The organism is Streptomyces sp. NPDC038280 (genome assembly GCF_055600045.1).
Genome location: NZ_JBVJYZ010000012.1, coordinates 167,778 through 215,011, shown reverse-complemented (window position 1 = coordinate 215,011; position 47,234 = coordinate 167,778). Strand labels below are relative to the sequence as shown.

General features: G+C 68.1%; 42 protein-coding genes and 5 pseudogenes (1 of these 47 only partly in view). 16 read left to right on the top strand and 31 right to left on the bottom strand.

The window, feature by feature from the left end:
• The coding region (locus tag ACZ7J0_RS23845) for a sigma-70 family RNA polymerase sigma factor (RefSeq protein WP_470890450.1) at window positions 1-752 on the bottom strand (752 nt) is incomplete at its 3' end.
• Window positions 753-923: 171 nt separating this feature from the next.
• Here ACZ7J0_RS23845 and ACZ7J0_RS23840 point away from each other — a divergent pair.
• The gene (locus ACZ7J0_RS23840; RefSeq protein WP_470890449.1) at window positions 924-1,328 is read left to right on the top strand and encodes a hypothetical protein; all 405 of its coding nucleotides are present in this window, start codon (window positions 924-926) and stop codon (window positions 1,326-1,328) included.
• A 476-nt stretch (window positions 1,329-1,804) separates the two neighbouring features.
• Here ACZ7J0_RS23840 and ACZ7J0_RS23835 read toward each other — a convergent pair whose 3' ends face one another.
• Complete coding sequence (locus ACZ7J0_RS23835; protein WP_470890448.1) at window positions 1,805-2,299, bottom strand: TetR-like C-terminal domain-containing protein; 495 nt, start codon at window positions 2,297-2,299, stop codon at window positions 1,805-1,807.
• A gap of 467 nt (window positions 2,300-2,766) precedes the next feature.
• On the opposite strand from ACZ7J0_RS23835, the gene ACZ7J0_RS23830 reads away from it, so the two are divergent.
• On the top strand, window positions 2,767-4,611 hold the full coding sequence (locus ACZ7J0_RS23830) for a serine/threonine protein kinase (RefSeq protein WP_470890472.1): 1,845 nt from the start codon (window positions 2,767-2,769) through the stop codon (window positions 4,609-4,611).
• Window positions 4,612-5,377: 766 nt separating this feature from the next.
• Here ACZ7J0_RS23830 and ACZ7J0_RS23825 read toward each other — a convergent pair.
• The gene (locus ACZ7J0_RS23825; protein WP_470890446.1) at window positions 5,378-5,950 is read right to left on the bottom strand and encodes a TetR/AcrR family transcriptional regulator; all 573 of its coding nucleotides are present in this window, start codon (window positions 5,948-5,950) and stop codon (window positions 5,378-5,380) included.
• A gap of 121 nt (window positions 5,951-6,071) precedes the next feature.
• Here ACZ7J0_RS23825 and ACZ7J0_RS23820 point away from each other — a divergent pair, with 121 nt between their 5' ends.
• On the top strand, window positions 6,072-6,512 hold the full coding sequence (locus ACZ7J0_RS23820) for a nuclear transport factor 2 family protein (RefSeq protein WP_470890444.1): 441 nt from the start codon (window positions 6,072-6,074) through the stop codon (window positions 6,510-6,512).
• A 245-nt stretch (window positions 6,513-6,757) separates the two neighbouring features.
• Here the strand turns inward: ACZ7J0_RS23820 and ACZ7J0_RS23815 are convergent, their stop codons facing one another.
• The 5 genes and pseudogenes from ACZ7J0_RS23815 to ACZ7J0_RS23795 all read right to left on the bottom strand — a co-directional run bounded on the left by ACZ7J0_RS23815 (window position 6,758) and on the right by ACZ7J0_RS23795 (window position 8,520).
• The gene (locus ACZ7J0_RS23815) at window positions 6,758-7,186 is read right to left on the bottom strand and encodes a DUF4240 domain-containing protein (protein ID WP_470890443.1); all 429 of its coding nucleotides are present in this window, start codon (window positions 7,184-7,186) and stop codon (window positions 6,758-6,760) included.
• Window positions 7,187-7,230: 44 nt separating this feature from the next.
• Window positions 7,231-7,422: a hypothetical protein gene (locus ACZ7J0_RS23810; protein WP_470890470.1), complete on the bottom strand. Its 192-nt coding sequence runs from the start codon at window positions 7,420-7,422 to the stop codon at window positions 7,231-7,233.
• Window positions 7,365-7,997: a hypothetical protein gene (locus tag ACZ7J0_RS23805; protein ID WP_470890441.1), complete on the bottom strand. Its 633-nt coding sequence runs from the start codon at window positions 7,995-7,997 to the stop codon at window positions 7,365-7,367. The genes ACZ7J0_RS23810 and ACZ7J0_RS23805 overlap by 58 nt, the downstream gene beginning before the upstream one ends.
• A 155-nt stretch (window positions 7,998-8,152) precedes the next feature.
• Window positions 8,153-8,383: pseudogene (locus tag ACZ7J0_RS23800) on the bottom strand (DUF899 domain-containing protein); the annotation flags it as partial.
• Complete coding sequence (locus ACZ7J0_RS23795) at window positions 8,377-8,520, bottom strand: hypothetical protein (protein ID WP_470890439.1); 144 nt, start codon at window positions 8,518-8,520, stop codon at window positions 8,377-8,379. The pseudogene ACZ7J0_RS23800 and the gene ACZ7J0_RS23795, both read right to left, overlap by 7 nt.
• 29 nt (window positions 8,521-8,549) lie before the next feature.
• On the opposite strand from ACZ7J0_RS23795, the gene ACZ7J0_RS23790 reads away from it, so the two are divergent.
• The 4 genes from ACZ7J0_RS23790 to ACZ7J0_RS23775 all read left to right on the top strand — a co-directional run bounded on the left by ACZ7J0_RS23790 (window position 8,550) and on the right by ACZ7J0_RS23775 (window position 11,518).
• Window positions 8,550-9,254, top strand: coding sequence for a VanZ family protein (locus ACZ7J0_RS23790; RefSeq protein ID WP_470890437.1), 705 nt, complete (start codon window positions 8,550-8,552; stop codon window positions 9,252-9,254).
• A 67-nt stretch (window positions 9,255-9,321) separates the two neighbouring features.
• Entirely contained in the window at window positions 9,322-10,017 is a 696-nt protein-coding gene (locus ACZ7J0_RS23785; protein WP_470890435.1) for a response regulator transcription factor, read from the top strand.
• Window positions 10,010-11,116, top strand: a complete 1,107-nt coding sequence (locus tag ACZ7J0_RS23780) for a sensor histidine kinase (RefSeq protein WP_470890433.1) — start codon at window positions 10,010-10,012, stop codon at window positions 11,114-11,116. The genes ACZ7J0_RS23785 and ACZ7J0_RS23780 overlap by 8 nt, the downstream gene beginning before the upstream one ends.
• 156 nt (window positions 11,117-11,272) lie before the next feature.
• Window positions 11,273-11,518 (top strand): hypothetical protein, encoded by a 246-nt coding sequence (locus tag ACZ7J0_RS23775; RefSeq protein ID WP_470890431.1) that lies wholly within the window; start codon window positions 11,273-11,275, stop codon window positions 11,516-11,518.
• A 180-nt stretch (window positions 11,519-11,698) separates the two neighbouring features.
• Here ACZ7J0_RS23775 and ACZ7J0_RS23770 read toward each other — a convergent pair whose 3' ends face one another.
• The 5 genes and pseudogenes from ACZ7J0_RS23770 to ACZ7J0_RS23750 all read right to left on the bottom strand — a co-directional run bounded on the left by ACZ7J0_RS23770 (window position 11,699) and on the right by ACZ7J0_RS23750 (window position 15,195).
• Window positions 11,699-12,310: a hypothetical protein gene (locus tag ACZ7J0_RS23770; RefSeq protein ID WP_470890429.1), complete on the bottom strand. Its 612-nt coding sequence runs from the start codon at window positions 12,308-12,310 to the stop codon at window positions 11,699-11,701.
• 30 nt (window positions 12,311-12,340) lie between these two features.
• The gene (locus tag ACZ7J0_RS23765; RefSeq protein WP_470890428.1) at window positions 12,341-12,634 is read right to left on the bottom strand and encodes a hypothetical protein; all 294 of its coding nucleotides are present in this window, start codon (window positions 12,632-12,634) and stop codon (window positions 12,341-12,343) included.
• Between the two features lie 73 nt (window positions 12,635-12,707).
• A pseudogene (locus ACZ7J0_RS23760) lies at window positions 12,708-13,577 on the bottom strand (IS5 family transposase).
• 40 nt (window positions 13,578-13,617) lie between these two features.
• Window positions 13,618-14,400 carry a DUF899 family protein gene (locus tag ACZ7J0_RS23755; protein ID WP_470890426.1) on the bottom strand — a complete coding sequence of 261 codons (783 nt, stop codon included), beginning with the start codon at window positions 14,398-14,400 and terminating at the stop codon, window positions 13,618-13,620.
• A gap of 273 nt (window positions 14,401-14,673) precedes the next feature.
• Window positions 14,674-15,195: an AAA family ATPase gene (locus ACZ7J0_RS23750; protein WP_470890424.1), complete on the bottom strand. Its 522-nt coding sequence runs from the start codon at window positions 15,193-15,195 to the stop codon at window positions 14,674-14,676.
• A 909-nt stretch (window positions 15,196-16,104) separates the two neighbouring features.
• Here ACZ7J0_RS23750 and ACZ7J0_RS23745 point away from each other — a divergent pair.
• The gene (locus ACZ7J0_RS23745; protein ID WP_470890423.1) at window positions 16,105-17,709 is read left to right on the top strand and encodes an MFS transporter; all 1,605 of its coding nucleotides are present in this window, start codon (window positions 16,105-16,107) and stop codon (window positions 17,707-17,709) included.
• Window positions 17,710-18,073: 364 nt separating this feature from the next.
• Here the strand turns inward: ACZ7J0_RS23745 and ACZ7J0_RS23740 are convergent.
• The 3 genes and pseudogenes from ACZ7J0_RS23740 to ACZ7J0_RS23730 form a co-directional block, all read right to left on the bottom strand.
• Window positions 18,074-18,842, bottom strand: a pseudogene (locus tag ACZ7J0_RS23740) (transposase).
• 29 nt (window positions 18,843-18,871) lie between these two features.
• Entirely contained in the window at window positions 18,872-19,201 is a 330-nt protein-coding gene (locus ACZ7J0_RS23735) for a hypothetical protein (protein WP_470890421.1), read from the bottom strand.
• Window positions 19,202-19,592: 391 nt separating this feature from the next.
• Window positions 19,593-20,630 (bottom strand): M4 family metallopeptidase, encoded by a 1,038-nt coding sequence (locus ACZ7J0_RS23730; RefSeq protein ID WP_470890420.1) that lies wholly within the window; start codon window positions 20,628-20,630, stop codon window positions 19,593-19,595.
• Window positions 20,631-21,757: 1,127 nt separating this feature from the next.
• Between ACZ7J0_RS23730 and ACZ7J0_RS23725 the strand changes: the two genes are divergently transcribed.
• Window positions 21,758-23,386 (top strand): S1 RNA-binding domain-containing protein, encoded by a 1,629-nt coding sequence (locus tag ACZ7J0_RS23725; RefSeq protein ID WP_470890418.1) that lies wholly within the window; start codon window positions 21,758-21,760, stop codon window positions 23,384-23,386.
• Between the two features lie 480 nt (window positions 23,387-23,866).
• Here the strand turns inward: ACZ7J0_RS23725 and ACZ7J0_RS23720 are convergent, their stop codons facing one another.
• From ACZ7J0_RS23720 to ACZ7J0_RS23690, 7 genes and pseudogenes are all read right to left on the bottom strand, one after another.
• Window positions 23,867-25,483, bottom strand: coding sequence for an MFS transporter (locus ACZ7J0_RS23720; RefSeq protein ID WP_470890416.1), 1,617 nt, complete (start codon window positions 25,481-25,483; stop codon window positions 23,867-23,869).
• A gap of 396 nt (window positions 25,484-25,879) precedes the next feature.
• The gene (locus ACZ7J0_RS23715; RefSeq protein ID WP_470890414.1) at window positions 25,880-27,595 is read right to left on the bottom strand and encodes an ABC transporter ATP-binding protein; all 1,716 of its coding nucleotides are present in this window, start codon (window positions 27,593-27,595) and stop codon (window positions 25,880-25,882) included.
• The gene (locus ACZ7J0_RS23710) at window positions 27,592-28,260 is read right to left on the bottom strand and encodes a metal-dependent transcriptional regulator (protein WP_470890468.1); all 669 of its coding nucleotides are present in this window, start codon (window positions 28,258-28,260) and stop codon (window positions 27,592-27,594) included. Before ACZ7J0_RS23710 ends, ACZ7J0_RS23715 begins: the two co-directional genes overlap by 4 nt.
• Before the next feature lie 29 nt (window positions 28,261-28,289).
• The gene (locus ACZ7J0_RS23705; RefSeq protein WP_470890412.1) at window positions 28,290-30,113 is read right to left on the bottom strand and encodes an ABC transporter ATP-binding protein; all 1,824 of its coding nucleotides are present in this window, start codon (window positions 30,111-30,113) and stop codon (window positions 28,290-28,292) included.
• A gap of 133 nt (window positions 30,114-30,246) precedes the next feature.
• Entirely contained in the window at window positions 30,247-30,459 is a 213-nt protein-coding gene (locus tag ACZ7J0_RS23700; protein WP_470890466.1) for an alpha/beta hydrolase, read from the bottom strand.
• Window positions 30,460-30,562: 103 nt separating this feature from the next.
• Window positions 30,563-30,891, bottom strand: a pseudogene (locus ACZ7J0_RS23695) (alpha/beta hydrolase fold domain-containing protein); the annotation flags it as partial.
• 442 nt (window positions 30,892-31,333) lie between these two features.
• Window positions 31,334-31,672, bottom strand: coding sequence for a MerR family transcriptional regulator (locus ACZ7J0_RS23690; RefSeq protein WP_470890410.1), 339 nt, complete (start codon window positions 31,670-31,672; stop codon window positions 31,334-31,336).
• A 702-nt stretch (window positions 31,673-32,374) separates the two neighbouring features.
• On the opposite strand from ACZ7J0_RS23690, the pseudogene ACZ7J0_RS23685 reads away from it, so the two are divergent.
• Window positions 32,375-32,788: pseudogene (locus tag ACZ7J0_RS23685) on the top strand (ATP-binding protein).
• A gap of 364 nt (window positions 32,789-33,152) precedes the next feature.
• Here ACZ7J0_RS23685 and ACZ7J0_RS23680 read toward each other — a convergent pair.
• Complete coding sequence (locus ACZ7J0_RS23680) at window positions 33,153-34,691, bottom strand: carboxylesterase/lipase family protein (RefSeq protein WP_470890408.1); 1,539 nt, start codon at window positions 34,689-34,691, stop codon at window positions 33,153-33,155.
• A gap of 398 nt (window positions 34,692-35,089) precedes the next feature.
• Between ACZ7J0_RS23680 and ACZ7J0_RS23675 the strand changes: the two genes are divergently transcribed.
• Both ACZ7J0_RS23675 and ACZ7J0_RS23670 read left to right on the top strand, forming a co-directional pair.
• Window positions 35,090-36,115 (top strand): MDR family NADP-dependent oxidoreductase, encoded by a 1,026-nt coding sequence (locus tag ACZ7J0_RS23675; RefSeq protein WP_470890406.1) that lies wholly within the window; start codon window positions 35,090-35,092, stop codon window positions 36,113-36,115.
• A 58-nt stretch (window positions 36,116-36,173) separates the two neighbouring features.
• Entirely contained in the window at window positions 36,174-36,542 is a 369-nt protein-coding gene (locus tag ACZ7J0_RS23670; protein WP_470890404.1) for a MerR family transcriptional regulator, read from the top strand.
• A 755-nt stretch (window positions 36,543-37,297) separates the two neighbouring features.
• On the opposite strand, the gene ACZ7J0_RS23665 is transcribed toward ACZ7J0_RS23670, so the two are convergent.
• Window positions 37,298-38,149, bottom strand: coding sequence for an MBL fold metallo-hydrolase (locus ACZ7J0_RS23665; RefSeq protein WP_470890402.1), 852 nt, complete (start codon window positions 38,147-38,149; stop codon window positions 37,298-37,300).
• Between the two features lie 315 nt (window positions 38,150-38,464).
• On the bottom strand, window positions 38,465-39,088 hold the full coding sequence (locus ACZ7J0_RS23660; protein WP_470890401.1) for a DJ-1/PfpI family protein: 624 nt from the start codon (window positions 39,086-39,088) through the stop codon (window positions 38,465-38,467).
• A gap of 88 nt (window positions 39,089-39,176) precedes the next feature.
• Between ACZ7J0_RS23660 and ACZ7J0_RS23655 the strand changes: the two genes are divergently transcribed.
• Both ACZ7J0_RS23655 and ACZ7J0_RS23650 read left to right on the top strand, forming a co-directional pair.
• On the top strand, window positions 39,177-40,514 hold the full coding sequence (locus ACZ7J0_RS23655) for an aminotransferase-like domain-containing protein (RefSeq protein ID WP_470890399.1): 1,338 nt from the start codon (window positions 39,177-39,179) through the stop codon (window positions 40,512-40,514).
• Window positions 40,515-40,938: 424 nt separating this feature from the next.
• Window positions 40,939-41,769, top strand: coding sequence for a DUF4253 domain-containing protein (locus ACZ7J0_RS23650; protein WP_470890397.1), 831 nt, complete (start codon window positions 40,939-40,941; stop codon window positions 41,767-41,769).
• A 54-nt stretch (window positions 41,770-41,823) separates the two neighbouring features.
• Here the strand turns inward: ACZ7J0_RS23650 and ACZ7J0_RS23645 are convergent, their stop codons facing one another.
• A complete protein-coding gene (locus ACZ7J0_RS23645) occupies window positions 41,824-42,450 on the bottom strand; it encodes a hypothetical protein (protein ID WP_470890395.1) in 627 nt (208 codons plus the stop codon).
• 64 nt (window positions 42,451-42,514) lie between these two features.
• Between ACZ7J0_RS23645 and ACZ7J0_RS23640 the strand changes: the two genes are divergently transcribed.
• The gene (locus tag ACZ7J0_RS23640) at window positions 42,515-42,763 is read left to right on the top strand and encodes an ATP-binding protein (RefSeq protein ID WP_470890464.1); all 249 of its coding nucleotides are present in this window, start codon (window positions 42,515-42,517) and stop codon (window positions 42,761-42,763) included.
• A gap of 1 nt (window position 42,764) precedes the next feature.
• On the opposite strand, the gene ACZ7J0_RS23635 is transcribed toward ACZ7J0_RS23640, so the two are convergent.
• Window positions 42,765-43,232, bottom strand: coding sequence for a hypothetical protein (locus ACZ7J0_RS23635; protein WP_470890393.1), 468 nt, complete (start codon window positions 43,230-43,232; stop codon window positions 42,765-42,767).
• A gap of 269 nt (window positions 43,233-43,501) precedes the next feature.
• On the bottom strand, window positions 43,502-43,834 hold the full coding sequence (locus ACZ7J0_RS23630; RefSeq protein ID WP_470890462.1) for an ArsR/SmtB family transcription factor: 333 nt from the start codon (window positions 43,832-43,834) through the stop codon (window positions 43,502-43,504).
• A gap of 123 nt (window positions 43,835-43,957) precedes the next feature.
• Between ACZ7J0_RS23630 and ACZ7J0_RS23625 the strand changes: the two genes are divergently transcribed.
• The gene (locus ACZ7J0_RS23625; protein ID WP_470890392.1) at window positions 43,958-45,154 is read left to right on the top strand and encodes an MFS transporter; all 1,197 of its coding nucleotides are present in this window, start codon (window positions 43,958-43,960) and stop codon (window positions 45,152-45,154) included.
• Between the two features lie 758 nt (window positions 45,155-45,912).
• Here ACZ7J0_RS23625 and ACZ7J0_RS23620 read toward each other — a convergent pair.
• Both ACZ7J0_RS23620 and ACZ7J0_RS23615 read right to left on the bottom strand, forming a co-directional pair.
• On the bottom strand, window positions 45,913-46,428 hold the full coding sequence (locus ACZ7J0_RS23620) for a putative immunity protein (RefSeq protein WP_470890391.1): 516 nt from the start codon (window positions 46,426-46,428) through the stop codon (window positions 45,913-45,915).
• A 423-nt stretch (window positions 46,429-46,851) separates the two neighbouring features.
• Window positions 46,852-47,234, bottom strand: the 3' portion of a protein-coding gene (locus ACZ7J0_RS23615) for a dienelactone hydrolase family protein (protein ID WP_470890389.1). Its footprint extends 337 nt past the window's final position; the window shows 383 of its 720 coding nt (coding positions 338-720); its start codon lies off the right edge, out of view; the stop codon is at window positions 46,852-46,854.

Here is a 47,234-nt window from a genome sequence, read left to right as displayed (position 1 = left end):
TACTCGGCGACCCGCCCACTACCCACGACCGGACGCAGCACAGCACCGACCAAACCACCACCATCAGCAACCATCGCGGCCTCGGGATCGAGGAGGTCGACCAGGGCCCGGATGTCTCTGGCCTCCCATGCCTCCTTGAAATGCCGCACCACACCGGCCTGCCCGGCCGTCGGAACCACCGGAACCCGCGCGGCGCGAATACGCCGACGGGCCGAGGACGCCAGCTGCCGGCAAGCCGCCGGCGTCCGGCCGACGATCTCAGCGATCTCGGCGAAGGGGTACCGGAAGACGTCATGCAGGATGAACGCCACGCGTTCGGCCGGCGTCATCGACTCCAGCACCACCAGGAACGCCATGTTCACCGACTCGTCCAGGGTGACCCGGTCGGCGGGGTCGACCGGCCCTGCCCAGCCGACGCCCGCCGGCCCGCTGATCCACTGCGTACGGTCGGGCAGCGGCTCGGGTATCCAAGCGCCGACGTAACGCTCGCGCCGCAACCGCGCCGAACCGAGCAGGTCCAGGCAGATACGGCCGGCCACCGTCGTCAGCCAAGCGCCGGGAGCCTCGATGGCCTCCCGCTGTTGCCGCGACATCGCGTACCAGCGGGCATAGGTCTCCTGCACGGCGTCCTCGGCCTCGGCCAGCGAACCGAGCAGCCGGTAGGCGAGATTGACCAGCCGGCGCCGCTCGCCGACGATCACGCTCAGGCCCGGCTCGGACCGGTCATGCCCCGGCTCGGATGACGTGCTCACGGTGGCGACCGCTCCCTGCTTCTTCTCGTTCGCTTCCGCTCCCGCCATCACGGCGAAAACCTCACAAAAATTTTTAGGCCGACGCCTCGCCTCACATTTCGCGGGCCCATGTCGTCGAACTGTCGAGACACTACCGATCCACCGCCGCAAGGCAGAAGAGGGGACCGCACCATGGCCGCCCAGACGATGACAGAACACCGCAGCCGCACGTTCCTGCAGATCGCGACGGCACTGCAGACCTTGGCCATCTTCTTCCAGGCGGCCACCGCCGGGCTGCTGCTGTCCTCGGCCCACGGCGAGGCACTGCACAGCGCCGGAGCGCGCGCGATGTACGCCGCGTCAATGCTGTACGTCCTCGCCGCCATCCTGGCCTGGCGGCCGGGCGGCCAAACGCCCCGCCCCATCCTGCACGCCTCCGGCTTCCTCGCACTCGCCTCGGTACAGGTGGTGCTAGGCATCGCACACATACCGTCGCTCCACGTCCCCCTCGGCGTCCTCATGTTCGGCCTCAGCATGCTGACACTGGGCCACATGCGGCCCACCCAACTGTCGCAGCGCTCAACCACCCAGTCATAACCACGGGCACGAACCACCGCCCTCCCCTTTCCTGACGACGTGTCCGCCACGCGCCGCCCAAGGAAGCCAGCCGACGGGGCATGAGGCATCAGCGTCGAACAGACCCCCCGACCCCGTTGCCCCGGTCTGTCATCGACCGTCTCGCCCACCCCCGACGCTCGGCCGCCCATATCCGCCCGCAGCCCTGCGGGAAGGTGCCAGCACCTGGCACCTTCCCGCACAAGCGAGACACGGACGCCCGGGGCGCCGTAGGTGTGACGCGTCACCGTACGGCAGCTCATCCATCGAAAACCCGGAACACGACCCGCCCCCGAAGGCAGAACGTTCGAGGACCAGCGGCGCGACCCACGCTCCTTACGCCGTGGCGTCGGCGTTCGCGTCCAGGTGCCCAGCGGGGTACACGCGAACGTAACCAGGTCGCCGCGCCCTGCACGGCCCGCGGCACCTGGCTTTCGGCACTGCGGGTCGGGAGTCGATCAGCCCTGGTGTGGGATGCCCAGGGACCGTACGAGCTGGGCCAGTTCCTCGTGGAAGAGCTTCTCCGGGCTGACGGTCTGGTTGCGCATGTGGCCGTAGACCTCCAGCGACACCAGGCCGTGCAGGTGACCCCACATACGCAACGCGAGGGCGACGGCTGCCGGCGGCAGTTCCGGGAACACCGGACGCACCTTGTCGAGAAGCCCGGCGTCGAAATCGGCCCACTCGAACTCGCTGCCTTCATAAAACCGTTCGGCGTACGGCCAGGCGACTGCCGCGAGTGCGGTGAGCCCCGTGCAGACCCGGCGGGCGGCATCCGGGGCGGCGCCCGGCTCAGGTGCGCGATAGCCAGGGACGGGGTCACCGTAGATAAGCCGGAAACCCTGAGGATTGACCAGGGCCCAGTCCCGGAAGGCACCGGCCCATACCTGGATCCTGGTGGCAGGATCCGCAGTGGCGGCAGCACCCCAAGCCGTGTCCACAGCATCGGCCAAGGCGGTATACACGTCCTCGAGTGGCGGACGCCGTGCGGCGTTCAATCGCCGATCCCACGGTCTACGCCACCGCGGCACGCGCCCTGCTGAAGGCGCTGGAGAGCCACCCCAGGCCCGTACCGCCTCCGGCACACAATCGCGAAGCCTTGCTATGTCGGTCCAGGATGAGGTCGAGCCTGGAGGCGCGCGTTTCACGCCAGGGCGTCGGTCCCCTCGCGTACAGACTCTTGGTTACGCGGGCGCAGGGTCCACCGCTGCCTCACGCCCAGCCGCTCCCACAGGGGTAGGCAGTACTCCCCGCTCGCGCTGCCCGAGGCGATCCGGTTGAGGTGCCCTGATGGGTCACGGCGCCCTTCCGTCCAGTCCCCCCGCGCGCCCAGGCCGCCGCGTCTCCCCCGGTACCCCTACCTCTACTCTTGTCCCCGCCAGGTCGTGATTTGACGAACAGTTATGGAACGGGGCATCCGGTGACGGCGGGGGACGAGAACGGTCGTGAGCTGGTCGGCAAGGTACTCGGAGGGCGTTACCGGGTGACCGCGGTGGTCGGGCGCGGCGGCATGGGAGTGGTCGCCCGGGCGGTGGACGAACTGCTCAACCGGGAGGTCGCCGTGAAGATCATGCGGGCCTACACCGACGCCTCCGCGACCGAACTGGCCGATCTGCGGACCCGGATGCAGCGCGAGGCGCAGGCCGCCGCTCGTATCCGACACAGCGGCGTGGTCACCGTGCACGATGTGACGCAGGAGCAGGGCCTGCCGGTCATCGTCATGGAACTCGTCGACGGGCCGTCGCTCGACGATGTGCTGACGGAGCGCGGCACCTTGGAGCCGGGCGAGGCCGCGGCGATCGGCGCCAAGCTGATGGACGCGCTCGACGCCGCGCACCGGGCCGGCGTACTGCACCGGGACGTCAAGCCGGGCAACGTCCTGCTGGAACGTGGTGGCCGGGTCGTGCTCACCGATTTCGGCATCGCCAGCATGGACGCCTCCGGCGACGACGCCATGGCCAAGCTGACCCGCAGCGGTGAACTCGTCGGCTCCCTCGACTATCTGCCCCCGGAGCGCGCTCAGGGCCGGGAACCCGGGCCCGCGTCGGACATCTGGTCTCTCGGCATGACGCTGTACGCGGCCGTCGAGGGCACGTCGCCCTTCCGCCGCATGTCCGCCTGGTCCACCCTGGCGGCGATCGTCAGCGAGCCACTGCCGGAGCCGATGCGAGCGGGACCGCTCGCGCCGGTGCTGCGGGCGCTGATGGCGAAGGAGCCGGAGAGCCGGCCCACCGCCGACAAGGCCCGCGAGATGCTGGAATGGGTGGCTTCGGGCGGAACGGCGACCCTCGCGCCGCCTGCCGTCATACCTACGGTGACGGAGGCCGCCATTCCGACGCCGCCGCCCGGGTTCGGTCCCGCGCCGTTCCACCAGGTTCCCCCACAGCCACCGCACACCGGTTACCCGCCGGCCGGCCTACCGCCCACGCTCCCGCAGTCCAGCGCACCGGCCGCAGGCCGCGCTCCCGGCGCCGGCCACTCCGCGGCCGGCCGTGCGCGGCGTCGCAGCAGTACCGTCGTCGCAGCGTCAGCCGCCGCTGTCGTGCTCGCCGCAGGCGGCGTTACCTACGCCCTGATGGGCCCGCGCGGCGGTACGAGCAGTGACGAGGGGCAGGCGACGCCGCCCGCGGTCAGCTCCCCGGGGGGCAGCGGTCGCCCGAGCGGGGGCAACGCGATCACCGGTATGAACTCCCCGAGCGCATCGTCGTCCGCGAGCTCCCACGGGAAGCCGGCCGGCAGGCACCCTCAGCGGCCGAACGACGACGGCAACAGTGAGGCGGGCCCCACGACGACGCCGAGCAGCGATGGTGCCGGTGCGCCCCCTTCGCCGGCCTCTCCGGCGACCAATCGCAGCGGCGTCTACCTCAGCAACGACTACAGCGCCCTCTGCGCCGGTGCTGGCAACAAAGCCACCAACGGTTCAAAGGTCATCCAGTGGGGATGTACCAACGCCCAGGACGAACGGTGGGTGTTCGAGGCCACCACCGACTCCAACGGCAAACGCGCCTACTCCCTGCGGAACGCGTACTCGGGCAAGTGCATGGGCCCCGCGTCGAGCCTCGCCAAGGGTGCGGGCATGGTTCAGTACACGTGCAACGGCGCGGTCGACCAGAAGTGGTGGTACGACCCGGGCACGCACGAACTGCGCAACGTCTACTCCGGCAAGTGCCTCGGCATCGGATCCAACGCGACCAAGGGATCCCAGCTGATCCAGTGGACCTGCAACGGCGCAAGGGACGAGAAGTGGTCCAAGACGGCGCGCTGAGCCAGGCGGCCGACCGGCTTCACAGCACCGGTGAGGCCGGCCTTGTGTCTCCACGGGCTGGTTGAAGTGCTCACGAGCGTTGTTCCCGTCGACGCACCGGCAGGCTCCCTCCACGGCCTCTACTGGCCTCGCGGTGCACGATCCCACTCAACCGCCCGTGACGGGTGCCTTCGCTCTCCACGATCCCGCATTCCACGTTGCTCATCACGAGGCGCAGACCTATGGCGTCGTGCCGCCCGCGCGAGGGCCAGATGCGCATCTGAGGGATCGGCGGGTACCGGCGGCCGCCCAGGCGGGGTCCGCGTCGTGACCGCCGCCCGGCGAAGGCGCGGTCCCGGCTCGGGGGCCGGCAGTCCCAGGCGCGGGCAGGGGAACCAGCAGGGAGTCGTACAGCGGCCCGTTGCGTGGTGACGGGGACCTGGAAGCTGCCGTAACGCTGCATCCGCTGCCGGCGCGGGCGGGAGCAGGCAACGGCGGTGAAGGGGCACTGGTCACGACCCGGGGCCTGAGTTGGCGGTAGACGAACTGCTGGAGAGGCAGGATCCCCAGCGTCCCCATGGGGGTAAGCAGGTGGTGCCACCACCAGCGGGAGGCCATGTCGAACCGGGCCGTCTCGGTGAACTCGCGGAGCCGCACGGCGGTGCGCCAGAGTCCTCGGGGACCGCCCTAGACGTTGTTGCTGGGGGTCAGTCGGGTGTCGCCCCGCTCGCGGTGACAGTCGGGAGCCCGTTCGGCAACTTCCGTGGGAGGTTCACACGCCTTCGATTCAGCGTGGCCGCAGCCCGTCGAAGACGACCTCGAAGATCCGCTCCCGTGCCGCCGGATCCGCTCCGAGCTGTTCCATCGCCCTGCCGACCCCGGTCAGGAGGGCGATGAACTCCAACAGGCCCAGCTCCGGGCGGACCTCACCCGCCTGTTGTGCCTTCGCCAGTAGATCGGCCAGCCGAGCCTGGATCTCCATGGTCGGCTCCTGCAGGGACACGTGTACGTTCACCCCGGCCGCAGCCAGAGCCTGGGCGAACTCGTTCTTGCCCGCGGACTGATCCACCACCAGGCGGAAGCAGGCGAAGAAGGCTTCGGCAGGTTCGGCCTCGGCAGCCAGCTGCGCGGTCTGGGCTGCCAGCTCCTCGAGTCTGCGCACCATCACCGCCTCCAGCAGTGCCTCCTTGGTCGGGAAGTGTCTGAAGAGCGTCCCGACGCCGACCCCGGCCATGCGGGCGATCTCTTCGGTCGGCACGCTGACGCCGCGGGCGGTGAATACCTCCGTGGCGACTTCCAGCAGCCTGGCCCGGTTACGGATCGCGTCCGCCCGCAGCGGGCGCTCCTGAGCCCCACCCATCTCTCTCCCATCCTTCGTCGTCGAGGGCAGAACCACCCTGGACAACCGGAGTCTCCAGTCCGTATCGTGAAAACGGAGTCGCTGGTCCGATTCTAGCCGTGGATCCCATCGGAGGTTGGTCATGACTGAAACGCTGTCACCGCGCGAGGTCTTCCAGAAGTTGATCGAGGGCATCAGCCTGGGGCGGTTCACGGAGCTGGCCGAGCTCTATGCCGAGGACGCCGTAGTGGAGACCGTATTCGAGCCGGTCGGTCCGCGCCGGGTCGAGGGGCGGGCCGCACTCAAGGAGCGGTTCGCTCAAGTCTCCGCGAGTTCGCCAGTGGATCTGACCCCGGCGAACGTGGTCGTCCGGGAAACCGACGACGCGGAGGTGGTCATCGCCGAGTTCGACTACCACGTGCACCACCGGTTGACTGGACGGACCTTCGAGGCCTCCAACATCCAGGTGCTGCGGGTCCGCGACGGCCTGATCGTCAGCAGCCGGGACTACCACGACCACCTTGCCCTCATCGTGGCCGGCGGCAACCTGTCTCAGCTGGTGGCGGCGCTGGAAGGCAAGTAGCACGAGTGCGGCCCTCGGGGCCGGGGCCCTATGGTCCCGGCCCGTACCCTGCCTGCGCGATGGGCGAAAACAGCGTCGTCTCTCGCGGAACCGAATCGAAGTTCCTCATGGAGACGACCGTGAAATCGTACGCACAGGTGTCGACGTGTGGCTTTGTTGATGAGTTACGGGATCTGGCACACATTCCGTGAGGACGATCAACGGCGACAGCGCTGGAGTTCGTCACCATCCGCAGGCCATGCTGTTCAATCAGCCCAGCCCTCGGTATTCGAGCACGACTCGTAGGAGTAACGCGTGTCGCGGTCCCACTTCTCCCCTGTGATGCGTCTGTATGCCCGGTCCGGTGTGTAGAGCAGGCTCTCGGCCCAGATGAGGTCCATGGCGTAAGGAGTGAAGGCCGCAGGGACTTCGAGGACGCTGTCGAATTCGGTGCGGCCGGCGGCGACGACCGCGGCACGGGTGTAGAGAAAGGCGTCTCCGCCCAGGTCGTGTCCGTACTCCTTGCGGTCCAGCCGGTAGAGCGCCCACGACAATTGTTCGGCAAAGCCGATGACCAGCGACAACGGAGACTGGGCAAGCCGCTCGGAGAGGGTGTCTGCAAGGAGGTCGGCGTCCGGGTCAGGTTCCCTGGGCCTGCAGTCCTCGATGAGCTGCCAGAAGGTGTCTTCGTTCATGCCGGCGAGCATGCCGCAGGGATCTGACAGGCTCGGCTCCCGGGTCACCTGTTCGCTGCTGCTGTGAGAAGGACCCGCTTGCGGAGCAGGGGGAGCTTGGCCCGTCCGAACATCTGGCGTTTGATCATCTTGATGTGATTGACGCGGCCTTCGACAGGGCCTGAGTTCCAGCGTGTACTCAGGCCCTGGAGCACGGCATCCCAGTCTTTCTCCAGACCAGTGGCGAAAGCATGCAGGTGGGGCAGGTCCGCGGTGCGGGCGGCGTTGATCCAGTCTTTGAGGTGCTGTCCGGAACGGGTCTGAAGGACCCGCGGACGTGCTCGTGGAGGGCCTTCAGTTCAGGGCAGTCGGCAAGGGCGGTGGCGAATTGCTGGCGTTTCCCCGTCGGCCAGGTTCTCGGGGTGTGCCGCATCATCCAGCCGGTGACCCGGCGGATTCCTGGTGGTGCGGGTGGGACAACGCGGAAACGTCGGCGGCGCCTCGGTCGCAGATAGTCGCTGATGATCTGGTAGCTCTCGCGGTAGCCGAGGTTCTGGAGCTCAGCAAGCAGCTGGATGGCGTTGGTGTGTCCTTCGGCCCAGAGTTTGTCCAGGTGGGGCTTGTAGGGGTCGAGGTGGCTGGCCCGGGGCTGGCGCCTGCCGGTCAGGAGCTGTTCGGGGACTGCCGCGCGGGCGTTGCGGCGGACGGTGTTACCGCCCATATGCAGTTCCCTGGCGATCTCCCGGATCCTGTGTTCCTGGGCCAGCAGGGCATGGATGGTCGCGTGCCGCTCTCGGATGCGAGCTTCGATCGGCGACATCGCCTTCGTCACAACCGCGCTGTCGCCATCGCTCGTAGGCTCGTCGGAGCTGGCCCAAGCCGTCTTGAGGTGCGCCTTGACCCCACCGGCCTGGCAGCCCTCGCCCGCTCGTCCGGAGGTTCCGCCCGCACCTGACCCCTTTCGCCGACGCCCTCGACGAAGGCGCGTCAGGGGTGGTGGCCGTGCCCGCCGAGGGTCTCCGCGGGGTCGCGCCGGGGCGGGTCCACTGCGGCACGGGCCGGCTGGTCGGCCCCAGGTGGCGACGCCGTCGGCGTCCGAGCGCCAGTACCAGCAGGCCTGGCGACCCTCGGACGGTACCCCTCGCGGACATCGCCGATCACGGGCCAGCCCTCCGGGTCGTCCTCCCACGCCTCGCCGCGGCCGTAGGGCGTCATGTCGGCAGCCGCCTCCGGGCCGCGGCGATCGCGTCGCCTTCGATCGCCGGCGGCGGGACCATCTCACTGCCGGCTTGCGCCAGTTCCTCGACGCCGGGGATTCCGTGTATCGCGCGCGTATCGAAAATCGCATACGCCACCGCAACGGCCCTCCGTCTCCAATGGGTGCATGAACCACAGCGCCTCCCTGTCAGCACCGCCCCGCCGCACCCGCAGGATGGTGCTCCTCAGCCTGGCGATCCTGGGCATGGTGAGCGCCGTATTCGTCGTGAGGGGACCGCTCATGATGGCCGCTCCGATGTGCATGGCCGGGCGGTGGCAACGCTGCTTCGGTACGTTCAACGGTGTGGTGCTCATGACGTTGGTCGCGCTGCCGTTGGCCGCGTTGGTGGTGTGGGCTCTGGCGCGCCGTCGGCGCGCCGCCGGCGTCACATCGGCGTGGCGGATGTCGATGGCCGAGGTGGGCGTGGTCCACGGGACGGTGCCGTTCCTATGGATGACCATGATGCCGGGCGCCGGGGCCGGCATCGTCCCCGGCCGGGTGAGCCTGGTCCCGCTGCGGGACCTGCTTACGATGGGGCCGCTCGGGATCGTCGGCAACCTACTGGTCTTCGCGGCGCTGGGGTTCTTCGCCCCGATGCGGTTCGCGGCGCTGGCCTCCGTGCCGCGGATCCTGGCGCTCGGGGCGGGATGCTCGGTCCTGGTCGAAACAGCACAGTACGTCCTGCGCCTTGACCGGGTGTCCTCCGTGGACGACGTACTGGTCAACGCCGCCGGCGCCGTGCTGGCCGCGTTGGCGTCGCGTCGCTGGTGGCGCACTACGGCGCAAGCGCCGTCGGACCAGCCTCGCCCCGCGCCGGCACCGGCAGGCTGAGGCGCGGGCCGGTGTGCACACGCCTTTGCATATGTCGGCGATACGTTGTGTTGCTTAGGCTTCGGACATGCGCGTACTGATCGTGGAGGACGAGCCCTACCTTGCCGAAGCCGTCCGTGACGGTCTGCGGCTGGAGGCGATCGCCGCCGACATAGCCGGCGACGGCGACTCCGCCCTGGAACTGCTGAGCGTCAACTCCTACGATCTCGCGGTCCTCGACCGCGACATCCCCGGCCCCTCCGGCGACGAGGTCGCCCGGCGCATCGTCGCCTCCGGCAGCGGCGTCCCGATCCTCATGCTCACCGCCGCCGACCGGATCGACGACAAGGCGTCGGGGTTCGGACTCGGTGCCGACGACTACCTCACCAAGCCGTTCGAGCTGCGGGAGCTCGTCCTGCGGCTACGGGCGCTCGACCGCAGGCGCGCGTACGCCCGGCCCCCGGTCCGCGAGATCGCGGGCCTGCGCCTCGACCCCTTCCGCCGGGAGGTCTTCCGCGAAGGACGCTACGTCGCACTCACCCGCAAACAGTTCGCCGTGCTCGAAGTCCTCGTCGCCGCCGAAGGCGGGGTTGTCAGCGCCGAAGAGCTGCTGGGGCGGGCCTGGGACGAGAACGCCGACCCCTTCACCAACGCCGTCCGCATCACTGTCTCCGCATTGCGCAAACGGCTCGGCGAACCATGGATCATCGCCACGGTGCCGGGTGTCGGCTACCGCATCGGCACCATCCCCGAGACCACCCGCCCCGGCAGTACGCATGCATAGACGTTCCGGGCTCAGCGTTCGACTGAGACTCACCCTCAGCTACGCCGGGTTCCTCGCCGTCGCCGGGGCTCTCCTGCTGGCCGTGGTGTGGGTGTTCCTGCTGCGCTACGTACCCGACACCTCCAAGGGCCTTCTCGGGATCGCGCCCAACCGCTACCTCCTTGTGCGCACTTTCGCCCCGGCCGCGGCCGTGGCGATGGTCTTCCTGCTCGCGTTCGGGCTCGTCGGAGGATGGATCCTCGCCGGCCGGATGCTCGCACCGCTCACACAGATCACGGCCGCGGCACGGATGGCCGGGAACGGATCGCTGTCCCACCGGATCCACATGGAAGGCCGCCAGGACGAATTCCGACAACTCGCCGACGCGTTCGACACCATGCTCGAACAACTCGAGTCGCACGTCGCCGAGCAGCAGAGGTTCGCCGCGAACGCCTCCCACGAACTGCGCACCCCGCTGGCCATCTCGCAGACGCTGCTCGACGTCGCCCGCAGGGACCCCACGCGGGACCAAAGCGAACTCTTCGAACGCCTGCAGGCTGTCAATACGCGCGCGATCGGGCTCACCGAGGCCCTCCTGCTGCTCAGCCGCAGCGACCGCGGGACCTTCACCCGCGAGAGCGTCGACCTCTCCCTCGTCGCCGAAGAGGCCGCCGAAACCCTGCTCCCCCTCGCCGAACGCCGCGGGATCACGCTCGACGTCACCGGCGGAGCGACACAGACCAGCGGCTCCGCGGAGCTCCTGCTGAGGATGGTGACGAACCTCGTTCAGAACGCCATCGTCCACAACCTCCCTGCCGGCGGCACCGTGACGGTCCACACCGAAGCGCGGGGCGGCGTGAGCGTGGTGCGGGTCGGGAACACAGGTCATCCGCTCCCACCGGAGCTGGTGCCGACCCTCACCGAACCCTTCCAGCGGGGAACGGAACGCGCACGCACCGACGAGCACGCCGGCGTCGGCCTCGGCCTTGCCATTGTCCACAGCATCGTCCGCGCCCACGACGGGACCCTCGACCTCGTCCCTCGCCCCGCCGGCGGTCTCCTCGTCACGGTGAGGCTTCCCGGCACGCCGTGGGCGTCGTCCTCGAGCGGAGCCCACTAAGGCCAGTTGCGAAAGTGGATCTTTCGTTGCGATGATCAGGGTTTGGCGCGAGGGGATGACGGGCCGGTAATGGAGCAAGAGCCGAAGGCGTGGTACAGCGCCAGAACCTTCTATAGATGGCTGAACTGGGAAAACCGGCCATACGAGGAGCGTGTCGTGCTGTTCCGGGCACGGTCCCTCAACGAGGCCGTCGAACTGGCCGAGCGGGAGTCGGCCATGTATGCCGCGGAGAGCGACTTCGAAGTCCTCGACATGGTGCAGGCATACCGGATCTCCGACGGCGACGAGGAGGTAGGCGCGGGTACGGAGGTGTTCTCCAAACTGCATGCGCTCGACCTCCCGGCGAACGAGTTTCTCGACCGCTACGACTCGGGACCGGCGCACACTCAGATCAGTGAGTGACGTCGTTCACGGCGCTCGGCCCGGCAGCAGGACATGGTCGCCGCCGCTCGACCACCCTTACCTTCGGCTACTACGCCTGTTGCAAGCTCGCCGTCCGCTACGAAGCGAGAGCGTTGGTCGGGAAGTTCGGTGTAGGCCACACGACGGGGTCACCAGCACAACGAGTCCCCCCAGGTCGCCCTAGTCTGCAAGCAGCAGCGCCAATGCGGCGGCAAAGCGGTGGTACTCGGCAGCTGCCGGTCCCACGGTGCCGTCGGGGTAGTGGCCCAGCCCGATGGCCGACTCGCGAGCAGCCTCCTGCCGGCCCTGAAGAAGGTGCAGGGCCGGCAGGAGCAGTCTTGCCCGTTCGGGATTCGGTACGTTGCCGCCGGCCTTGAGTGCCGCGATCAGTGCCTCTGGATTTGCATGGCTCCGCGCGAACGGCAACCCGTACTCGTTCACCAACCCCAGAAGTTCATCCGAGGCCGGTTCTACAGCCTGCCCGGAATTCACCTGGAGCTGCAGGAATGTGTTGCCCGGCGCCAGATATCCAACAGGCTGGGCGATCGTTGCCGATGGTCCCGGGCGCTGGCCCAGCATCTCTGCGAGGAGACGCTCGACGGGGTCGTAACGGAGCCCGACGACCGGGTTGATCTTCAAGGGATGATGTCTTGACGCGCGGTTGAGGCCGAGCCAGGCATGGAAGCTCTCACCGAGGTCAAACGTGTAGATATCGCCCGACCGCTTTCGCCATCCTGCTGCTGACAGTCGTCCGCGAGCCGCGGTGCTGAAAGCGGCGATCAAGTCGCGCATCACGCCCCCAGCCTAGGCTTGTCCGGCGGATCATGCTTCGGGGGCGAGGGTCTGGAGGTCGTAGAGGTATGAGCGGTCGTTCTTGAAGCTGCGCCAGACGGTGGCAGGGGGTTCGGGTTCGTCAGCGTGGCTGTTGAGGGGATGGGCGGTGACGAGGCCGTCAGCGATCTCGCAGTGCCAGCCGTCGGTCGGCGACCAGACACACCACACGTTCCCGTCCGTTCGGCGGTAGGCGGGGCGGCCGTTGTGCTCGCCGTCGCGTTCGAAGTGGTAGCGGAGCCCGTCGATGTGGCGCACGAAGGTGAAGGATGCAAGTGCCGTCATGCCTTCGGCACTGTATGAGACGACGCTGCTGGTGGCTATGGAGTTCTGGGCGCAGCCACGTGCAGGGCGCATCTCACGGGCGGAGCCAGAGCCGGATCGCTGCAGTGGTGACGGTGCCGTGGTAGACGTAGGCCCTCTTGTGGTAGCGGGTGGCGACGGCCCCGGAGTTCTTGAGCCGGTTGATCGTGCGCTCGACCTCGTTGCGGCGTTTGTAGATCTCGCTGTCGAAGCCGGTGGGTCGGCCGCCCTTGCTGCCGCGCCGTTTGCGGTTGGCCCGCTGGCCCTTCGGCTCCGGAATGGTGTGCTTGATCTGGCGTCTTCACAGGTAACGGCGGTTTCGGCGTGAGCTGTATGCCTTGTCGCAGCCGAGGTGGTCCGGCCGGGTGCGGGGGTGACCGCCCTGCGGACAGGGAACGCTTACGCGTTCGAGGACCGCGATCATCTGCGGTGCTTCGCCCCACTGGCCGGGCGTGACCAGGAAGGCCATCGGTCGGCATCCGCCTTCTCCCGCGAGGTGGATCTTGCAGGCCAGGCCGCCCGGGACACCGTCCGAGTCCTTCGTCGGGGCGGTGGTGCCGGGGCGTTGTCCATTTTTTGGGACGCGTGGCTTCTTCTTCCGGGCGCCGGCAGCGTGCTGGTGGGCACGGCAGGACGTTGAGTCGACGCTGACCATGCTCCAGTCGATCCGGCCGGCGAGGTCGGCGTCGCCCTGGACGGCACGCAGGATCCCGTCCCACGTGCCGTCCGCCGACCAGCGTCGGTGCCGTTCGTACATGGTCTTCCAGCTACCGAAACGCTCGGGAAGGTCCCGCCACGGTATGCCGGTTCGCACCCGGAACAAGATCCCATTGATCACCTTGCGGTGATGGTTCCACCGTCCGCCACGCTGTCCCGATGCCGGCAAGTGCGGCTCCAGACGCCCCCCACTCGGTGCAGGCCCCAACCAAGAGCTGACGTCCCCCTGCCCCGAGGAACTCGGGAATTCAGTGGTGGTGGCCGTGCCGGCCGAGGGTCTCCTCGGGGGTCGCGCCGGGGCGGGTCCACTGCGGCACCGGGCGGCTGGTCGGGCCCCAGGTGGCGTTCCCGTCCGCGTCCGAGCGCCAGAACCAGCACGGGCCGTGCCCCGCGGGCCAGCCCTCGGGTTTGTCCTCCCACGCCTCGTCGCGCCCGTAGGGCGTCATGTCGAGCAGCCCCAGGGACGCGTTGACCCGCTCGTTTCCACGGCCCGTCGTGGAGTAGGTAAGGAACACGCGGTCGCCGTCGCGCAGGAAACAGGTGAGGTACCCCATGCTGTCGCCGACCGGCGCGTCCACGTCGCGCACCGAGTACCACGGCTGGGTGTAGCCCATGAACTCGACGAAGGAGGCCACCTCGTCCCAACGGCCCGTGGTCAGGATGGCGAACGAGACGCCACGCGCGTTGAGGTAGACAGCGTCCTTCAGGTGCCAGGCCGTGGTGGTGCAGCCCTCGCACTGACCCTGGTGCGGCGCGCCGTCGTACCACATGTGCTTGTAGACCACGAGCTCGCTCCGACCCTGGAACAGGTCCAGGAACGGCACCGGGCCGTCGGGTCCGACGACCTCGACCGTCCCGTCGAACTCCACCATCGGCAGCCGGCGGCGGGCCGCGGCGATCGCGTCACCCTCGTGGGTGTGGGCCTTCTCGCGGACCAGCAGCTCGGCACGAGCGGTCTGCCAGGTGGCCAGGTCGACCACGCGCGGGCGGCCGGGCAGCGCGGTGTTCGGGTCGTCCGGCGTGGTCGTCATGGTGTCCTCCGTCATCTCGTGCCGGGCAGCGTCGCACGACGTTGCACGACGATCATCAGAACAGACTCGCGACCCGGCCGGAACTCATCGCCGCGGCGCGCCCTCGGCCGAACCTGCCCGGGCTACGTCGGGGTGAGACAGGCCGCCGTCGCCCGACCCGGGCGACGGCGGCACGCGGGAGGGCCCCGAGCCGGTGAGCCGCAGCACGCTGGTTGTCACATGGACAGGCTTGTTGTCACCTGCAGGGCTTCGGGTTCTGCATGGCGGTGGGCCTCAGCTCTTGAGTGCCTCTGCGATCCGCAGGGCGGTTTGGGCGGGCGTGAGGTGCGTGGTGTCGATGACCTCGGCTTCGGTGTGCAGCCACGTGCGGGCCGCCTCGGCGTAGGGCTCAAGGTGTGCGAGACGGAATGGGGAGGGACCGAGAAGTGCGTCGCCCTCAATGCGCTCGCGGAGGGTGTCCTGGTCGGCGTGGAGGACGAAGTGCCTCACCGGAATGGCATGTTCGGCCAGGCCCGTGCTGATCTCCCGCCAGTACTGCTCGACCAGGACAGTCATGGGCATCACCAGAGTGCCACCGGCGTAGTCGAGTACGCGGCGGGCGGTCTCGACCACGAGCGGCCGCCACGGCGGCCAGTGCTGGAAGTTGCCCGTCCAGGGCAGCCCCGGCTTGATGTCCATGAGTGTCTCGCCGACCTTCTCGGCGTCGAACACCCGTGAATCCGGGATCAGCTGCTGCACGAGCGTACTGGTCGTCGTCTTGCCCGCGCCGTGGGTCCCGTTGAGCCATATGATCATGAAACCCGACGCTACTGTACGGGCCGCGGGCACAGGCACAGCAGAAATCCGTGTCTCAGGATGGTGTCTGCAGCAGAGCTGGTACGACCGCCACCTCGGACCTCTTCGGCCCGGTTCGCACGCCGAGTCACTGCGTCGTCTCGGCTCGGTCTTCCTTGCCCAATGGGCGATGGGCGGCTCCGCGGGCGGCGCCGCCAACTTCCTCGGGATCAACCCGAAGGGAGGCCAGTATGCGTCCACCGGCGGGGTCTACCGCTGGTTCGAAGAGCGAGGCACCGCCCAATTCGCCACCGTGTTGCAGGATGTGGCCCAGGCACTGGATGTCGCCCCCGCTCCGATCCACTACCAGCAGCGCCGCCTCGCTCCCCGAGACTGGTCCGTGCCCCTGGACCTCTGGCAGGAGATCGTCGAGACCTCCCTCCCGTTCCCGGACCCTTCCAGCCGATCATGGACGACCGGAAACGGCAGGAGGCATCCGCCTTCGTCTGGGCCAAGGTCACCCAGGGCGACCCCTACTTCAGCACGCCGAGCATCTCAGCTGAAGGCCATGGTGAGTGACGCAGAAATGATGCTGGTCAAGCGTCAGGTAACTGCCAGTGTTCCGGCGGTCTTGGGCGGGCGGGAGCTGCGGTTTGGCATGGGCGCCGAGCTGGGGTCGCAGAACCTGTGCGACAGCTCGCTGGAGGGCATGAAATCCGCTCAGTCGCAACCTCCCCGGAAGTCATGAAATCCTTCAACTCGCAAATCCGCCAGAGGGCACAAAATTGTTCAGTCCGCAAATTTGGCAGAGGGCATATATTCCGGTCGGCCGCAACAATCTTGACAGGAAAAATTAAGCTTGACGGCGTCGTGGAGTTTGCTTATGGTCCAGTCGTTCAGGTTCCCGCCGATCGATATCCGAGGGTGTTCATGACCGCGCCTCCAACGTTGCCGAAGTCCAGGCAGCAGTTGATTCTTTCCGTTCTTATGTTGTGTTCGCTGCTGATTTGGCTGGACAATACCGTCCTGAGTACTGCGCTGGAGACCCTTGCAGACCCGGTCCGTGGACTGGGGGCGAATCCCGGTCAGCTGCAATGGGCGACCGGTTCGTACACTCTGGCCTTCGCCACATTGATGTTCACCGCAGGCGCATTGGGTGATCGGTACGGTCACCGGACTGTGTTTTCCAGTGGGTTGGCGATCTTCGCCGGGTCCTCGCTGTGGGCGGCGTGCGCAGGCGACGCGGGCCAGCTGATCGCAGCTCGAGCTGCGATGGGGGTAGGCAGCGCGCTGATCACGCCCGCCATGATGGCCATCCTTATGTGGACCTTCACTGGCCCCGCTCGGGCTGCCGCGATCGGCGTTTTCTCGACGTCGGCCGGTATCGGAATGGCTGCCGGACCGGTGTTGGCGGGGTTCTTGCTCGAACATTTCTGGTGGGGCTCGGTCTTTCTCATCAATGTCCCGGTCGCGGCATTGGCGTTGGTCGGGATCGCCGTGCTAATTCCAAATTTCCGCAGCCCCACTCTGCGGCCACTGGACCCCGCTGGAATGCTGCTGTCGATCAGTGGGCTCGTGGCGTTGGCCTACGGGCTGATCCGGGCGGGGCAGGTGGCTGTGTGGAGTCGTACCGACGTCTGGGCGCCGATCGTTGTCGGTCTGGTTCTGCTGGCCGTTTTCGTACTCGTCGAACTGCGCGTCAAGGTACCCAGCTTTGATCCGCGACTGCTCGCGCAACGCACATTCGGTGGCGGCAATGTGGCGCTCGGATTGCTGCTCTTTGCTGTGGCCGCCATCACCTTCTATAACGCGTTCTACCTGCAAGGCGCGCTCGGATTTTCGCCGATGAAGGCGGGTTTGGCCAATATCCCGACCGCATTCGGCGCGCTCGCGGGGGCGCCCCTTGCCTCGCGCCTGGTTCGCCGCCTGCCGCTACGCCTTGTCACTGTGCCGGCGCTAACCGTGGCCGCACTGACCATGGGCGGGTATCGGTTCCTCGGGCTCGAAACTCCACTCGTCTGGATCGAGATCCTGTTGTTGATACAGGGTCTCTCGATCGGCATGGTGATCGGCCCCGTTACCGCCGCATTGATCAGTGACCTGCCGTTGGAACAGGCCGGTGCAGGATCGGCCGTCACCAACACCGTGCGACAAACCGGCAGTGTGATCGGAATCGCAGTAGGCGGCACGATCATGTCGATCATGTACCGACGTGCGATAGAACCTTCGCTGGAGGGTGCACCCGGTCCAGTGCAGGATCAGGCGCGAGTTTCCGCCGAACAGGCCCGCCACGTCGCCACCGCTATCCACCGGCCCACTCTTTCTCAGGCTGCTGATGATGCGTTTATCCATGCAATGCACGTCGGCGCGGGCTGGATCGCGGTCATCGCACTCCTCGGAGCAGCTGTGCTGCTGATTACCTTGCCTGCTGTCGGAAAGAAGAAGGGTCCAATACCGGAGCCGGACTACGAAGAGGCCCGCAGCTCCGAGCTCAGTCGCGCGATCGATACCGACTCGGATGAGATTCCGTGCTGACACGACAGTGAGCCTGCTGAGTCACATCGGCGGGTCGCCTCCCCATGCTCAAGCGGCCAAAACAACGCTCAGCGGCCAACTGGGGCGCTCAGTCGCAGGCGCGTGTGTCCGAACGCCTCAGTCGGCCACTCCGAGCGGCACATTTGGCCGCAGGACAGCGATCGCTTCGTAGTGGTTGTGGCGGTTCGATTCGCGTCTGCCGCAGGGCTCGGGCACCGGACCGGTCCCGCTCGATCGCAGCTGCCCTGCCTTCCGTCGCGTGGCGGACAGGCTCCACGCCCCGGTCGAGCGCAGCTGCTAAGGGCCGTCCCGTAAATGGTCTCCGAATGGGCGAGCATGGCCGTCTGGCTGGTGACTTGGCGGTCTAGCCAGCGAGGGTGAGGTTGTGCAGGCGGGCGATGCCGAGCATGGTGTGGTGGACTCCGTCTCCCTTGAGGCGGCAGTCGCGGAGGATTTTCCAGGTCTTCATGCGGGCGAAGGCGTGCTCGACACGGGCCCGGACCTGCTTGTGCGAGCGGCTGTGTTCCTGCTTCCAGTCGAGCAGCTCCTCACCGGGCCGGCGGCAGTGCGGCATCACGAGTCCGGTGCCCGGATAGCCGCCATCGGCGATTGCCATGGTCTTGCCGACGGCGGCCTTGGCCTCGGATTCCTCCCACGCTCCGCAGTCGTTCCGGCTGCCCGGCCAACGGTCGGCCGACCACGACGACCAGACGGGTGCCGGCATCGATGACGACCTGGTGGTTGGTGGAGTACCGATAGTTCTTGGACTGGTCGGCGATCGCGTGGTCCCGGGTAGGGACGAGGGTGCCGTCCACGATGAGCACCGTGTCCTTGCGGAACCGTTTGCGGGGCCGGAGCCCGAGCGACGGCCCGAGATGGCCGATGATGCGGTCGGCCGCGGACTTCGAGATGCCGAACAGCGGGGTCAGCTGGCGCAGCGTCAAGTTAGTACGCCAGTACGCAGTCACCAGCAGTACGCGGTCCTCCAGCGGCAGACTCCAGGGACGGCCTTTGCGCACCGGCTCCGCGCCTTCGCGGCGTAACGCGGTGATCAGCTTGCGGAAGCAGGACCGGCTCAACCCGGAGAACGGGGTTATCCAGGAGGGCTCCGACGCCGTCATCACACCAACCACGGCAAGATCGTCCCACCCGCGGTTCCGCCTCACGAAGGTCTCAGGGAATCCCCGGCCGCGCGTCGCTGTCCGGGCCACAGGTCGTCATACGCGGCGTCCATGAACTGCACCTGCGAACCGCGCAGTGCCGACGCGTCGGCTATCTCGCCTCGGGCCGCCTCAGCTAGTCGCGCCGCATAACGATACGTAGCGCCCCGCAGGGGCTCGCTTCTGGCAGCCAGGTCGATCTCCGCCTGCGCAAGCCACAGGTCATCGACGAGCTGGTCCAGCATAGGATCGGCTGCGGTCCCGCCACCGGGCGGGCGCGTGAGCGCCGCCTTCTCCACCTGCGACGCGATGCTCAGGAATTTCAGGATCACGTTCTTCAGCTCCGCACGGTGCGCGGCCGACTCCTATATCTCAAGCTGCCGGGCGCTCGCTCGCGACACGAGGTACTGGCCAAACAGCGACCCGCCCGCGCCGAGCGCAACACCTGCCAGAGACAACAGCGCCGGCCCCAAAGTTCCCCAAGATCCCATGACAGGAGTCTCTCAACTCACCGCTTGAGAGAGACGGGCTGCCCATGGACAACCCACGCCGGGGCAGTCACGGGACGGCCCTGAGGAGCCGCCGCCCGGCCACTGGAACGTACGCTCCCCGGCGCGGCCCTCGGCTACCGTCACCCAGTAGGCGAGGCGGTCGTCCAGCGGCCAGCTGGCCCGGGTTCGTGCCGGGGGCCGGCGCTGAGAGGCGCCGGCCCCCGTCCCGGGTCTACTGGATGCCGGGGATCTCGCGCGCCTTGAAGGCGGCACGGACCGCGTCAGCGGCGCTCGTGCCATACATGCGCTGGGCGGTGGCGATCGTCGTCAGCGCCGCGTCCTCGAAGCTGGTGTCGGGCGCGAAGCCGAACTGGGCGTTGACGATGATGCGGTCGGCGGTCCTCGCGCCGAGCGCGCCCCGGATGTCCAGCAGGGCCCGGGACCATATCTCGCCGTCGGCGTGCACCTCGCCCACCCGGTCCCCGTACACCTTGTCGCCGTCGATGCGGCGCAGGCAGTGCGGGGTGGCGCTGTAGGTGACCGAGTCCCAGTCGGCGACGCACGCGAGGTCGGCCTTGCGCGGCCAGCCGTACCGGGCGTCGGCGTGCGCCCCGACCTCGACGGCCAGGTAGTCGCCGAACGCCTCGCCGATGGCCCCGGCCTCCGGGGAGGTGCCGAAGCCGGGCACCTGCGCGTTGTGCACCGCGTGTCCGTACTCGTGGACGATCACCTCGGCGTCCTCGGCGTCGTCCACACCGCCCTTGCCGAAGCGGATCTCGGCCTTCTTGTCGGTGAAGAAGGAGTTGTCAGCGCCCCACTGGTTGATACGGACGGGCTGCACGCGGTCGTTGGCGCCGGGCAGCTCGCTGCCGAAGCCGAGACCCTGGAGGTACTCCTGTGCCTCGTTGACCCAGAAGTACGCCATGACCTGCTCGAACTGGTCGTCGTGGCGGGTGTACGCACCCGCTTCGGCGATCTTCGCGGAGGCACCGGTGTCCGATCTGACGGAGGCCCACCGTCCGGAGAGTCCGCCGCTGCCGTCGAGGTTGCGCAGCGCCGCCGAGGTGTAGGCGGAGGCCGGGACGGCGTCGGCCGCGTCCTTGGCGTCGGTGAGCGACTGGTCCCCCGAGGACTGGACGGGGTTGACCATGAAGATGCGGGCCTGGGGTGCGGCCGGGCCGGGGGCGGCCCCGGCCGCTCCGGCCGGAGCGAGCAGCGCCACGGTGGCGGTGGCCGCGGCGATCAGGCCGCGGGATGTGCGGCGAGCCATGTACATCCTCCTGTTGTGGGATGTGGTGGTCCAAGGGGGGTGGCGTGGTGCGGGCGTGATCCTCGCGCACCGGCCCCCACTTTGACCAGGCTTTGACATGCGGGAAAGTTCTTCGCCCGGGTGAACCTCGCGGGGCGGCCGACGCCGGGGGCGGCAAGACGCTCGTGTCGTCCGGGATGATCGACCGGGTGGCGGATCCCGTACTTCTTGCCGTGGGTGGGTAGCTGGTCCGTTCCTGTGCTGCCTCCCTCGCCGGTGAAGAGCGCATGTTCGCCGGTCCAGCCGTCGAAGAGGCCTGCGGGCGCAGTGAACAGGAAGACATTCTGGGTCGTTCGCGAGGGACTGACGGGCGGATGGATTCTCCCGCCGTGGCGGCCGTGGAGTTCGGCGCGCTCGATGGTCTCGCCGAGGGCGAAGTGCCAGATGGAGTGGGGGCTCATCGGCCCGCCGGTTCTCTGTGCCAGGCATGGGCATGGGCATGTGCGAGGGCGGAGTAAGCCGGTCAACCCGACACGGCGGACCCCACGGCTCCCTTGGCCGGGGCCCGGACCTGTAGGGGTTGAAGGGCAAGGGCCTCGGCGCCCTGTCTGGAAGCCGGAGAACCGAGCCAGGGCGGGATTGCTCGTCGCGTGGACGGGCCATCGGTCAGGGGTGGTGTGGTGCAAGCCGTGTATCGAAAGGGCCGTCCTCGCAGGCTGGGTTCTGGCAGGGGTCGCGGCCGATGCGGAACTCGGCGATCTCCCGCGGCGGGTGGCCGAGGGCCCGGAGCAGAGGCTGGGGGAAGCCCTGCATGATGCACGCGATCGGATCGCCGCCAGGGCCTCGCTTCCATGTCCGGCATCTGCAAGCGCCTTCCGCCGGAAAGGGACTGCCGCAGCGGGCGCACAGGCCGCGGAAGTCCGCGCACAGGCCGCAGAGCCGTTCATCGCCGATTCTGGTCGTCCAGGCGCGCTGCTGGCAGCGGCAGCGAAGGACGTCGTGCAGTGGTCAAGAAGGGCCGTAGTGCTCGATCACCTCGGCCGTTACAACTACAACGGCGTGCACAGCGCTGACCAGCAAGTTCCTGATCTGTCTCAGGGCGTTGTCCCACGCCTCTGTTTCACCTCTCATCGCATTTCCTCACAGGGGTGGCCAGGAGCGTGCTGGATGATGGGGAGGTGCAGCTCCCTTACGTCTACCGCGTCAGCAAGTACGAACCCGCCGACCGTGACGAACACGGGCATTACACCGGCAGCGAGGACACCGTCAGCGATCACGGCGAGGTCGAAGCGTCTTATCTTCAGGCGGTCGCGGCCTTCGCTGGGGACACCGGCGTCGATCACCTGGCCGTACGTGAACCGCAGGTCCCGTCCTTCGCGCATTTCGGCGTGGCGTATCCGGCGGACGGCTTTGGGTTGCACGGACTCTTCCCTGCCGGCCCGACCGGTTTTCATGATGGGGCAGAGGTAGCGCTCGAAATCGGTCTGGAGCTGGTGCGTGCCATGTTGCGCGACAACGGCGCCTGGTGCCGGCTGGAAGCGGAAGACACCTTCGCGGTCCATGTGGGATGGGACCAGTATCTCTACATCGGCAGTATCCGGCCCTGCGAGGAGGCACTGGCCCGAACCCGCGCGCTGGGGCTGTTCCCGGAACGCCTGGACTCCTCTCCGTATGAGATGGAGACCGATGACGCAGATGTCCAGCGGCCGGGCGACGACGAGTTCTGGGCCGTTCTGCGCTGGGCAGTCGCCGCATGCCGCGCCGGGCTCCTGGAAGAGACATTCACCGAAGGCGCCTCACGGTGGCACCGCCTCACCCTCGACACCGTCGACGCAGTTCGCGCCGGGCTCGCTCCCCGCGCCCGGCTTGCCGTGTGGCCGGACCTGTCCTCCGACGTCGACGCAGTGATCGGTGCCCTCCCTACCGAGGGTCTCGTCGAATGTGTCTGGCAGGAGAAGGATGGCCAGATGCATAGCGCTGTCGCTGACGAGGACGACTTCCCGGAGCTGGCCGCCCGGATATCCGGTTCAGATGCTGCAGCGCTCATGTCCGTGTATTCCGAGGAACGTGCGCCTCTGTTCACCGCTGTCATGCCTGACAACGACGGAGTGGTACGGGCCCGCTGGCAGACCGAGCCGACGCCGAGCGACCGGAACTGGGCCTTCCTCAAGACCCTTCACCGAGGCGAGATCGTCACCGGCACAGTGACTCAGATCGCCAGCTTCGGCGTCACCTTCGTGGACATCGGCGGCTTCGAAGCGATGATCAATATCCCCGAGCTGTCATGGCGTCCCATCAACCACCCCTCCGACATCATGTCCGTCGGTCAGGAGATCAACGCCGAAATTCTCGACGTCGACCCCATCCGGGAACGCGTATCACTGTCTCTCAAGGCCCTGCACGAAGATCCGCTGCCGCTGCTGACCGGGCAGATCGGTCAGACGATCGTCGGCCGCGTCACCAGACTCGTACCGTTCGGCGCCTTCGTACGCATTGAAGTGGTGGAGAACGGTTTCGAGGGGCTGGTGCACAACTCCGAACTGGCCAACGAGCACCTGGAAGCCCCTCAGCGCTGCATCCAGGTTGGTGACGCTCTACTGGTCAAGATCCTTGACATCGACCTGGTTCAGCGTCGAATCACCCTCTCGCACCGGCAAGCTGTCTCAGAGGTCCAACCCCAGCCGTACCGTCGAACCAGCCCCTCGGAACCCGACGCCTACGTGTTCGACGGCGATGTCGACTCGACCGTCAGCCCTGTCCTTCGTAGTGGGCCGTAGCGAGCTGTTCGGCGTGCCCAAAAGAGGCGGCCAACTGCTGCCCCAGCTCTCGGCACGGCCTCATGCGTGAGAACACGCTAGCGAAGGCCTTGCCCTTGTAGAAATCGCCGCGGAACTGGAAGAGGTAGAGGGCAGCGGGTCCTCAAGCCAGTTCGAGAGCTGGCCCCTCGGCGAGGCGCCGGCGGCCAGGAGTGCGAACTGGGGGCGGGCGTCCTCGTATGCGGGCCGCACGTACGAATACCTCCTCCCGAGCCTCACCGTCGATAGTGCCGGCGAGCGGAAGCCACGACGAGGTGATCGCGTCACGCATGTCGTCCCGTTCGGCGAGGTCAACGGGGGGTGAGCTTCGGGAGCCGGCGGACCTTCGAACGGTTCAACGCGGCGCTCCCCGTGCTGAGCGCCGGGGGCCGCCTCACCGCGTTATGGAAATCGGCACCGCTCCTGCCGCGTCCTGCGGCGGGAGTGGTGCCAAGTCCGAGATCACACCGGCGCCGGCTCGGGTTCCCGCCCCTGTCGGCTGACCTTGCCGGCCCGGCGGCGGTCGACCGCGAAGGCGATCACGGCGAGGCCCACGCAGACCGCGCCGATGACCGCGCCCAGGTTCGCCAGGGCGTTCATCGCGTCGATCGACGCGGTGTCGGCGACCTGGGTAAGCGCGGGCACGCTGTCGTGGAACTGCGATGGCACCGCCTCGACCACCTGGTGGCCGGCCCCGGACCCTATCCCTTCGACGAACTGGTCCTTCAAGTGCTGCGGCACCGCGCCGGACCCTGGGACCGCCGCAAGCCCGGACTCCGCCTTGTCCTCGCCGACGCGGCTGAACATCGCGCCGAGCCCGGCGACGCCCATGGTCATGCCGACCTGCCGCAGGGTGCCGAACGTGGCACTGGCCATGCCCGCGTTCTCCTGCGAGGCGAAGGTCAACGACGCGGCCTGGTTGACCGCGGTGAGCGCGCCGATACCGAAACCGCCGATGAGCATGCCCGGCAGGAAGTGGGTCCAGTCGCTGTCGTAGCCGAAGTTACCCATCAGGTACATGCCCACGGTGACCAGCGACATGGTGACCGGCAGCGAGACCGCGATCGGCACACGCCTGGCGAATATCGCGGCCAGCGGCGCGGCGATCATCGCGCCGGCGCTGATCGGCACCAGCCGCAGGCCCATCTCCAGCGGCGTGTAGCCGAGCGTGCCGATCAGGAACAGCGCGAGGTAGTTGGATGCGGCCATCAGCGTGGCCATATGCGCGACCGACACGATCGCGGTGCCAAAGAATCCGGGCCGCTTCGCCATCGAGATGTCGAACAGCGGGTTCTTGGCCCGCACCTGCCAGGGCAGGAAGGCGATCAGCAGCGCGACCGCGATGACGATCAGGCTGATGACCGTCCCTGACGACCAGCCGAGCGCGTTGCTCCGGGTCAGCGCAAACACGCCGGCCACGAGGCCGCCGGTGAGCAGCAGCGCACCCAGCCAGTCGGAGCGGCGGTCGGGGGTGCTCGCCGACTCGGGCATCTTCAGCGCGGCCAGCGCGATGATGGCGATGCCGATCGGCACGTTGATGGTGAAGATCGAGCGCCAGCCGAAGTGAGTGACGAGCGCGCCGCCGATGACTGGGCCGGCGACGGTCGCGCCCGCCATCACTGCGCCGTAGATGCCGATCGCCTTCGCCCGGGCCGCCGTCTCCGGGAACGCGACCGAGAGCAGCGGCAGCGCGGTGGCGAACAGCATGGCCGCGCCGACGCCCTGCACCGCGCGCAAGATGTCGAGTAGCACGATGGTGCCCGCGAACGCCAACGCCAACGATGCGGCGGTGAACACGCTCATCCCCATGATGAACATCCGTCTGCGCCCGAACCGGTCGCCGAGCGTGGCGAAGGTCAGCAGGACGCCGGCCAGCGGGATCGAGTAGGCGTCGATGACCCACTGCAACCCATCGATGGAGGCGTCGAAGTCCGAGCGGATGTCGGCGAGCGCGGCGGAGACGACGGTCGCGTCGAGCATCAGCATGAAGATCGCGACGCAGACCATGAAGAGCACCAGCCCAGGTCGGCGTGGCTGCTCAACCGGTGGTGCGGTGCTCGTCGTCACAGTCGAGGACATTGGTTCTCCCTAGTGATTGAACGTTGGTGTCAGCTGCGGAGAAGACCCCGCGCATGGTCGGTGAGGCACCGTTCACGCTTTTGGCCCACCGGGCTGACGGGGACGACGTGTGAACCCGACCGATGTCGCGCAGCCGACAGATGTGGCCTGGTCGGCCTCATCAATTACACGTAGCGGACGCACAGTTGTGCGTACCGGTCGAGCCGCTCCTCGGGGGTGCTCGATGACCCGCTTGATCGCCGGTTTCTGCTCCATGGCAGTGCTTCGCGCCCAATTCGCCCCGGTTCTCACGCCTTTTGCGGCCGTCAATCGCTTCGGGGCGCCCGCATGAGCGCCGCCCTGTGGCGCACGACGCTGCTGACCGGTGCCTGGACGGGCGTCGGCCGGGTCACCGACTCATTTACTCGTTGCCGGTGTCATGGAAACTTCCCAGAAAGCGGCGTAACGGCCGGCGCGGCGCAGCAGCTCGTCGTGGCTGCCTTCCTCCACGATCCGGCCGCCGTCCAGGAAGACGACGCGATCGGCGCGTTGGACGGTCCGCATCCGGTGCGCGACCATCACTACGGTCCGGCCCGCCATCAGGCGCTCGATGCCCTCGTGGACGGCCGCCTCGTTCACCGGGTCCAGTGCGGAGGTCACCTCGTCCAACAGCACGATGGGCGCGTTCTTCAGCAGCGCTCGCGCGATCGAGACACGCTGGCGTTCACCACCCGACAGCAGTGCACCACCCTCGCCGACATTCGTCGCCCATCCGCCGGGCAGCCGCTCGATCACCTCGTCCAACCGCGCCGCGGTCGCTGCCGCCCGCACTTCGGCCTCGGCGGCGTCAGGACGGCCCAGACGCACGTTCTCCTCGATCGTGCCGTCGAAGAGATAGACATCCTGGAAGACGATGGCGATCTGCGCCATCAACACCTCCGTATTGATCGCGCGCACGTCCACACCTCCCACCCGCACCACGCCCGCGTCCACGTCGTAGAACCGCGCGAGCAATTGCAGCAGGGTGCTCTTGCCCGCACCCGACGGTCCGACCACGGCAAGCCGCTGCCCCTGCGGCACGGACAACGACACGTTGTCGATGACCGTGCGGTCGCCGTGCTGGAAGGCCACGGACTCGAACTTCAGGCCATGGCCTGTCGGCTTGACCGGTTCGGCAGCCTCCGGCAGCGGCGCGGTGCGCAATACCGTGTCGAGTCTGGCCAGCACGTTACGCGCGCCGCGGAGTTTGCCACCGATATCCGCCAGCGACAGCAGCGGATCCGCGCAGCGGCCGGCCAGCACCAGGATCGTCAAAACCTCCGCCGTATCGACATTCCCGCCCAGCGCGAGGTAGGCGCCCAGGACCAACACAACGGTGAACATCGTCTGCACCGTGAGCGTCAAGCCCAATACGCTGGGCAGCGCCGACAGCGTGGAGCGCCGGGACGCGCGCTGGAGTGCACTCAGCGAGTCGTCGAGCGTCCCGAAGCGTTCGACGCTCCGGCCGCCGGCGCGCAGCACCGGCTGGGCCTGGAGGTATTCGATGACGCGCGCAGTCGCCTCATGGTCGCGTTCGGCGCGTTCCGCATCGCCGGCGGCCATCGAGCGTCCCGTCCAGATCTGGATCGCTGCCACGACCGGCACGGCAGCCAAGGCGGCCAGCCCCATCTGCCAACTGAAAACGAGCATCACGACAACGATCGTCAGGGGGGTCACACAGGCGGAGATGAGGGGTGCCAGAAGGTGCGCTATCGCACTCATCGCCTGCAGGACGCCGCGACTGGCCAGAACGGACACCTCCCCCACGCGGCCGGCGCCGTACCAGCCAAGGGGCAATCGGGCCAGATGATCGCCAAGACGGAGATACATGCCGCGCAAGAGCGCGGTCCCGACGTGGAAGCCGGACAGATCGCTGGCATAGCGCAGCGCGGCGTAGGCCGCGACCGCGGCCGCGAACGCAATCAGCCAGGGCCAGGCAGCCGCGGGCGTGCCGCCGAGCAGGGCCCGTAGTACGGGAATCAGCAGTGCGTAGGACAGGCCCTCGGCGATCGCGGTCGTCGTCATCAGGGCCACGGTGCGGAGCGTCGGCCGAGCGTACTCGTGGCCAAGGACGCGCAGCAGCATGCGAATCATCGGGCTTCGCCTCCTTGTAGTACGCCACCAGGGATTTCCACGAAGATGTGGTCACTGAGTTCGCGGGGGATCGTCGCCCGCTCGTCGCCGGTCACTTTCACTCCGCTCTCGGTAGCCGTGACTGCGACCGCCTGATCGGGCTGCACCCCGGCGCGCTTCAGGCGCAGCAGGACCGAGGGATCGTTTTGAAGCAGTTCGCCGATCCGGACGACCATCACCGTGCTCTGCGCGGTGGTCGCCGCATCCGTCAGGGTGAGGACGGGGGCAAGATTGGTGCCACGCTCCTCACCAGTGGGAATGGGGCTGCCGTGCGGGCACATGGCGGGGTGGCCGAGGACCTCCGTCAACCGGCTCTCCACCGCGTCGGACATCACGTGCTGCCATCGGGAAGCCTCGACATGAACGTCCTCCCATCGAAGGCCGATCACGTCCGCCAAGAAGCACTCGGCCAGGCGATGCTTGCGCATCACCCGCATGGCCCGTCGGCGGCCCGGCTCCGTCATCACCAGACGCCGATCATCAGCCACCCGCACCAGCCCGTTGCGCTGCATCCGCGCCACGGTCTGCGAGACGGTGGGCGCGCTCTGCCGAACTCTTTCGGCGATCCGGGCCCGAAGTGGCATCACCCCCTCCTCCTCGAGCTCGAGAATGGTCCGGAGGTACATCTCCGTCGGGTCGACCAGGCCATTGGTTGTCACGGCCGCTCCTCCCGCTCCGGATCGTTCGTGTCGATGCTCGCTGACTGGTGCGACCGCCAGAACGCGGCGAACTTCCCATTGGCTGCCAGCAGTTCGGCGGGCTCGCCGCGCTCGACGATCGATCCGTTGTCCAGCATCACGACGGTGTCGGCGTCGGCGATCGTCTCCGGGCGATGGGCGATGACCAGGATGGTCCGATCGCCCTCCAGCGTCGCCAGGGCCCGGCGCACCGCCTGTTCGGTTTGCGGGTCGGCGAAGGCGGTTGCCTCGTCGAGTACCAGAACAGGTGTATCGGCGAGCAGCGCGCGTGCGATGGAGATCCGCTGTTCCTCGCCACCCGACAGCCGGGCGTCCTCACCGATCACCGACTCGTATCCGCGGGGCAGCGCAAGAATTCGATCGTGAATGTTCGCCAGCCGGGCGGCTCGAACCACGTCGTCGCGGTCGGCATTCGGTACTGCCAGCGCGATATTGTCCGCGATCGATGCGCGCAGGAGTCGAATGTCCTGGAAGACGAAGGAAACCGTCCGGTAGAGCTCCCGGCTGCCGAGCTCGCGCAGATCGACACCGCCGAGGATGACCGAACCGTGGGTCGGGTCGAAGAACCGCGGCAACAGCTGAACCAGCGTGGACTTCCCGCTGCCGGACGGGCCGGCGAGCGCGGTGACCGTCCCCGGCTCGAGCACCAGGTCGATCCCGCGCAGCACCTCGTGGTCGGCCTCGTAACCGAATCGAACGTCACGCAGTTCCACCCGGTGCCCCTGTGGCGCGACCGGGCGCGCGGGCTCCGGTAGTGACTGCACGTCGAGCACGTCCCGAATCCGGCCGACGGCGCGCCCTGCGGCCTGTATCTCGTCGAAGCCGTGGCCGAGAGCCGCCACCGGGGCGGTCAGCCCCAGTCCGAGAAGTAGGAAGGGCAGCAGGTCGGCCGGTGCCAGGTCACCGTTCGTCCTCAGGGCCGCACCGCCGATCAGCACGACGAGCAGCACGAACGGCGGTGACAGCACGAGCTGCATCCCCGCCGCGATCCGGGAGATGCCGTGCACCCACCGGTGAAAGGTGCCGACGAAATCGTCTGCGACTGTGAGGAACTTACGGTGCGCGCGCCCGGACCCGCCGAACGTCTTGACCACCGCGATGCCCTGCACGAACTCGACGACGGAACTCGAGATCCGTCCCATGGCCGCGTCGAACTCCTTCTGCTCGCGCAGCCGGATCGGGGTCATCATCAGGGGAACCAGCGCCACTGCCAGCACCACCGGTATCAACGTGATCAGTGTGAGCCGCCAGTCGATGGTGAAGAGATAGATCAGAGACATCAGCGGTACCACGAAGGCGGAGACGAGCTCGCCGGGGGTGTGGGCGATGAACGGATGCATGGCACTGACGTCCTCCCCCACCACCTTTGCCAGCTCGCCCGTCCGGCGCCGGGAGAACCAGCCGATCGGTACGCGCCCGAGCCGCGCGGCCAGTTGCCGGCGAAACGTCAGTTGCACCCGACCATCGAGAACGTGTCCGATTCCGGACGACGCGGCCGTGAACAGCAGCCGGACGAACAAGCCGACCGCACCCGCGATCACGACGATCCAGACATGACCGTGATCGATCGGGCCGGGCGACAACAAAGTGCGACCCAATTCGACGACCGCCCACAGTGGCGCCAGACCCGCGACAGCGCCGATGACCTGCAGGATCACAACGGCCGCGAAACCCCAGTAATAAGGGCGCAGCAGCACCGTCAGGCTCTGTCCCGCCCCGGGACCGGGATCCGGGGGTGGTGCGTGCTGCTCCCTCGCCTTGGCAAGATCAGTGGTGGTCATCGCCCTCCCGTCTTCGTCAATCTCGTCCGACCAGGCCCGTAATCGAGCCGATGGCCGTAACCGGGTCGGCCCACCGACTGTGTCGATCGGCAGGCGTCCGCTCGTCACCGTCGGTGGGAGGCCCGCTATGACCTCACTCGGCCAGGGCGCGGCGCAGGGTGGCACCGAGTCCGGCGATCTGCCGCTGTGACCCCTCGTCGGACAGGACCGACTGCGAACCGTGGAAGGTCCGGGGCCACTCGTGCAACTCGACCGACACGCCCGCTTGCAGCAGCCGCAGCGTGTAGGCGTTGTCCTCGTCGCGGTTCGGACACAACTCCGAGGCGGAGACAGAGGCCGGCGGCAGGCCGGACAGGTCGGCGGCCCGCGCGGGGGCGGCACACGGTGTGGCGGATGCTCAGCCCAGATAGTGCCGCCACGACGCGGCGATCCTGCCGCGATGGAACAAGGGCGTATCGGTGAGTGCCGCGCAGGCCACGTCTCCTGCCCTCGTCGAGCGAGGCCTCGCTGAGCAACTGGAAGCCGATCTGCGGGCCCCGCTCGTTACGCCCACGCAACGACACCGCTGCCGCGAGGTTCGCGCCGGCACCGTCTCCGACCGCGATCCGTGCCGGGGCTATGCCGAGCTCGGCCGCCCAGGTCAGCACGGCGTAGGTGGCGTCGAGGGCGCCCGGGAACGGGTGCTCGGGGCCGGGCGGTAGCCCACCGGGATCACCACCGCGCCGAAGCCTTCCGGCAGCCGGGTGGCCCACGGATGCTCGGTGTTCAGGTCCCCCATGGCGAATGCGCCGCCATGCAGCCAGACGATGGCGCCCTGGGCGCGGTCCGGGCGGTAGATCCGCACCGCCGCGTCCGGATCGGCGGACACCCATGCGGTCCTCGGCCTTCATGCCCGTGGCGTCCGGCGTCGACGGCGCGACGGCAGGCTCGGCGTAGTTCTTGCGCGCGGCGACCGGATCGCTCAGATCTTGTTTGGGGAGCAGCGGGATGACTGCTTCGAGTTCGCGGTTCATGTCGGCCATCCTCGCGGCCGTCACCTACGGGATCATCCGCCAACTGTCGGGAATCCCCATCGGATCACGCACCGATCGGCGCCTGCCCTTCGGCCGTGGAGGCCCTGTCCTCTGCCAGGATGCTGTCACCCCAGGGGAAACGAGTACACGTCGTGCCTTGGAGCGGGTGCGGACAGGCCCGCCGAGAGGCGGCAGGCGCGTCCCCGTTCAAGCCGCGGCCGTTGGATTCGCTGATTCGGCGGCGCGGCGGTATTCGGCGTTGATGCGCTGAGCCTCTTCGAGTTGGTCTTCGAGGATGACGATGCGGCAGGCGGCCTCGATCGGGGTGCCCTGGTCGACGAGTTCGCGGGCGCGGGCGGCGATGCGCAGCTGATAGCGGGAGTAGCGGCGGTGGCCGCCTTCGGAGCGCAGTGGGGTGATGAGGCGGGCGTCTCCGAGGGCGCGGAGGAAGCCGGGGGTGGTGCCGAGCATGTCTGCGGCCCGGCCCATGGTGTAGGCGGGGTAGTCGTCGTCGTCGAGACGGCCGTACGAGTCGTCTGCTGTCATCTCACCTCTCTGTGGAACGCATGGAGGGGCCCTGATGCCATACGGCACCAGGGCCCCGAAGGAACTACTACACCATCTGCCGGCCCCAATGCTGCGCCGGCCTTGTGTGTCCGCCGACCCGACCGAGATGCTGTCGGGGATGCGGGGATCGCGGTTGCTTGACCGGAGACCACCTCACTATCGATGTCCTGCGGTACCCGGGCTCAAGACGTCCGCCCGGGCGATCCTGATGGTGCTCGGCCCCTCCGTTCTTCCCTCTGGATCAATCACTTACCAAACGGGAACTGCGTACTGCTGTTACTGCGAACTGCACTTACGGGTACTGCCACTGCGGTACTGCTCACGGTGGCCCCTGATCACCGCGGGCCACCCGGTCCGGTCACCAGTCCCGTCGCCGTCCTGCAACCGCTCTGGCTTCGAAACTCCGTCACCGCACCGTCCTGCGAACTGCAACTGCGGGTACTGCTGCCCGGCAGTTCACCTCTGCCGGGCCCTTCTCGATCTCGGCTACGAGAGAAACCATAACCACACCACCGCCCAATGTCTACTCCGGCCAACATAGATTTCCGCGTGTTCGGTGATGAGGTAATCGACCTCGAACAGTGACAGGAAGGCGCAAGGGCGGCCCTCGCCGGGTTACCCGCCACAGGCCAGGGCGCGAGCAACACGCAGGCATGACCGGGCTTTGGCGATCCAGAGACCATGGTGAACCTGACGGACACGATGAGCCTGAACATCGCAACCGCCCGCTCCACCGCTCCGTTGCCGACGCCCGCGAGAGCACCCGAGCCTTCCTCGGCGGCCTCGTCCCAATCGGAGCCGAGGCCGCCGGCACTGGGATCCCGGCCGTCCCGGAACTCGTCACCAACGCCCTGCGCCACGCAGGCGGCACCCGGACCCTGGACGTGACCGCGCACCCCGACGGCATCGAGGTGGCCGTCCATGACCCCAGCCCGCGGGCGCCGCGACATGCGCACCCCCGACCTGAACGGCGGCGCCGGAGGCTTCGGCTGGCCCATGGTCAACCGCCTCGTCCGCGCCACCCACATCGCAGTCGCCCCCGGCGCCAACAACCTCTCGGAGTCCACAGTCCGCCGCCAAGGCGCGACGAGCTGATCGGACTACTCGCCACCCAGGCACCACGCCTGGACCGCGCCCAACCGCCGTCGCATGTGCACTGGTCGAGCGCTCTGCGCGCTCTGCTCGTCCTGACGAACCTCGAAGCCGCGCCTGCCCGGTGACGGCGGCGTCCGTGGTGGCCTCGGCCAATGCGAGCAGGCCGCCAGCGAGGTGCCGAGACCGCTGAAGCGTGCCGCCGGGAAGACCAGGCGCGCCAGGGCCGTCTTTGCGGTCAGGAGGGTCGGCGGCATCGCGTCGGCGGCCGGAAGCCCGAACAGGTCTTCTTCAACACTGGTGGCCGGGTCCCCAGACGCGGCGGCGGCCGAGGACGCACCGGCATCCATGATCCGTGGCTTTGAGGCTACCGGCCGATCAGCGGCAGTACCGCAAAGGTCTGGTCCTGCCAGATCAGGCGCGAGGTCTCCTCCGGGTAGGCGGTGACGGCCGGCCGGGTATCGAAGAGCTGCACGAGGCGTTGCTCGGTGTCGTACGCGGTCCAGCCGGGGTCGCCGTGGGCGGCGAACGCCGTCCACGCGGCGCGCATGCGTGCGGACAGCGCCTCAGCCTCCGGGGAAGGGCTTTCGCCGATCAGCATGGCGGGCTGGCCGCGGTCCAGGTTGCCGAAGGTGAGCGGCACGTCGAGGCCGTGACAGGCGCCGAGGGCACCGCCCATGCCCGGGGCGGTCCAGGTCAGCTCGTAGACGTGGGCACGGCCGCCGGCGGCGGTCTGGGCCTGGGCGAGGTGGAGGCTCGGCATGCGGAACAGCCAGTCGGAGTGGACCAGTTCGTACAGCTCGTCGGGGCCCGCGGCCGGAAAGCCGTCACGGTAACGGCGTGCGCCGTCCTGGCCGGGGCCGAAGACGTGCAGGGCGGTTGCCGCCTGCTCCTGTGTCACCTGGCCGAGCAGGCCGTCGAGCGCGGTGAGCAGCCGCTGCTCGTCGCGAGTGTGGCCGACGAGGAGTTCGATCTCCCGGCCGGCGCCGTCGGCCAGGGCCTGCCATGGAGCGACAGGCAGAGCATCACCCTCGACGACCGGCGAGAACGGGATCGACCTGTGCGCGGCCTGACCCCAGCGTTCCGTCCACTGGGCCATCTTGCCGCCGACCACATCACCGGCGGCGGACAGCTGGGCCGGGGTCACCGTGGACAGGTCGGCCACCGTGGGCCGCAATCCCAGCTCGGCGGCGCAGGAGGTGGCGATGTCGGCGGCGAGCTCCGGCGAGAAGAACGTGCCCTGCACACTCTGCGCGACGGCCCGGCCGAAGAGCCCGGCCGCACGCGGCATCGCCAGCAGCGCGGCGACCGATCCGGCGCCCGCCGACTGGCCGAAGACCGTGACGCGGTCCGGGTCGCCGCCGAAGGGACGGATGTTGTCACGCACCCACTCCAAAGCGGAGACCTGGTCCAGCAGACCCCGGTTGGCGGGCGCGCCCTCGATCTGTCCGAAACCCTCAAGTCCCACACGGTAGTTGAACGTCACCACGACGACGCCGCCGTCACGCGCCAGGCGCCCGCCGTCGTACTCGGGAAGACCGGACATGCCGACCGTGTAGGCACCGCCCTGGATCCACACCATCACCGGCAGCCCCGCAGCCGGGCCCGGCTCGGGCGACCAGACGTTGACCGTCAGCCAGTCGTCGCCCATCGCATCCTGCGACAGCGCGGCCATGCCGAGAGCGCCGCCCTGAGGGGGCGGCGGTCCGTACGACACCGCCGTCCGCACGCCGTCCCATGCCCGTACCGGCTGGGGCGCGGCGAAACGCAGCGAGCCGACCGGCGGCTCGGCGAACGGGATGCCACGGAAGACCGCCACACCCGCCTCCCGGCTGCCGCGCAACGCCCCGGCCACCGCGCGGACTTCGGGCTGGGACCCGGCCGGCTCGGACGCGACAACGGTCATCACAACTCCCTCGCTGGGCAGGTGGAGCGCGATCACAAGGGTTCGCGTCGACCAGAACACCCGGATCATCCCGCTGCATCAAGATGCGTGCCATCCATTTACGGATGGCCCGGACTCATGGAAGAGGGCACCGCCGACTACAGGTCGACGCCCTGCTGCGGGCCGGCGTCGACCACGAGAACATCCACGTCGACACAGCGAGCGGCACGGAGGCACAGCGGCCGAAGCCCGACCTTGGGGAAGAGTCCGGCGCGGGGTTCGGGGTTCTCAGGAGGCCGCCGCCCTGAAGGCCGGCCGGGATCGTCTTGACCCTGACGCGCAGGTCAAGGGTTAGCGTCACCACGCCCCGCGGCGGACACATGCCGAGCCGCTGCCCGAAACCGCCCAGGAGCCTCCGCATGAGCACAACCCTGCCCCGCACCACCCGCGAAGTCCGGCTCGCCGCCATCCCTGAGGGACTGCCCACACACGATCACTTTGTCGTCGCCGAGACGCCGTTGCCCGAGCCTGGAGCAGGGCAAGTGCTCGTCAGGAACCGGTACTTCCTGGTCTTCCCCGGCCTGCGTACCTTGATCGGCGGGGAGGTCGAAGGAGTGCCGCTGCCTCTGTTGCGCAGTGGTGACACCCTCTTCGGCCCCTCCGTCGGCGAGGTCGTTGCCGCCCCGGACGACAGTCCCCTGCGCACGGGCGACGTCGTGGCACACATGCGCGGTTGGCGGGAGTACGCCCTGGTGTCCCCCGTCGAGTGCACTCCCTTGGACGATGCGTTGCCGGATCCGGTTGCGCACCTTGCCCAGGGATCGGCGGCCTATGGTGCGCTGACCCGCCTGGCCGACGTCCGCGTGGGTGACGTGGTCTTCGTCACCGGAGCGGCGGGAGCGGTGGGTTCCATGGCGGGGCAGATCGCCCGGTTACTGGGTGCCAGAAGGGTGATCGGCAGCACCGGCTCGCCGCAGAAGGCGGAGCGGCTGGTTTCCGAGCTGGGCTACGACGCGGTCGTGCTGCGAGGGACCCGGCCCGTCGCGGACCAGCTCGCCGAGGCAGCGCCCGAGGGCATCGACGTTCTGGTGGACACCGTCGCGGGAGAGCAGCTGATCGCAGCACTCGGTGCGGCGCGGCAGGGCGCGCGCTTCGCCTTGGTGGGGGCTCTGTCGGGACAGCTGTCGGCGCAGAGGGCCGGCGGCAGCGCGCCGGTGGAGATCGATGCCTTCCGCCTCGTGGTCAAGGGCATCTCGCTGCGCGGATACAGCGGTGCCGACCACCCTGATGTGGAGAAGGAGTGGACCGGTCGCTTCGGTGAGTGGCTGCGCTCCGGCAAGATCAGCTTCCCTCACACTCGGATCGCGGGCATTGATCGCGCACCGCACGCGTTGCAGGAATTGATCGAGGGCCGACACTTCGGCGCTGTCGTCGTGGAGTTGTAGCTCGGCGATGCGCCGGCGGCTCCGCAGGTGGGCGGGCAGAGACAAGGAGTGGGAGACAGTGCGGATCGGCGAAGCGGCAGCGGCGGCCGGCACCACGCCCAGGGCACTGCGGTTCTACGAGCAACGCGGGTTGCTACCCCCGCCCGTCCGCACGGCCTCAGGACAGCGGGAGTACGGGCCCGGCGAAGTCGCGCGGGTCCGCATCATCCGCGACCTGCTAACCCTCGGACTCACCGTCAAGGACCTGCAAAGTTGCGCCGACCGCCTTCATCTGCTCACCGAGGACTTGCCGCCGCGTTGTGGTTCTGTCGCACCCGGCGCTGCCGCCTCCGGGATCGTCGGCCGACGGCTCGCTGCCCTCGATGCCGAGATCGGCCGGCTGGCCGGGCTCCGCGAGAGCCTCGCGCGGCGGGCTGCCGGAGATTGACGTCGACCATTCCCTCGCGTCACCCGACCTGACCCTGACGCCGAACTGCTTGCAGCCACGGTGACCTCGAGAGCTGTGAAGACGAGCAGGCGGAGCCGGACGACGCGGTCAAGGGCCCTGGAGGGCGTCGGCCACCTGGTCACCAAGCTGTCGAGCGGTCAGCGGTCAGCGGTCAGCGGTCAGCGGTCAGCGGTCAGCGGTCAGCGGAACGGTTTCATCGATCTCCTGGGCTGAAGCCGAGTCCGACCTGGCGCGGCGCGAATTCCCAGAAGGGTTCCCTGAAGGCTTCGGGCTCCTTGATGATGCGGTCTGACCTGTGGCTCACGAGTGGAGCAGGACACGCTTGCGGAGGAGATCGAGCCTGCCCGGCCGAACATCTGGCGCTTGAGCATCTTGCTGCGGTCGACGTGTCCTTCGACAACGAATTCCGGGGCAGGGTGAGACCGGCGATGACGCATCGAGGTCACGGTCGATGCCTGCGGCGAGGGTGTACAGGCTGAGGAGGTCGTCTCGCCGGAGGGCGTCGAGCCACAGCGGCAGCCGTTCGTCCTGGCGCTCGGTGAGCATCTGGCCGAAGGACCGGACGTGACCGGTGAGGGCGTCGCGTTCGGGGCAGTGGCCCACGACGGCCTTCAGCCGAAGGTGGTCGGTCTCGGTCAGGGACTCGGACCCGGCGGAGGATGCATCCGGCGACGAGGCGGGGTGACGGTGGCCGAGCGGTGACCGGGCCCGGTGAGGCTGAGTACTGGCGACCCTCACGTCCCCGACGGCCGCGGCTGCTCCGGCGGAACCGAGCTCTCGGCAACCGCCATCCACTGGTCCAGGTCGGACTGGGTGAACTCTGCCCACGGTGGGATTCCCGGGAGCTGGCGGAGGAGGTCGTAGGCCTCGGGGATCTGGGGGCCACGGAGGACCGGGCAATGGCAGCCGGCGATGACCTCGGCGTTCAGGTGTTGGAAGTCGGTGACGACCGTCCGGAATTTTTGGGCGTCCAGCAGGGCGACCCAGGGGGAGACCAGGCTTCCGCCGAAGAACTGGCCGTCGCGGAATTCGTCCGGCGACAGCGCTGCTATTTCGGGCATGGGGGTCGGCACATTCGTGGCGAAGGTGTCGACGGCCCAAAGGACATTGGTCTTCGGGTCGAAGAGGGCTCGGGTTGTGGGGTTGTCATACAGGGGCGGTCGTTTGGCGACCAGAGTGCGGTCGCCCGCGTCGATCGTGTCGCCGTCGGTCATGAAGCGGCACCGGTTGATGGGGGTCTCCCACTCCTCAGCCATGCGCCCGATGGAGAACCATGTCGTCAGCAGGGTCGCGTTCGGGCACTCGGCGAGGACTGCCAGGAGGTTGCCGGCGTGGTCGCGGTCGTCGTGGGTGAGAAAGATCCACCGTACGTCCAGGGGGTCCACGACGGACCAGGCTGCCTCCAGCCACTGGGAGCGCACTGCGGGTGCCCCGGTGTCCACGAGGACCGGTTCGGCTCCCCGGATCACCATCGAGTTCATCGGGAAGTGGCCGACCGGCGGAGCCTCGAGGGCCCATGGGATGACGAACGTCTCCTCGGCGATCTTGTACGGCTGCAGAAGGTTGAACGTTTCCATGTTTGTCATCACTGCTCTCCCTAGGAGGAGTCTCCGCAGTGTCCGTGAATCCAGTGCAGCCCCGTGCCGGGCTGTCGTCAAACCCAGAACTCGTGAGGTTGGCTTCAGTGAGCGACGAGGGGTGCGCGGTCGGCGGCCGGCAGGCCTTCGCAGCCGAAGGACACGGTGGCCCGGGTGCGCCTCCTGGAGATCGACACCCCGGGGCGCGGCGACTGCTTCGCCGCCGGGCCACCGACCGCACGACCGCGTTCCTGCCGCCAGGCAGCCCAGCCAGGATGTCAGGGAGCAGTGGCTTGCCGGCCATCGCTGCTTGCGACTGCTTGTTCAGACGAGCGCCGGTGCGGGAGCGGGCAGGTAGGGAGTGATGTTGCGCCAGGCGCGCTCGATGTACTCCTCCTTCTCGCCGACCGGGGCGACATAGTGCAGCGCGTCTTCGGCGGCGTCGTTGCCCTCCAGGCGGGCGATGATCCAGGCGGCGAGGTAGTGCGAGGCCAGGCAGCCGCCGGCGGTGGCGATGTTGTCCTTGGCGTAAAAGGGCTGGTTGAGCACGTCAACGCCGGCGGCGACGACCCAGGGCTTGGTGATCAGGTCGGTGCAGGCGGGGATGTCGTTGAGCAGGCCGAGCTTGGCCAACACGAGCGCGCCGGAGCACTGCGCCGCGATGAGTTGGCGCGAGGGGTCCAAGCCGCGCAGGACCTTCATGATCGCTGGGTCTTCGACGACCTCGCGGGTGGCAATACCACTGCCAACGATGACGGCGTCAGCCGCGCACGCCTCCTCAAGAGTTGACATCTGTTCGATTGTGACCCCGTTCATCGACGTCACCTTGGGGCTGGGGGTGGCGATGGTGACGCGCCAGCCATCGGTCTTGATGCGATTGAGCACACCGAGCGCGATCAGAGAGTCGAGCTCGTTGTAGCCCTCGAAGGTGAGGATGGCGATGTGCATGGCGGCTGTCCTTCCGGGTGAGTGGATCTTGACGGTAAGGAGCCGCGACCAGGACAGTCAAAGAATTGTCATGGATACAATTCGGCGCATGGCAGTCTCGCGGTACAAGCAACTGGTCGACGCGCTCGCGTCCGACATCCGGACGGGGCGGCTCGCCGCAGGTGTGCGGCTGCCGACACACCGCGGGCTTGCCGCCCGCGAGGGCATCGCCGTAGTGACCGCGACTCGGGTCTACGCCGAGCTGGAAGCGATGGGCCTGGTGAGCCGGGAACAGGGCCGCGGCACGTTCGTGCGTGACATCCAGGTGCCCGCTGGTCACGGCATCGATCAGCAGGTCGTCGCCAGGGATGCGGTCGACCTCAACTTCAACTATCCGTCGCTGCCCGGCCAAGCTGATCTGCTACGGCAGGCCTTGCGAGAGGTGGCCACCTCTGGTGATCTCGACTCGCTGCTGCGCTACCAACCACATCGAGGGCGTCCCCAGGACAGAGCCTCGATCGCACGGCATCTGGGGCGTCGAGGAATCACCACAGACGCGGAACAGATCCTCATCGCCAACGGTGCCCAGCACGGCCTGGCCATCACCGTCATGGCCACGCTCAACGCCGGCGACGTCGTCGCGGTCGACGCACTCACCTATCCGGGTTTCAAGGTGCTCGCGCACGCCTTTCACCTCGACCTGGAGCCCATACCCACAACCGCCAACGGGCCGAATCTTGATGCCCTGGAGAAGTTGTGCGCGACCCGCCCTGTGCGCGCGATCTACACCATGCCCACCTTGCACAACCCTCTGGGCTGGGTCATGCCGGCAACTGACCGCATCCGCCTGATCGAGATCGCTCGAGAGCACGGCCCGCTCATCATCGAAGACGCCTCGTACGCCTACCTGGTCGAGGACCCTCCGCCGCCTCTGGCTGAAACCGCGCCGGACATCACCGTCTACGTCTCGGGACTTTCCAAGAGCATCGCCACCGGCCTCCGGGTCGGCTTCGTCGTCGCCCCGCCGTCCACGGTGCCGTCGCTCGAACGCGCGATCCGGGCGACCACCTGGAACACCCCGGCCCTCACCACCGCGATCGCCTGCCGCTGGCTTGAAGACGGCACGGTGGACCACTTGGAAGCGCAGAAGCGGGACGACGCCAAGGCCCGCCAAGCACTGGCCAGACAAGAGCTGGCAGGCCTACCACTCATCAGCCACCCCTCGTCCTACTTCACGTGGCTGCCGCTGCCCGATGACGCACGTGCCGATCGCCTGACCGCCACCCTCGCGCGTCAGCACATTTCGGTATCCACGGCGGAGCCGTTCACCACATCGGTGCACACACCACAGGCGCTCCGCCTCGCTCTGGGCTCGACCGACCTGGACCGTCTCCAGTCGACACTGCGTACAGTGCGACGAGTCGCTCTCGAGGACGCCTACGCCTGAACTCCTCTCGACCAGCCGATTCCTGCCCGCACCGAGGTCTGCGTACGAAGGATCGTCGGCGCTGGAGGCCTGAGGAAACCCGGTCGGCGCACGACCCGAGACGGATGAGGAAATCACGGTCTTCGCAGGCTGGTGACGCTCGAAACGTTCACGAGCCTTCCACCGCCGTGCCGCTCTTCACAGGTCCGCTCGCCCTGCGAACGCGGCCTCGGTTTCGCATACGGACGGCCCTGTAAGTGGCGTTTCGGCTCTGGTCGCGGTTCGTGGCAGCCCCGACCAGGGCCCCGGACCGAGGCCGCTACGAAGTTGAACCCTTAATGGGGCTCGACGAATCCGGCTCCGACCGGATCTGCGTGAATCACCACATAGGAACGCAGGAAGGTTGGTGACTGAAGTGTCAGTGGGTGCCGCTACCTTCGGCATCATGCCGATGGATGCAAACCCCCTGTCCGTGCTGTCAGCCGAACCTTCGGGTGAGACGTTGGGGCTCAGCTTGCCGCCAGGGTCGCTCGTCACCGAAACGCACTCGGGCCCGTGGCCCGAACCACTGCTCTGGGTTGCCGACGGGATCGCCGCTTCAGGTGCCTGGGCCCAGTACGCGCCGGCCCGGGATGCGGTGGGGCTTCAGCCTGTTCTTCTTGAGGACGACGCGCGCATCGCGGGCTGGTGGAACAGCGAGCTGGATCCCGCCATGATGTCGGCTCCCGGCGATCACGACGCGGAGGCCGTCCTCAAAGAGTTCTGGCACGCTGCGGTGGCGGACACGGAGGAAAACGAGGACGAAGGGGACGAGTGCGCGACCATCGCCCCGTATACCGGCAACTGGCCGGGGCTGACCCTGGGGCAATTCGCGACGACAGCCCCGGACGCGATTGCTGCCCACGTTGCCGCCGGCCTCGTGAAGCACCGGCTTTCGAGCCCTCGGCTCGCCCTGGCCCCCGTGCTCCGGTCCGCAGACCTTCCGGCAGCGATCGGCTGGACCGGGCCTCTCAACCACGAGAACGACGTGGCTCGTCTGTGCGCTGTTCTCCGATCATGGGAGGACCGCTTCGGCGTCAGGGTGGTTGCCCTCTCCCACGACCGTCTGGACCTGTCCGTGGCGGCACCGCCCCAGACGGTAGGAGAAGCTCTCGCGGTCGCCGTGGAACACTTCGCCTTCTGCCCAGACCACATCTGGCAGGGACACGAGACCTTGCGCCTTTACGCGGAAGAGGCTCTGGTGGGCAACAGTCACTGGACGTTCTGGTGGGACTGAGGGAGCGTTCAGGTGTTTTCTGGCGCCATACCCCTGCTCACTTCCGCATGTCGATCAGGGGCAGGACTCGTCGGTCTTGACGACGGTGAAGGCTACTGGCTGGCCGGTGAACGCGGCGCCGGCCGCCGGGGCCTGCGTGCAGACCCTCCAGTTCGACTCCTGGAGAACCATGCGGGCCTGTGAGGAGGCGTCCTTGACGGTGATGCTGGCGTTCGACGGCAGGGCGGCCCGCACGGCCTTCATGCCCTGGCCCACAAAGTGAGGCATGGTGTCGCCCGCGGGCTTGGGTGCGGGGGCATCGCTGGCCGGACAGGTCTCGTCGAGCTTGACCGTGCCGAAGTCGATGGTCGTCTTCGTATCGATGTTCGTACCGCCCGCCGGGGTCTGGCTGCACACCTTCCAGTTCCGGTCGAAGGCCTGGAGCCGTGCCCGGCCGAGCGCGTCGTGGGACTTGAGGGCGTGGAAGCCGACGGCCTGGGCTTCGTCCTGGGCGACTTGGAGCCCCTTGCCGACGAAATCGGGGAGCGTGGCGGTCTTGGCGCTGGGGGCTGTGGAGGAGGTGCTGGTCGCGGAAGCCGTCGGGCGCGGTGTGCTGGGCTTGTTGTCGGCGGCCTGGGGATTGCAGGCGGTGAGGGCGAGGAGGCCGACCGTGGTGAGAAGGGTGATGTGGTGTGTGCGCATCGCGCCATGTTCGCCCGAGCTGAGCTGCTGTGTGGGGTTTGTGACCGGTCCGTGACGCGCGAAAATCCGGCGCGGTACGGCGAACCTGTTCTTCCAGCTCATCGCGTCACGCTACGAGCAGGGCTCTGTGATGGTCACCTCGAATCTCCCCTTCGGCCGGTGGGGAGAGACCTTCTCGGATGACGTCGTGGCCGCCGCGATGATCGACCGGGTGGTCCACCACGCCGAGGTTCTCACCCTGACCGGCGACTCCTACCGCACCCGCCAGCGACGCGAACTGCTGAACAAGGAAAACGGCGCTGGACGCCGGTAGTTCACAGCGCCCACCAGCAATACAACCGCTGGCCGGAGGCCCGAGCGCGCTGAGCCAGTCCAGCCAGGCCCTTCAAGACGTCCGCCGCGACTTCGGCGCCGATCCGAATCTGCCGGAGTTCGTCGGTCCTAGACCACGGCTCAGCAAAGCGAACGAGGTCGTCCTGCGTCGCCGTGACGAGGGCATCGAACAGGGTGTCCGACAAGCTGACCACAAAGGGCGGGCCGTCTTCCGGCGATGACAGCAGCTGCCCGGACCGTGGGCGTTCGCTGGCCTCCTCATAGCTGCAGCCCGTCATGATGGCTTCGAGCTGGGCAATCGCGACGACTGGGTCGATGTTCTTGAGGAGGACCACGTCGAGCTCCGCCCGACCTGGTCCTCCCGGAGACTGCAGGACCGCGAGGGCAGCCTGGTCTTCAGGGGCGGAGAAGTAGTCGCACAGCGTCATGCCGCCGATTCTGGCATCCACGCCTGACACCTGCCGAAGTGATCAGGGCAGTTGACGACGAACAACATGGGGGTCAGTTTCAGAGCTCGCCGGGGGTCAGATTTCACCCCTCCGGAGGTGTGGGCGTCACCGTTTGCAGCGGAGTGCCGACAACTACCTGGCGGGTGGTGGCAGCCATCACGAGAGCGGGGTGATCCGGCTGTCTGATGAGACACCGCCCTCCCATCTCCCCCGCGGGCTGGGGGAGGAAGTTCGCCGAGGAATCCGCGGGCGCGACGACAGGGAGGGTCTCAGCCTTCTCCGGCTGAGTGCGTGTGGCGAGCTCCGTTCAGTACGGAGTCGAGCAGGCCGGGGAACAGCGCGTCCAGGTCGTCGCGGCGAAGCCGCACCAGCCGGGATCGGCCCTTGACGGTGGTCCAGGTGACGCCCGTCTCGCGCAGCACCCGGTAGTGGTGGGACAGCGTTGTTTGATGTACGTCCAGGTCGCCGCCGATGGCGTTGCAGCTCTCCTCGCCCGTCACGGCGAGCCGTTGGACGATCTCCAGCCGCACCGGATCGGCCAGCGCGCGCAGCACCTCCACCATCCGGATCGCCTCAATCGCCGGCTGGGACACCTCGCGCATCGCTTCCCTCCGTCCTGCCACGACCGCAGCTTAGCCATTCATTGATACATGGACAAGCATCCATGTATTGCTTACAGTGCCGATCACTCGAGCTAAGAGCGTTCCGAAAGGGCGGCACGACCCATGCTGAAGCGACTCCTCCCCCTGGCCCTGGCGACGTTCGCCGTCGGCACCGACAGCTACGTCATCGCGGGCCTGCTCCCCTCCATCGCTGTTGACCTGGAAGTGTCCACCCCAGCGGCCGGTCAGTTAGTGACGATCTTCGCCCTGACCATGGCGTTGTCCGCGCCAGTGATGGGGGCCCTCACCAGCGGCCTGGACCGGAGATCGGCATTGCTGATCGCATTGGGCGTGTTCGTGATCGGCAACGCCGCCACCGCCTTGGGCACCGAATACGAGGTGGTGATGGCAGCCCGCATCGTCACCGCCGTGGGAGCGGGCATCATCACCTCCGCCGCCTCCAGCACCGCGGCGGCCATCGCCCCGCCGGAACGCCGCGGCCGGGCATTGGCCTTGGTGCTGGGGGGCCTGACCTTGGCGACCGCGCTGGGACTGCCTCTCGGCACGCTGATCGGCCGCACCGACTGGCACCACACCCTCTGGGCCGTCGCCGGGATCGGCCTGCTGGCGGCCATCGGAATCGCCGTAGGCCTGCCCAGGGTGATGCTCCCCGCCGCATCGTTGTCCGACCGTCTGCGTCCACTCGGGCAGGGCCGCGTCCCGGCAGTGCTGGTGGTGACCTCCCTCGCCTTTCTCGGTACCTACTCCCTCTACACCTACATCGCCCCGGCCCTTCGGGACGCCACCGGCGGCAACGATTCGCTACTGACCCTGATCCTGCTGGCCTGGGGCGTCGGCATCCTCGCCGGGAACATCACTGCCGGACGCCTGGTCGACCGTCACGACTCCGCCCGCGTCCTCACCGCCGCCCTCGCCCTCGCGGCTCTCGCCCTGGCACTGACCCCGCTGGCGACCCGTACGCTCGCGTCCACCCTGATCTGGGCGGTGGTCTGGGGCATGACTGTCGGCGTCGTCGTAGTCCCGCAGCAGCACCGGCTCATCGCCCTCAGCCCCGCCGCCGCACCTGTCCTGCTCGGTCTCAACTCCTCCGCGCTCTACATCGGCATCGCCCTCGGCGGCGGTTTCGGTGCACTGGCACAAGAGTGGTTCGGGTGGGCGCCGGCCGACCTGGGACTGGTGGCTGCCGGCGTCACCGTCCTGACCCTCCTCTGGCACCTGGGAACCACCCGTCGCCCCGCCGCGCCCGCCCCCGTGACACCGGCGCCGGCCTCGGCCAACCCTGAGAAGTCCAAGGCATGACTGGTCCTCCCCCGTCGTGTGCCACCGGAGCCAATACTGGCTCGGGGCAGCCCGCCCGCGCACGCCGTTCCACACCGGCAACCTCTACAGCGGGGCTCCGAGGAGTACGACGACTGGAGCGAGCAGCTCCTGGTGTGGGAGGACGTCGAAGCGAAGGTGGGCGACTACCTCGTGGAGGTCGGCCTAGACGAGCCCGGCGAGGCGATGACGTCCGATGTGGTGACGTCCGATGCGGTGACATTCCGGCGGCAGCTGGAGGACAAGCTCACCGCATCGGACGCAGGAGCCGATGCCGGGTACCCGGACAACGAGGGCCTGGTCATCGACCCCGGGACCGGAATCCCCTCCCTCAAGGCCCACCGCTCCGCGGGAGCAGCGGGCCTCGGCGAAGGCGCTGGAGCAGAAGATCAAGGCGAGGATGCCGGAGCGCTCTCTGATTCGGGATCACCTCCCGTACGGCGTACGCCAGCTCCAGGAAGAGGGCCACGGCATCGACCCCGAGAACCTTGCCCACATCTCGCCGTAGCTCACCGAGCACAGCCGCCGCTTCGCCGAGTACTCCACCCACGAAATCGGCATTCCAGCCGAGGCATACGACCCGCACCTTGACGACGATTTCAGCCCGCTCCACGGCGACAGTCCGCCCGCCTCGGACGGCTGTGGGCAGGGCAGCATGACACCGAGCGAACGTCGCGCCACCGCTGGGGCAGATTGGACTCCGTTGTGCTTGTGAGCGGTACTGGCGCCTCGAGGCGTGCTCAGCAGTCAAACACCAACCAGCAGATGCCGTTCCGCAACCGCTGGTCGTCAAGAACAAGCTCGCGTATCGCCTCCGGGAGCTGGTCACGCTGCCACTGGCACTCGAGTCGCCCTGCGGCCTCACTCTCGCCTTCCGGCGCGGCAGCACGTGCGGCCTTGATCGCATAGGCGGCCGCACCGAGCTCGTGCGCGGCGACGTGTGCGACAGCCCCGGCCTGGCCGGCAGCATACGCGGCATGCCGTGCTGCCCCACGCAGGTCTCTGGCCGCACCCATTGCATGGCCGCCCGACGCGCGCGCCTGGGTCATCTTGACCTCGCCGCGCACCCAGGCGCGGGCATGCTCGATCGCCTGACGCGGCCGTGGGTCCTCCGGCTGAGCCGACTCGAAGAGGTCAAGGACGTGCTCCGCGCAAGATGCCGCCCAAAGAGCGAGGAGGTGGTGATCCGCATCAGTGAGGGTCCCACCCCGGCGGATCGTCACGAAACGAGGGTCCCGGACCTTCGGGAGGATCATGGTTGGCACTCCTTTGCTTGTGTCCGCCCAACACCCAAGGGCGCGCGCCAGGCACGCCACAAGTAAAGCCTGCAAACCCGATGGTTGGCTCTGGGGTGACGACAGACAGGCTCCGTTCCTCCGCGCGGAAGGGGCCCCCATGGCGGACCTGGTCGACAGGCGGGTCTCGACCGACCAGCAGTCGACCGCCCGGCAGACCCTCGTATCGGCGCTGGGCTGCGCGAAGCCGTCGCACCTCACCTCACGTCGTGCACATCCCCTGCTCTGGTCCCTGGACACGCAGATGAACGTTCCAGAGTTCGTTGCTTGCCTGGCCGACGGAATCTGCCGGGCGCCGTCATCAAGGAGGGCCGGCGCCCGCCCTCGATGACGGCATCCTGCCGAACGCCGCTCAGCGTCAGCTGCCGGCCTGACGGCCCGGCCTCATGTCAGGTGCCGGCCGAAGAACCGGTCCCCGTCCTCCACCTCGAACCACGGGGTGCCGACGTGCCCGCCCAGATTGGCGTGCAGCGTCTTCTCCTTGCTGCCGAAGGCGTCGAACAGGTCCAAGGCCCGCTGCCGGGGGTTCCCTTCGTCGTCCCACTGCAGCAGGAACAGCAGCGGAATGGTGACCTGCCGGGCCTCCTCGCGCTGGGCGCGGGGCACGTAACCCCCGGCGAAGAGACCGGCGGCCGCGATGCGCGGCTCGACCACCGCCAGCCGAATGCCGACGGCGGCCCACCCCGAGTACCCGACCGGGCCGCCGATCTCGGGCAGTGAAAGGAGGGCGTCCAGGGTGGCCCGCCATTCCGGGACCGCCTTGTCGA

Excerpts from the sequence above, each read along its gene's own strand:
- ACZ7J0_RS23840 (WP_470890449.1), top strand. The coding sequence starts at position 924 with ATGGCCGCCCAGACGATGACAGAACACCGCAGCCGCACGTTCCTGCAG.
- ACZ7J0_RS23825 (WP_470890446.1), bottom strand. The coding sequence starts at position 5,950 with ATGGGTGGGGCTCAGGAGCGCCCGCTGCGGGCGGACGCGATCCGTAAC.
- ACZ7J0_RS23820 (WP_470890444.1), top strand. The coding sequence starts at position 6,072 with ATGACTGAAACGCTGTCACCGCGCGAGGTCTTCCAGAAGTTGATCGAG.
- ACZ7J0_RS23815 (WP_470890443.1), bottom strand. The coding sequence starts at position 7,186 with ATGAACGAAGACACCTTCTGGCAGCTCATCGAGGACTGCAGGCCCAGG.
- ACZ7J0_RS23790 (WP_470890437.1), top strand. The coding sequence starts at position 8,550 with ATGAACCACAGCGCCTCCCTGTCAGCACCGCCCCGCCGCACCCGCAGG.
- ACZ7J0_RS23785 (WP_470890435.1), top strand. The coding sequence starts at position 9,322 with ATGCGCGTACTGATCGTGGAGGACGAGCCCTACCTTGCCGAAGCCGTC.
- ACZ7J0_RS23780 (WP_470890433.1), top strand. The coding sequence starts at position 10,010 with ATGCATAGACGTTCCGGGCTCAGCGTTCGACTGAGACTCACCCTCAGC.
- ACZ7J0_RS23770 (WP_470890429.1), bottom strand. The coding sequence starts at position 12,310 with ATGCGCGACTTGATCGCCGCTTTCAGCACCGCGGCTCGCGGACGACTG.
- ACZ7J0_RS23765 (WP_470890428.1), bottom strand. The coding sequence starts at position 12,634 with ATGACGGCACTTGCATCCTTCACCTTCGTGCGCCACATCGACGGGCTC.
- ACZ7J0_RS23755 (WP_470890426.1), bottom strand. The coding sequence starts at position 14,400 with ATGACGACCACGCCGGACGACCCGAACACCGCGCTGCCCGGCCGCCCG.
- ACZ7J0_RS23750 (WP_470890424.1), bottom strand. The coding sequence starts at position 15,195 with ATGATCATATGGCTCAACGGGACCCACGGCGCGGGCAAGACGACGACC.
- ACZ7J0_RS23745 (WP_470890423.1), top strand. The coding sequence starts at position 16,105 with ATGACCGCGCCTCCAACGTTGCCGAAGTCCAGGCAGCAGTTGATTCTT.
- ACZ7J0_RS23730 (WP_470890420.1), bottom strand. The coding sequence starts at position 20,630 with ATGGCTCGCCGCACATCCCGCGGCCTGATCGCCGCGGCCACCGCCACC.
- ACZ7J0_RS23720 (WP_470890416.1), bottom strand. The coding sequence starts at position 25,483 with ATGTCCTCGACTGTGACGACGAGCACCGCACCACCGGTTGAGCAGCCA.
- ACZ7J0_RS23715 (WP_470890414.1), bottom strand. The coding sequence starts at position 27,595 with ATGATTCGCATGCTGCTGCGCGTCCTTGGCCACGAGTACGCTCGGCCG.
- ACZ7J0_RS23710 (WP_470890468.1), bottom strand. The coding sequence starts at position 28,260 with ATGTACCTCCGGACCATTCTCGAGCTCGAGGAGGAGGGGGTGATGCCA.
- ACZ7J0_RS23705 (WP_470890412.1), bottom strand. The coding sequence starts at position 30,113 with ATGACCACCACTGATCTTGCCAAGGCGAGGGAGCAGCACGCACCACCC.
- ACZ7J0_RS23690 (WP_470890410.1), bottom strand. The coding sequence starts at position 31,672 with ATGACAGCAGACGACTCGTACGGCCGTCTCGACGACGACGACTACCCC.
- ACZ7J0_RS23680 (WP_470890408.1), bottom strand. The coding sequence starts at position 34,691 with ATGACCGTTGTCGCGTCCGAGCCGGCCGGGTCCCAGCCCGAAGTCCGC.
- ACZ7J0_RS23675 (WP_470890406.1), top strand. The coding sequence starts at position 35,090 with ATGAGCACAACCCTGCCCCGCACCACCCGCGAAGTCCGGCTCGCCGCC.
- ACZ7J0_RS23665 (WP_470890402.1), bottom strand. The coding sequence starts at position 38,149 with ATGACAAACATGGAAACGTTCAACCTTCTGCAGCCGTACAAGATCGCC.
- ACZ7J0_RS23660 (WP_470890401.1), bottom strand. The coding sequence starts at position 39,088 with ATGCACATCGCCATCCTCACCTTCGAGGGCTACAACGAGCTCGACTCT.
- ACZ7J0_RS23655 (WP_470890399.1), top strand. The coding sequence starts at position 39,177 with ATGGCAGTCTCGCGGTACAAGCAACTGGTCGACGCGCTCGCGTCCGAC.
- ACZ7J0_RS23650 (WP_470890397.1), top strand. The coding sequence starts at position 40,939 with ATGCCGATGGATGCAAACCCCCTGTCCGTGCTGTCAGCCGAACCTTCG.
- ACZ7J0_RS23645 (WP_470890395.1), bottom strand. The coding sequence starts at position 42,450 with ATGCGCACACACCACATCACCCTTCTCACCACGGTCGGCCTCCTCGCC.
- ACZ7J0_RS23630 (WP_470890462.1), bottom strand. The coding sequence starts at position 43,834 with ATGCGCGAGGTGTCCCAGCCGGCGATTGAGGCGATCCGGATGGTGGAG.
- ACZ7J0_RS23625 (WP_470890392.1), top strand. The coding sequence starts at position 43,958 with ATGCTGAAGCGACTCCTCCCCCTGGCCCTGGCGACGTTCGCCGTCGGC.
- ACZ7J0_RS23620 (WP_470890391.1), bottom strand. The coding sequence starts at position 46,428 with ATGATCCTCCCGAAGGTCCGGGACCCTCGTTTCGTGACGATCCGCCGG.